This is a genomic window from Plantactinospora sp. ZYX-F-223 (assembly GCF_039649625.1).
Taxonomy (GTDB): domain Bacteria; phylum Actinomycetota; class Actinomycetes; order Mycobacteriales; family Micromonosporaceae; genus Plantactinospora.
Genome location: NZ_JBDJAV010000001.1, coordinates 173,014 through 230,684, shown reverse-complemented (window position 1 = coordinate 230,684; position 57,671 = coordinate 173,014). Strand labels below are relative to the sequence as shown.

Genomic DNA, 57,671 nt, shown 5'->3' with positions numbered 1-57,671 from the left:
GCGGGGTGCCGGGCTTGAGGTCCATGTATTCCAGGGCCCGCCGGGCGGCGGTCTGCTCGGCGTCGGTGACGAAGTCCTCCGGGTCCGGCACGGCCGCGTCCAGCGCGGTGCCCTGACCCGGGTTGGTGCCCCAGGTGACGAACGGGCTGATCCGGCTGGCGTCCAGCACCACCTCGCTGTCGAAGGTCGCGCCCGGGTCGGTCGGCAGGGTCCGCCAGTACTCGAGCGCCGCGTCCCAGTCCGCGCCCTGCGGGGCGTTCGGCCGCCCCAACAGATAGGCGAAGGTGGTCTCGTCCGGCGCGATCATCCCGGCCTTGGCGCCCCACTCGATGGACATGTTGGCGATGGTCATCCGGCCCTCCATGGAGAGCCTGCTGATCGCCTCGCCCCGGTACTCCACGATGTGACCGCGACCGCCGCCGGTGCCGACCTGGGCGATCAGCGCCAGCACCAGGTCCTTGGCGGTGACCCCGGGGGCCAGCTCGCCGATCACGGTCACCGCCATGGTCTTCGGGCGGATCTGCGGCAGGGTCTGGGTCGCCAGGACGTGTTCGACCTCACTGGTCCCGATCCCGAAGGCCAGCGCACCGAACGCCCCGTGGGTGGCCGTGTGTGAGTCGCCGCACACGATGGTCAGGCCCGGCTGGGTCAGCCCGAGCTGCGGCCCGATCACGTGCACGATGCCCTGGTTGTCGTCGCCGAGCGGATGCAACTTGAGGCCGAACTCGGCGCAGTTGCGGCGCAGCGTCTCGATCTGGGTCCGCGAGGTCGGGTCGGCGATGGTGAGCAGGTCACCGCGCCGGGACCGGAACGACGGGTCGTCGTAACCGGTCGGGGTGTTGTGGTCCTCGGTCGCGAGCGTGAGATCGGGCCGGCGCACCTTGCGATTCGCCATCCGCAACCCGTCGAAGGCCTGCGGGCTGGTCACCTCGTGCAGCAGGTGCAGGTCGATATAGAGCAGGTCCGGCTCACCGTCAGCGGATCGCACCACGTGAGCATCCCAGACCTTCTCGGCCAAGGTCCTGGGCGAGGACGGCTCTGGAGTGACTCCCACCATCTGGACATCCTAAATTCTGGGAGGTAGGTTTCGGCTTGTGGGACACAGTATGAGCGGTGTCGGCGTTCTCGACAAGGCGGTGGTCATCCTGGCCGCCTGCGTCGACGGCGCCAGCCTGGCCGAACTCGTCGATCGCACCAAGCTGCCCCGGGCCACGGCCCACCGCCTGGCCCAGGCCCTGGAGATCCACCGGATGCTGGTCCGGGACACCCAGGGACGCTGGCGCCCAGGGCCGCGTTTGGGCGAGTTGGCGAACGCCGCCCCCGACGTACTGCTGACCGCGGCCGAGCCGCTGCTCTCGGCGCTCCGGGACGCGACCGGCGAGAGCGCCCAGCTCTATCTGCGCCGGGCGGACGAGCGGATCTGCGTGGCCGCCGCCGAGCGGGCCAGCGGATTGCGCGACACGGTGCCGGTCGGCTCGGTGCTGCCGATGACCGCGGGTTCCGCCGCACAGATCCTGCTGGCTTGGGAACCGCCGGAGGCGGTCATGCCGCTGCTCCCCCGGTGCAAGTTCACCGGCCGCACCCTCGCCGAGGTGCGTCGCCGGGGCTGGGCGCAGAGCGTCGCCGAACGCGAAGCCGGAGTGGCGAGCGTCTCGTCGCCGATCCGGGACCGGACCGGTCGGGTGATCGCCGCGATCAGCATCTCCGGGCCGATCGAGCGGCTCGGCCGGCGACCCGGCGACCGGCACGCGATGGCCGTGGTCCGGGCCGGCCAACGGTTGAGCGGCCTGTAACCCGACTCCTGCCGGCGGCCGGGCGGTGAATGACCGGCGCGGGGCCGACTCAGCCCGCCGACTCACCCCGAGGCGGACTCACCCCGAGGCGGACTCAAGCCCGGAGTGGACTCTGCCCGGGGCCGCCTCCCGGGCGGCCTCCACGCGGCAGGCCGCCAGCCGACCGACACCCACCCGGCCGGCAACCCGACGCCGACGCCGGACGGGACTCCCGCCCGGCGGACTGTCGAGCTGCCCCGTCCGTGCACCCAGCTCGACAGTCCCGTCCGTGCACCCAGCTCGACAGTCCCGGCGGCGGTCGGCCAGCTCGGCCGAGGAGAGACCTCGCCGCCGACGCCAGGACGACTGCCGAGGGCATGTCGACTGATGGCCGGCGAGGAGGCACGGGAGTTCGCGGGCGTCGGGCGTCGGTAACGGGGGCGGAGCGGCGGGCGCGGAGCGCGCTGGATCGCGGGCCACCGGGGCGCGGGACCGGCGGCCGTCGGAGAACACCGGCATCCGTGCCCGTACCGGGCCGGAGCACCGGCACGCCAAGTGGTTCGTTTCGAGTACCAGGTCGGGCCGGGTGTGCCATGCTCGACATCGGGAACTGGCTGACGCCCCGCTCGGCCGGGGGAGATCCTCGACGCCGAGGGCATGTCGATGACGTGCCGAAGGCGCGCATTCCCGGGAGGCGTACGGACGTGGCGTACGGAACGGAAACGGCCCGCGCCACCGGAGTGACGCGGGCCGTCGGTCGTAGCCCCGACCGGATTCGAACCGGCGCTACCGCCTTGAGAGGGCGGCGTCCTAGGCCGCTAGACGACGGGGCCAGGACTTCCCGTTGTTGACCTTGCGATCAACGCTGCTGAACTCTACCAGAGACCAGCTACCGGCACCCTTTCGGGTTTCGGTGGCTGGGGTACCAGGACTCGAACCTAGACTAACTGAACCAGAATCAGTCGGGCTGCCAATTACCCCATACCCCATCGGTGCTCGTCGCACCGAAAGCGAACTTTACCGGACCCGGTGGTGCAGACCAAATCGGGTCGGTACCGGGCGACACCGTACCGCCGCCGCCCCCGCCGGACCTCAGTCGAGGGTCACCACCGGGTTCGACAGCTCGCCGATGCCGCCGACGCGGACCGTGACGGTATCCCCGTCGACGATCGGACTAACCCCCGCCGGTGTGCCGGTCAGCACCACGTCGCCCGGGAGCAGCGTCATCACGTGCGAGATATAGGACACCAGGGTCGGAACGTCGAAGACCATGTCCCTGGTCCGGCCGAGCTGGCGTACCTCCATCTCGTCCGCGCCCCGACCCACCTCGCAGCGGACCTCGACGTCGCTGACGTCGATCCCGGTGGAGATCCACGGGCCGAGCGGGCAGAACGAGTCGAAGCCCTTGGCCCGGGTCCACTGCCCGTCCGAGCGTTGCAGGTCCCGCGCGGTCACGTCGTTGGCGCAGGTGTAGCCGAAGACGGCCCGGGCGGCGGCGGCCCGGTCGGCCCGGCGCGCGCCGGGCGGCCCGATCACCACGGCCAGCTCGGCCTCGTGCTCGACCTGCTTGGACTGGGTCGGGAGCCGGATCGCGTCCCGGGGACCGATCACCGAGGTCGACGGCTTGAGAAAGAGCAGCGGCTCGGCCGGTACGTCGTTGCCGAGTTCGGCGGCGTGCTCGGCGTAGTTGCGTCCGACACACACCACCTTGCTCGGCAGGATGGGCGAGAGCAGCCGGACGTCGGCCAGCGCCCAGCGGGCGGTGGTGAACCGGATCTCGCCGAACGGATGGCCCTCGATCTCGGCCACGGTCAGGCCCTCGGGACCGGCCTCCGGGTCACCCTCGACCACGCCGAACGACATTCCCTTTGCATGAGCGAAACGAGCGATACGCACGCCGCCAATCTATCCCCACCGGGAGCTGGTGCCGGCGCCGCGTGCGGCGCGGCGGCACCATACCGCAGCAGGCCAGCCACTGGCGGCGGTTCGATCCTTCCCCGCCAGCCGGCCGCCCGTCCGGCTTAGCGTTCGGGGCGGGAGGAGACTTCGTGATGCCTGCATCGATCCGACTACGTGCGGTGGGGGCGGTGATCGCGGGTTGCCTGCTGGCCGCCACCGCGCCCGGCGCCCCCGTCCAGGCGGCCAACGCCCCTGCCAAGGCGACCCAGGCCCGAGCGGGCAACGCCCCTGCCAAGGCGACCCAGGCCCGAGCGGGCAACGCCCCGGCCAGGGCGGCCAACGCCCCGATCCGGCCGACCAGCCCGCTGATCACCCTCGCGATGAGCACGTCCGGCGATCCGGCGCCCCGCTACGAGATCCGGGTGCGCAACGGCACCGACGGCATGGTGAAGACGACGGTCCGGCAGGAACTGCCACCGGGCGCCACCCCGGCCATGATCAGCCAGGGCGGCGCGGCGAGCGCGCCCGGCACCATGCCGGGGCAGCTCGGTACCGAGGTTGTCTGGCAGGTCCAGCTCGGCGCCCGCAGCACTGCGTTGCTCAGCACCACCCTCGTACCGCCGGCCCGCGGGGCCGACGTCACCGCCCCGGCCTGCGCCTTCGTCGCGGGCGGCAACATGCCGTACGACTGCGCGACCGCGACCTGGAACCAGGCCCGGGCGGCCGCCGCCGGTCCCGGCTCGGACGACTCGGCGCAGGCGCAGGCGGCTGCCTCCCCGCCCTGGTGGCGCCGTGGCACCCTGCTGGGTACCGCGCTCGCGGTGCTGGTGCTGCTCGCCGCGGCCGGTGGTGCGCTCTGGTGGCGGCGACTACGCCGGCGCCGCGCCGCCAACCAGGTCAACACCACGCCTGGCGACGGTACCGACCGGCGGGCGGCCAAACGGGCCGCGAAGCGGGAAGCGGCGGAGCAGCGCGCCGCCGAGAAGCAGGCCGCAGCGGAGCAGCGCGCCGCCGAGAAGCAGGCCGCGGCGGCGGCCCGGCGGGTCCGCAGGTCCGGCAACCCGATCGCCCGGGCCCGGGCCCGGGTACGCGGGGACCACAAGATCCCGGTGCCGGAGAGCGTACGGCGGGCCACCGGCCACCCCCGGATCGGCGGCGCGGCGGAGCTGGCCGCCCCGGCGGAGCCCCCGGTGACCGGGAAGACCGGTGCGTCCGCTCACCGGTCCCAGCGCGAGGATCACCAGGCCGGAGGCGAGGATCACCAGACCTGGGCCCAGGATCACCAGATCCCGGGCGAGCAGGCGGGTGCGACCAGGGGCGGGGCTCCGCTGGAACAGCGGCGGCCGGTCGACGACGCGGTGGTGGACGGCGGCGGGCTGCTCCGGGACGGCGGGCTGGCCGCAGCCGACGAGCCGGGTGATGACGAGTCAGGTGGCCTGGTCGGCATCGCCGGCGGGGCCCGCTACGTCGGGCGGGCGCCGGTACCGCCCCGCACCGCCGCGCCGGCCGACGCCGAGGAGCCGGCCGAGGAGCCCGTACCGGAGCCGCCGGAGCCGACCGACGAGGAACTCGCCCCGGTGGTCGGCCGGGCCCGCCCCGCCCCGCATCCGGCCACCACCTACCGGCCGCCTCGACGGCGTCCCAGGCCGCCGGCGTGGGCCGCGGTCGGTTCCGCCGCCCTGCTGGCGGTGGCCCTGGCCGCGCTCACCGCGTGGACCGGGTCGAGCCAGGTGAGCGCGATCAACGGCAACCGGCAGCCGTCCAGCGGGGCGTGGGTGGGCAAGACCGTGGCCGGGCCGGTCGGTACGAGCCTGCGGGAGAGCGCCTTCGAGTTCACCGTCTACCGGCTGGTCTGCCCGCCGGCACCCGGCGGTTGCCAGGCGATCCTCGGGGTACGCAACCTGACCGACAAGAGCCAGCAGTGGCACGGCACGCTGCAGCGGGCGTACCTGCCCAACGGGGACTGGGTCGGTGCCGACGTGGCGGCGACGCAGATCGCCAACGCCGGGAAGGACCCGTTCGCCGAACCGGTACCGGCCGGCCAGCGCATGATCATGCCGCTGGTGTTCGCCTCGACCGGTGCGGTCGAACCGACCCGGATCGAGCTGCGCAGCGCCGTCTTCTCCGCCGGGGTCAGCGTCGACGTCCCGCACTAGGCAGACCCGCGCGGCGGGCGCCGTACCCTGGAGCGGTGACCGCCGCCCTCGCCCGTACCGTCGTGCTCGACGCGGCGCAGTGGCGTGCCCGGCGGGCGGCCCACGAGCGGCGGGTGGACGAGTGGCTGGTGCCGCACCTGGCCCGGCGGGGCAGCGGCACCCGGCATCCGGTGGAGGACTTCCTCTTCACCTACTACTCGCACCGGCCGGCGCAGCTTCGCCGCTGGCATCCCGGTGCCGGAGTGGTGCTCCGGGACGCCGACCCGGCCGAGTTCGGCCGGGACTACCGCGCCGGGGACGCGGGCCTCATTCTCGACACCGAGGCGGTACGCCGGCGCCGGGGCGACTCGGTGGACTGGATCCGCACCCTGCTGACCCGTACCGCCGGCCGGCCCGGCCAGTTCGGCTGCTTCGGGATGCACGAGTGGGCCATGGTCTACCGGCAGACCCAGGCGGAGGTACGGCACAACGCCTGGCCGCTGCGACTCTCGCCCGAGCAGACCGCCCGGGTGGTGGAGGGCAACCGGATCCGGTGCAGCCACTTCGACGCGTACCGGTTCTTCACCCCGCCGGCCCGACCGCTGAACCTGCTCGCCCCGAGCCGCGAGACGCAAGCCGACAACGAGCAGCCGGGCTGCCTGCACGCCAACATGGACCTCTACAAATGGGCCTACAAGCTCTCCCCCCTGGTGCCGGGCGAACTGGTCGCCGACGCGTTCGCGCTGGCCCGGGAGATCCGCACCCTGGACATGCGGGCCAGCCCGTACGACCTGGCCGCGCTCGGCTATCCGCCGGTCCGGGTGGAGACCCCCGAGGGCCGGGCCGAGTACGCCGCCGCCCAGCGCGGTTTCGCCGAGCGGGCCGCCCCGCTCCGGGCCCGGCTGCTCGCCGCACTGGCGGCGGCAGCCGAGCTCGGCTGACTGTGGGCCACGCCGACGGCGGCGGCCGCCAGCCGGCCCGGCGCCGATCGGGTCAGATGATTCCGCCGTTGGCCCGCAGCACCTGGCCGTTGACCCAGTGCCCGGCCGGGCTGGCCAGGAAGGCCACCGTCTCGGCGATGTCGTCGGGAGTGCCGAGCCGCTCCAGCGGTGCCTGGGCCGCGAGCTGGGCGATCCGCTGTTCGTTGTTGGCCCGCAGGAACAGGTCGGTGGCGGTCGGCCCGGGTGCGACGGCGTTGACGCTGACGTCCCGGCCGCGCATCTCCCGGGCCAGTACCAGGGTCATCGCCTCGACCGCGCCCTTGCTGGCGGCGTAGGCGCTGTAGTTGGGGAAGGCGAGGCCGACGACCGAGGAGGAGAAGTTGACCAGCGCGCCGCCGGGGCGGAGCCGGCGTACCGCCTGCTGGTCGACGACGAAGGTACCCCGGATGTTGGTCCGGTGCAGGTCGTCCAGGTCGGCCAGGTCGAGTTCGGCGAGCGGCGCCAGCGGCATCCGGCCGGCCGCGTGCACGACCACGTCGACGCCGCCGAAGGTCCGCTCGGCGGTGTCGAAGAGTGCGGCGACCGCGTGCTCGTCGGCCACGTCGGCCCGTACGGCGATCGCCCGGCCGCCGGCCGTCTCGACCTCCTTGACCGCGGCCTCGGCCTCGACCTGGTTGCCGGCGTAGCCGACCACGACGGCGAAGCCGTCGGCGGCGAGCCGGGTGACGACCCGGCGGCCGATGCCGCGGGAGCCGCCGGTGACCACAGCGGTACGACCGTTCGGGGTGGCGGGGATGGACGGGGTGGACACAGGGTTCTCCTTGCTGTTCTCGCGGTTTCGGGGTGCGCGGCGTCGCCGGCTGCGACGTCCGCCGGGTTTCGTCGTGCCGTCCTCCCGGCTCGGCCGGCCGGGTCAGCCGCCGGGGGTTCGGCGGGCGACCGGGTCAGGCGGTGGCCGGGCGGTCGGCCAGTCGGGTCAGCCACTCCAGCAGCAGGGCGGTCTCGGCCGGCGACAGTGGACTGTCCGGCAGTGCCGGCAGCAGCGCGCCGAGGTTCGCGGCGGCCACCGCGACGTTGCCACCGGGTCCGGTCGACTGCTCCGGCCCGCCGGAGGCGTCCGGGGTCACGATGGCGGTGACGATCGCCTCGCGTACCCGGGTCGCCACCTGGGTGACGTCGGGATAGATGGTCGGGCGGGTGATCAGCAGCAAGGCGACACCGGCGTTCGCCGGCATCACCATCTGGGCCGCCAACCGGGGACTGATCCGCAGCCGTCCGGCCGCGGCGCAGCGCTCCAGTACGCCGAGCAGCAGTTGGTGCGCCTCGGTCGCGGCGGCGGGCGGGGTGGAGAGCCCTGGGGAGTACATCAGTCGGTAGAAGTTCGGGTTCTCCAGCGCGAAGGCGACGTGGTTGTCCCAGCCGTCGCGGAGGTCGCGCACCGGGTCGTCCGAGGGGACCGCCGCCCGCTTGCCGGCCAGGTACTGCTCGAAACCGAAGTCGACCACGGCGGCGAGCAACCCCTCCTTGTCGCCGAACTGCCGGTAGAGCGCGGGTGCGCCCACCCCGGCGGCCTCGCAGACCGCCCGGGTCGAGACGTCCGCCTCCGGCGACCGGGCCAGCAACTCGGCCGCAGCGTGCAGTATCCGTGTTCTCGCGTCCACGTAAACGACGATAACACTTCGCGTAGCGCAGCTACAAAAGAAGTGTAATCGCCGTTACACGACCTCGTGGATCGCGGTACTACGCTGGCCGAGTGGATCTCTCTGGGGCACAACAGTTGTGGAAACCGGAGCCGGGCTGGCTGAACACCGCCAGCTACGGGCTGCCGCCGGAGCCGGCCTGGGAGGCGCTCCAGGCCGCCCTCGCCGACTGGCGCACCGGTCGTACCTCCTGGGAGGGGTGGGACGCCTCGACCCACCGCTCCCGGGCCGCCTTCGCCCGGCTGGTCGCCGTACCGGTCTCGGACGTGACCGTCGGGGCGAGCGTCTCCCAGCTGCTCGCCCCGGTCGGGGCCGCCCTGCCCGCCGGAGCCACCGTGCTGGCGCCGGAGGTGGAGTTCACCTCCAACCTCTTTCCCTGGCTGGTGCACGCCGAGCGCGGGGTGCGGGTCCGCACCGTGCCGGCGGACCGGCTCGCCGAGGCGGTCGACGACAACACCGACCTCGTCGCGTTCAGCCTGGTCCAGTCGGCGGACGGCTCCGTCGCCCGGTACGACGAGATCCTGGCCGCCGCCGAGGCGCACGACGCGCTGGTGGTGGTCGACGCCACCCAGGGCTGCGGCTGGCTGCCGTTCGACGCGGGCCGGGCGGACGTGGTCGCCGTCGGCGCGTACAAGTGGCTGATGGCGCCGCGCGGCGCCGCGTTCGGCTACCTCGGTCCCCGGGTCCGGGACCGGATCACCCCGCTCGCCGCCAACTGGTACGCCGGCTCCGACCCGCACGCCTCCTACTACGGCCCGCCGCTACGGCTGGCCGACGACGCCCGCCGGTTCGACCTCTCCCCGGCCTGGTTCTGCTTCGTCGGCGCGGCTCCGGCCCTGGAACTCCTGGTCGAGGTGGGGCTGCCGGCGATCCGGGAGCACAACGTCGGGCTGGCCAACCGGTTCCTGGCCGGCCTCGGCCAGCCGCCCCGGGACAGCGCGATCGTCACCGTCGACGTACCCGATGCGGCGGAGAAGCTGGCGGCGGCCGGTGTCCGCGCCGCGGTCCGGGCCGGTCGGGTACGCGCCTCGTTCCACCTCTACTCCACCGAGCAGGACGTCGACCTGGCCCTGGCCGCCCTGACGTCCTGACCGGCACCGGGGGTCAGTCCGCGTCGGGGCGGCGTAGCTGCTTGAGTTGGCTGCGGCGCTTCTTCTCGGCGAGCCGGCGCTCCTTGGCACCGCGGCTCGGTTTGGTGGGTCGTCGCGGCGGCGGCGGTGGCGCGATCGCGTCGGCCAGCAGCGCGGTGAGCCGGGCCTGCGCGGCCTCCCGGTTGCGGAGCTGGGCTCGGTGCTCCGACGCCGAGACCGTCAGTACGCCGTCGGAGAGCCGGCCGCCCAGCCGGTCCAGCGCCCTGGCCTTGAGCCGCTCCGGCAGCGCCGTCGAGTTCGCCACGTCGAAGGAGAGCTCGGCCCGGGAGTCGGTGGTGTTCACGCCCTGTCCGCCCGGGCCGCTGGACCGGGAGAACCGCCAGTGCAGTTCCGCCTCCGGGATGACGAGGCCGGGTCGGATGGTCAGGGGTGTCATGATGTCAACCGTACGGCTCAGCCGCCCTTGCCGATGATGGTGTCCGCCGTCTGCTGCACCTGCTCGATCGGGATGGCGAAGCCGATCCCGATCGAGCCGCTGCCGTCGATGGTGGCGATCGCGGTGTTCACCCCGACCACCTCACCCCGGGCATTGACCAGCGGACCACCGGAGTTGCCGGGATTGATGGAGGCGTCGGTCTGCACCGCGCTGTGCCGGTTCTCGCCCAGCTTCACCTGGCGGTCCAGCGCGCTGACGATGCCGGCGGTCACCGTGCCGGCGAGCCCCAGCGGCGAGCCGACCGCGAGCACCGGCTCACCGACCCGGGTGGCGCCGGGCTTGGCCAGCGGCAGTGCCGTCAGTCCGGCCGACGGCGGCACCCGGAGCACCGCGATGTCGCTGCTGGAGTCCCGGCCGACGAGCCGGGCCGGGAACTGCCGCCCGTCCGAGGTCTCCACCATCACCGCGCCGCCGGGCTCCCCGCCGCCGCCCCGGGCCACGATGTGGTCGTTGGTGACGATGTGCTGGAGGTCGTCGATGGCGAACCCGGAGCCGCTGGCCGACTTGCCGCCCCCGGCCACCATCACCGAGACCACGCCGGGCACCACCTGCGCGGCGGCGGCCACCAGGTCGGCCGGGATGGCGGCCTGCGCCGCCCTGCCCCGCTCCGTCGTCTCCTGGCTGGCCACGTAGCCGCCGGCCAGGCCGCCGGAGCCGATGGCGAGCGCGACCACCGCCAGCGCGGCGAGCAGCGCGCGCCGCCGCCGGGTCGCCCGGTCGGCCGCCAGCACCTCACCGGGTACGCCCGGAACGCCGCGCCCGTCCGGTTCCAGGTCGGGTGAGATGAACCATGGACCGCGGGGTTCGCCGAGTCCGGTCTGCGTTGCCATAGCTCACTCCTCGTCAGTCCATCGTCGGATCAGGGCAGCAGGGGTGCCGGTCCGTCCGCCTCGGCGGGGCCGAGCCGGTCCGGCGCGGTCTATGGCAGCCGGGAGAACCACGCCATCGAGCCACCCGCCGCCGCCAGGGCCAGCAGCAGCCCGATGCCGATGAACCGGGCGGAGATGTCCTGCTTCTCCGTGCGGTAGCCGACCGAGGTCCCGATGTCCTCGTACACGGCACGCAGCTCGGCGCTGCTGCCCGCCTCGTGGTAGCCGCCCTTGGTCTGCTCGGCGACCGCCCGCAGGGTCTGGCCGTCCACCGGTACCCTGATCGGCCGGCCGCCCCGGGCGACGTAGCCTGCGGCGGTGCCGAACGAGATGGTGTGCACCGGTACGCCCACCTTCACCGCCTCGTCGGCGGCGGACATCGGATCGCGTCCGGAGGTGTTCGCCCCGTCGGAGAGCAGCACGATCCGGGCCGGCGGCGGGTTCTTCGCGGCATGGGCGTCGAAGGTCCTGATCGCCTCCAGCGAGGTGCCGATCGCCTCCCCGATGGCGGTGCCCTGCACTCCGGTGCTGCCCTCGGCGAGCCGTCTGATCCCGGAGTGCAGCGCCGACCGGTCGGTGCCCGGCGGCACGAGTACCGCCGCGCTGCCGGCGAAGGCGACCAGCCCGACGTTGAACTCGTCGGGCAGCGTCTCGACGAACCGGTGCGCCGCCGACTTCGCCGCCGCCAGCCGGTCCGGTTCGACGTCGGTGGCCAGCATCGAGGTGGAGACGTCCACCGCGACCATCACGGTGGCCCGCTCCCGGGGCACCCTGACCTCCGCCTCCGGCCGGGCGAAGCCGACGACCAGCAGCGCCAGCATGGCCAGGAACAATCCGGCCGGCAGGTGCCGCCGCCAGGACGGCCGGTCCGGCGCGACCCGGTCCAGCAGCCGCAGGTTGGTGAAGCGGACGGCGTACCGGCTGCGCCGGCGTTGCAGCACGACGTACCAGATGCCGAGCCCGACCACGCCGAGCAGCAGGAACAGCCGCTCCGGAGACTGCCAGGTCATGCCGCGCCTCCCCGTACCGCTGCCACGGGCGGCCGGGCCGCGCCGGCCAGCCGCCGTTGGGTGTGTACGTGTCGGACGATGTCCGCGATCCAGTCCCGGTCGGTACGCAAGGACAGGTGCGCGGCGCCCGCCCGGCGCAGCGCCTGCCGGACCAGTTCGCGCTGGCCGGCCGCTGCGGCGGCGTACCGCTCCCGGAGCCGGCGGTCCGCAGTGGACACCTCGCGCCGCCGGCCCGTCTCCGGGTCGACCAGGGTGACCAGTCCGATGTCCGGCAGCTCCAGTTCGCGCGGGTCGACCACCTCCACCGCCAGCACCTGGTGGCGTACGCCGAGCCGGCGGACGGCCCGCTCCCAGTCCGGCGGGCCGCCCTCGGTCTCGGGCAGCCCGTCGAGGAAGTCCGAGACCAGCACCGCCAGGCCCCGGCCGGCGGTGGCCCGGTGCAGCGTGGTGACCGCGTCGGCGAGCGACGGGGCAGCGCCGGAGGTGTCGCGCCGGGGCGCCGCGAGCAGCATGGTGAGCAGGCCCAGCAGATGGGTCCGACCGGTCCGGGCCGGGAAGCGGCGGATGCCGGTGCCGTCGAGCAGGTGTGCGCCGAGCCGGTTGCCCACCCCGGCGGTGAGGAAGCCGACCGCCGCCGTGGCGGCCACGGCGAGTTCCCGCTTGTCCAGCTCGGCGGTGCCGAAGTGCATGCTGGGGGTGGAGTCGACCAGCAGCCAGGTGGTCAGTTCCCGGTCGGCGTCCACCTCCCGGACGTGCGGCAGGGTGGTCCGGGCGGTCACCGCCCAGTCCATCCGGCGTACCTCGTCCTCGCCGGGCCGGTATTCCCGGGCGCCGCTGTACTCGCTGCCGGGGCCGGGGAGCAAGCCGAGGTGCTGGCCGTGCAGCAGCCCGTCGAGCCGGCGGGTGACCAGCAGTTCCAGCCGGCGCAGCCGGTGCTCGGGAGCGAGCTGGCCCAGCGTCGGGTCGCCACTGGCCCGCTGGGCGCCATCTAAGCCGATCCGGGGAATCCGACCACCCGTCCGGGCGTCCCGACCCGTCCGGCTGACCCGGCTCACGCGACCGCCAGGCCGCGCCGCTGTTCCTCGCGGCTCGGCGCGATCCGGGGCGGCGGGACCGCCTCGACCAGCCGGCGTACCACCGACTCCGCCGGTACCCCGTCGGCGATCGCGTCGAACGACAGCACCAGCCGGTGCGCGATCACGTCGGAGGCGAGTTCGCGTACGTCGTCGGGGAGCACGTAGTCCCGGCCGCGCAGCAGGGCCTGGGCCCGGGCGGCGGCGACCAGACCGAGGGTGGCCCGCGGACTCGCCCCGTACGCGAGCAGCGGCGCGACTTCCGGCACCCCGAACCGGGCCGGATCCCGGGTGGCCAGGATCAGCCGTACGACGTACTCGGCCAGCGCGTGGTGCACGAAGACCCGGGAGGCCCGGTCCTGGAGGGCGCGCAGCCGCTCCGGATCCAGTACCGCCCGCGCGGTCGGCCGCTCCGCGCTCATCCGGTAGAGGATGGCCAGCTCGTCGACGTCGGTGGGGTAGTCGACGAGGATCTTCAGCAGGAACCGGTCGCGTTGCGCCTCCGGTAGCTGGTAGACCCCCTCCGACTCGATCGGGTTCTGGGTGGCGAGGACCAGGAACGGCTCCGGCACCGGATAGCTCCGCCCGCCGATCGAGACCTGCCGATCGGCCATCGCCTCCAGCAACGCCGACTGCACCTTGGCCGGCGCCCGGTTGATCTCGTCGGCCAGTACCAGGTTCGCCATCACCGGACCCAGCTCCACGTCGAAGCTCTCCGAGGAGGCCCGGTAGATCCGGGTACCGACGATGTCCGACGGCACCAGGTCCGGAGTGAACTGGATCCGGGAGAAACTCCCGCCCACCGCGACGGCCAGGGTCTGCGCGGCGAGTGTCTTCGCCACCCCCGGTACGCCCTCCAGCAGGCAGTGCCCGTCGGCCAGCAACGCGGTGAAGAGCCGCTCCACCATCTTGTCCTGCCCGACGATCACCCGCTTGACCTCGAAGAGGGCCTGCTCCAGCTCGGGGCCGGCGGAGGCCGTCTCGACCGGCCTGGGGCGGGTGGCCACGGTGTCTGACATGTCCGTCACGGTGCGGGCTTCCCGAGGTCACCGGCGGCAAACCCCCGGCCACCACAGCGTCATGACAAGTTCCGTCACACGCATAACTCGGGGCGCCGGAAACCTCCGGCGTACCAATAAAATCGGCGGCACACAAACCCGTCAGCGGAGCCGGGACGGGACGAAACGCAGGAGGCACTGTGTTGCTGCGACGGTGCGGAGCGGTGCTGCTGGCGGTCGCCTCGGTGGCGGTCTTCGCGGCACCCGCGGCGGCGGCTCCCGATCCGGTTCCCCCGCCGAGCTACGCCGGCTTCCGGCTGGTCAAGGCGATCCCCGGTGAGCCCGGCACGCCCCGGATCACCCTGCCCGTCGGCTACGAGCTCGTCCCCGGCACCGCGACCCAGGTGGCCAGCCGGGCGGAGTACTACTCCTTCGTCCGCGGGCCGCGCAGCGAGGCGGTCACCGTCACCGTCGACTGGCCCGGCACCTGGGTCGGCTCGGTGGTCGCCTCGGACACCCGGCTGGCGATCCGCCGGCACCCCGGCACGCCCTACCGGATCAGCTTCACCCTGCCGGTGACCTGGTCGTCGGTGAACGCCAACCAGGCGACCGTGCAGGTCTGGAGCATGCTCAGCCCGGACACCTCGACCGGGCTGCACTGGCGGATCGAGCACAACGACCCGGACCGGGTGGCCGGGCCGTGGACCACCGTCGCCTGGCCGGCGACACAGGCCGCCTCCGTGATCAACCACATGATCGCCAGCGAGGCGGCGCTCCGGGACTCCGGGCTGGTCGCCGAGGCACGCCGCAAGGGGCACTTCTTCTCGCTGATGGGCTTCGAGACCAACAACGTGCTGCACCCGGACAACCCGCCGCACTGGCACCTCGCGTACTACCCCGGCCTCACCTACGGCGCGCCCAAGGCGCACGTGCCGCACTTCTGGGTCGACGCCCAGGGCAAGACCTACTACAACGGGATGGACATCCAGGGCCAAGGCCGCAGCCGCTTCTACGCCGGTGACCCGGCGCAGATCCACGACCTCGACAACAACCTGGTCGTCACCCTCACCATCCGGGCCGACGGCGGGCTGGACATCGACCCGCCGGCCGGGCCGCGCTACTCGATCACCGCCCCGGACGGGAACTTCTCGCACCAGGTCGACGTCGCCCGGGACGGCGTACCGTGGCGCTCGGTGGTCAGCCGGGACCACGTGAAGATCGGCGTACTGGTCAGCCAGGTGAAGGACCACCAGTCGGGCGGGGCGCACCGGACCACCGTGCACCGGTACGACGCGCTGACCGGGGTGCTGACCAACACCTGGCCCGGCGGGCACTAGATCGGCACCCCGCACACGTTCTTCACCGGCTCTCCACACCCGAGGGTTAGCGTGCCGGTGTGGATGTCGATCTCGACCCGGAACCCCCGCCACCGGCCGCGCCGAGCCGGACGCATCGGCGGTTGCTGACCGGGCTCTGCTGGCTGCTGGTGCTCCCCGTGCTCGGCCTGCTGGCGGTACGGCTGACCGGGCTGGAGCGGGGCCCGCTGGTGCAACTGCTGGCGTTCACGCCGTACCTGCTGGCCTGGACGCTGGCCCCGCTCGGGCTGGCCCTGGCCGCCCGGCGCTGGTGGCCGGCGGGCGCCGCGGCCGCCGCCGCGCTCGTGCTGGTCGCGCTGGTCGCGCCCCGGGCGCTGCCGGACCGTCAACCGGCCGCCGAGGGCACGCCGCTGCGGGTACTCACCGCCAACCTGCTCGCCGGGGCCGCCGAGCCGGAGGCGCTCGTCGCGCTGGTCCGGAGCGCCCGGGTCGACGTGCTCGCCGCGCAGGAGTTCACCCCCGAGGCCGAGGCGGCACTGGACCGGCTGGGCCTGGCCGAACTGCTGCCGTACCGGCAGGTCAATCCGGAGGTCGGCACGACCGGGTCGGCGCTGTACTCCCGCCATCCGCTCCGGGAGACCGGTACCCGGCGCAACGGGGGCGGCTTCTCCCAGGCATACGCCACGCTCCAGCCCCCGGACGGGCCGGCGGTGCTGGTGGAGTCGGTGCATCCGATGGCGCCCGCCACGCTGGCCTGGCTGGCGGCCTGGCGCGCCGACCTGCGGGCCCAGCCACCGGCCACTCCGGACGGGCCGCTGCGGATCCTGGCCGGGGACTTCAACGCCACTCTCGACCACGCCCCGCTGCGCGACCTGCTCGACACCGGGTACGCCGACGCCGCCGACTCGGTCGGGGCGGGGCTCACCGGCACCTGGGGCCCGTACGACGGCGACCCGATCCCACCGGTGACCATCGACCACGTACTGGTGGACCGGCGGATCGCGGTCGACCGGGTGGCGGTGTTCCGGCTGCCCGGCTCCGACCACCGCCCGATACTGGCCGAACTTGTCCTCCCGGCTCGCTGACCGAGCCCGGATATCGGCGGTTCGGCTCCGACGGTGCCATCGCCGGGGACCGGGCGACCCCGTGCCCCCTGGGCCACCCCCACCAGACGCCGCCGGTCTCCGTGTCCGTTCGGGGGGACACGGAGGCCGGCGGCACCGGGGGTCAGGGCAGGAACACTGCCAGGTGGAAGCTCCGGTTGGCCGGCTGGTTGGCCGCGTTCCAGGTCTGTACGAAGACACCCTGGGCCAGGTTGGTCCGGCCGACCACCGAGATGAAGCCGGACGGTGAGGTGCCGACGCTGCCGGTCAACCCGAGGGTGGCGACGAACGCCCCGGCGGCCACCGGCACGTTGAAGACCACCTGGTAGAGGCCGAGGCCCAGGGAGGTCGCCTCGACGGCCTGGTTGCTGCGGATCAGGCCGCCGTTGGCGCTGACCACGGCGAAGAGCTGCGCGCTCGACGCCTGGACACCCGCGTCGCCCTTGAGTAGCGCGGCCTTGGCCAGGTCGATGTCGGCCTGGGTCACCGGCGGCTGCTGGACCATCTTGCCGTTGACCCGGACCGCGTCGGGGTCGGCGCGGTGGCTCGGCCCGGCGACGGCGATGCCGCCACCGACGAGGGTCAGCGCGAGCGCTCCGACGACTAGCAGGATCGTCTTACGTCCAAAGATTCTGGCCATGACGTCATCTCTTTCTTTCTACCCACGATGGTGATGGTCGTCTCCGACGATGGAGATGGTCCGAACTGTCGACCTGCTGTTCCGGGTACGCCCCCGCCCGGCGAGACTCGCAAGCGAAATTGCCTGCCCGACAATTGCCATGGGCACTTTCGAGACGAGTCACCGGCGGACAGGAAGGCTGCGTCAGTCCTTGACGCACGATTGTTTCGCTCGCTGAACGCCCGACCGGCGCCGATCGTCATTCCGCGTTCACCAGCGGATACTACTCAGAGTGGCCACTCAACAACCATGAGCGAACATAGCATTCGGCAAAGCAGCAGGTCAATAGCGGTTTCACCTGTCCGGGGCATCCGCTTGGTCCGCACACAACGGGCCGCCGCACTCCGTGCTCGATTTCCGAGAATGCGTACCGCTCTCGGATCTCACGTTCATTTTCGCCTTCCGGAAAGCGCGACGGGTGCGCCCGGGAACGGAACGGCCCCGCTCGCGGTCGTCACCGCGGCGGGGCCGTCCCTGGGTCCGCGGCTCAGACCTCGGCCGGGGTACGCGCCATCCCGTACGTCAGCGCGTCGACCAGTGCGTGCCAGCTCGCCTCCACCACGTTCGGGTGTACGCCCACCGTGGTCCAGTCCCGGCCGCCGCTGTCGGCCGTCTCCACCAGTACCCGGGTGATCGCACCGGTGCCGTGGCTGCCCTCCAGGATCCGAACCTTGTAGTCGGCCAGCTCGAACCCGCGCAGTTCCGGATAGTGCCGGAGCAGCGCCACCCGCAGTGCCTCGTCGAGGGCGTTGATCGGCCCGTTCCCCTCGGCGGTGGCGATCACCCGCTCGCCGCGTACCCGGAGCTTCACTGTCGCCTCGGAGACCACCGCACCGTCCTCGCGGTGCTCGACCTGCACCCGGTACGACTCCAGCGCGAACGGCCGGGGCGCGCTCATCCCGGGCAGCTCGGCGCGGACCAGCAGCTCGAACGAGGCGTCGGCGGCCTCGAACGACCAGCCGCCGGCCTCCAGCTCCTTGACCCGCTTGGTGACCCGCGCCGCGGCGTCGGGATGGTCGGCCAGGTCCAGACCGAGTTCACGGCTCTTCAGCTCGATGCTGGCCCGGCCGGCCATCTCCGTCACCAGGATCCGCATGTCGTTCCCCACCACGGCGGGGTCCACATGGTTGTAGAGCAGCGGATCCACCTTGATCGCGCTCGCGTGCAACCCCGCCTTGTGGGCGAAGGCGGCGGCCCCGACGTAGGCCTGGTGGGTGTCGGGGGCGATGTTGGCGATCTCTGCGATGGCGTGCGAGACGCGCACCATCTGCTCCAGGCACCCGTCCGGTAGGACCGGTAGCCCGAGCTTGAGTTGCAGGTTGGCGACCACCGCGAACAGGTCGGCGTTGCCGGGCCGTTCGCCGTAGCCGTTGGCGGTGCCCTGGAAGTGGCGTACCCCGGCCTCGACCGCGGCGATGGTGTTCGCCACCGCGCAGCCGGTGTCGTTCTGGGTGTGGATGCCGAGCCGGGCCGGCGAGATCCCGAGCCGCTCGGTCAGCTCGCCGATCGCCGCGGTCACCTGGGAGGGCAGCATCCCGCCGTTGGTGTCGCACATCACCACGACCTCCGCGCCGGCTTCCAGCGCGGTCTCCACCACCGAAGAGGTGTACGCCGGGTCGTGCCGGAAGCCGTCGAAGAAGTGCTCGCAGTCCAGGAAGGCCCGCCGTCCCTGCGCGACGAGGTGAGCCACGCTGTCCCGGACCATCGCCAGGTTCTCCGCTCCGGTGGTGCGCAGCGCGCGCTCGACGTGCCGCATGTCGGACTTCGCGACCAGGCAGACCGCCGGGGTCTCGGCGTCCAACAGCGCGCGAAGCTGCGGATCGGCGTCGACGGCCACGCCGGCCTTGCGGGTGGAGCCGAAGGCGACCAGGACGGCGTGCTTCAGGTCCAGCTCCGTCCGGGCCCGGCGGAAGAACTCGGTGTCCTTCGGCATCGCCCCCGGCCAGCCCCCCTCGATGAAGCCGACGCCGAACTCGTCGAGCAGCCGGGCCACCGCCAGCTTGTCGACGACCGAGTAGCTGATCCCCTCGCGCTGCGCGCCGTCGCGCAGCGTCGTGTCGAACACCTGGTACGTCATCTGATCTCCTTCGAGAAGGGCGCAGCCCCTGCTCCGATGCCTTCCTGGCCCGACAAACAAAATGACCCCCCGCGGATGCGGGAGGTCTGCGCGCTCGGCGGGGGAGGATGCCGGCGCGCTAGATGCCAATAATGAGTGCGGAGCAGGTCACGGAACGTACTCTGCCACGGTCGCAAGATTCTGGGAGAAAAAATCCACATCGCGGGACCGGACGGCCCGGCCCGCAGGTCCGGGGCGCCGGGCGGTCACCTCGCCGCCCCGGCCGGCGCGGCACCCGGGTCGCGCCGCCGTGGGCGGAGCCGTCGACGTTTCTTGCGTGTAGGTATCGACCACGGTGGGTAGGTGTCTTCGGGACAGCGGAGAAACGTCGAGACAGTCGAGAAGAGGAGTGATAGCCAGTGGACAGGCTCGATCCTCAGACGACCCCGCAGCAACAGACGCCGGATCCCCTGATCCATGGCGGCGGTGGCGCGTTCGTGGGCGGCACGCCCGCGGGCGAGTTCGACCCGTGGCGCTACCGGGACGACGCCGGAGTGACCGGCGCCGACCTGGTGGGCTACAAGGTGGAGGCGACCGACGGCGGCATTGGCAAGATCGACAGCGCCAGCCACGACGTGAACGCCAGCTACCTGGTGGTGGACACCGGCCCGTGGATCTTCGGCAAGAAGGTCATGTTGCCGGCCGGCGTGGTGAACCACGTCGACCACGACGACCGGAAGGTGTACGTCGACCGGAGCAAGGACCAGATCAAGGCCGCCCCGGAGTTCGACGGCGCCGAGTACGAGGATCCGGCCTACCGGGACAAGCTCGGTGGCTACTACGGCGGGACGTACGGCCCCTCGGGCTGGACGGTTCCGCCGGGCCGCGCCATGTGACACGCGGCCCGCAGTCAACTGGCCGGTGGGGCATCCGCCCCGCCGGCCAGCGGCGTCTCCGGGGTCCATCCGCCCGAGCACCGCGGGCCTCCCGCACCGGAAAGCACGGGTCGGGTGGTCCGGCACAGGCACTACGGTGGTCGGGTGGACGGAACTTCGACGCGTACGACGGCCTTCGAAACCCTCTTCAACTTCCGGGACGTCGGCGGCGTTCCCGGGCTCGACGGCCGACCGGTCCGTCGCCAGCGGTTGTACCGGTCGGACTCACCGCACCGGATCGACGGCGTCGACCGGGAGGCGTTCGAGGCGCTCGGCATCCGCACCGTGGTCGACCTGCGCCGCCCCGCCGAGGTACGCCGGCACGGCCGGGTACCCGCCTACGACGGCCTGGTCTACCAGCACATCCATCCCGAGCACCCGCTGTGGGAGGAGTCGGCGTACTCCGAGGAACTGGGGCTGGCCCGCTGGCTGGCGGACCGCTACCACGACCTCGCCACCGCTGGCTCGGCCGGCCTGGTGGCGGCGATCGAGGTGATCGCCGACGCCGAGGCCGCTCCGGTGCTCGTGCACTGCGTGGCCGGCAAGGACCGGACCGGGGTGGTCTGCGCGCTGACCCTGTCGCTGCTCGGCGTCGCCGACGCCGACATCGCCGACGACTACGCCCGGAGCACCGCTGCCTCGGCCCGGTTCAGCGAGTGGCTGGCCAGCACCATGCCGGACGAGCCGCCGCTGCCGGCACCGTTCCTCGCCTCACCGGCCGAGGCGATGACCCTGTTCCTGGCCGAGCTGCGCGACCGGCACGGCTCGGTGCCGGACTACCTGGTCGGCGCCGGCCTGGCCCCGGCCCGGATCGACGCGCTCCGCACCCACCTGCTGGACTGAGCCGACCCACCCGCCGAGCTGGCCACCCCACCGGCACCGGCCGGGTCCGCACGGACCCGGCCGACCCGGTGTGCCGGCACGCCCGCTCAGCCGATGGGGCCGCCCGCACGAAGTCGATGCGGCCGCCCGCTCAGCCGATCCGGTGGATCCAGCCGTTGCCGTCCTCGGCTCGGCCCCGCTGGATGTCGACCAGCTGCTGCCGCAGCCGCATGGTGACCTCGCCGGGGCTGCCGTCGGCGATCGGGAACTCCCCGTCGGGGTAGCGCACCTGGCCGATCGGGGTGATCACCGCGGCGGTGCCGCAGGCGAAGACCTCGCGCAGCCGCCCGCTGGCCGCGTCGGCCCGCCACTCGTCGAACGCCACCGGCCGCTCCAGCACCGTACCGCCGGACTGCCGGACCAGCGTGATCAACGAGTCCCGGGTGATGCCGCGCAGGATCGTGCCGCCGAGCGGCGGGGTGATCAGGGTGCCGTCGTCGTAGACGAAGAAGATGTTCATGCCGCCGAGTTCGTCGACGTACCGGCGCTGCACGGCGTCCAGGAAGACCACCTGGTCGCAGCCGTGCTCGATCGCCTCGGCCTGGGCGACCAGCGAGGAGGCGTAGTTGCCGCCGAACTTCGCCTCGCCGGTGCCGCCCGGCGCGGCCCGGGTGTAGGTGGGCGAGACCCAGACGTTGACCGGCTGCACGCCCCGGGCGAAGTACGAGCCGACCGGCGAGGCGATCACCATGTAGAGGTATTCGCTGGATGGGCGCACCCCGAGGAAGACCTCGTTGGCGAACATGAACGGCCGCAGGTAGAGGCTGCCCTCCTCGGAGGTCGGCAGCCACTCCCGGTCGATCTCCACCAGGTGCCGCAGCGAGTCCAGGAACGCCGCCTCGGGCAGCTCGGGCATGGCCATCCGGCGGGCCGACTCGGCGAACCGGGCGGCATTGGCGTCCGGCCGGAACATCGTCACCGAGCCGTCCGCCGCCGAGTACGCCTTCAGCCCCTCGAAGATCTCCTGGGCGTAGTGCAGCACCGCGCTGGCCGGGTCCATCGGGATCGGCGCCCGGGCCTCCACCCGGGCGTCGTACCAGCCCTTGGTCTCGGCGTACCGGATCGTGACCATGTGGTCGGTGAAGACCCGTCCGAATCCCGGGTTGGCCATCAGCGCCGCGCGCTCGGCGGCGGCTACCGGCTGAGGATTCGGACGGATCTCGAAGTCGAGCTTGTCACCACCGCTCATCGTGCTGACCTCCAGAGAGTGGACCGGTGCCCGGGCACGGGCGGACCGGAACATGGGAGTTGTGCCTGAAACTTACCCGAACGGTCGTTCAACCTCGACCCTCCGGGCGACCGGCGAGCCGCACCACCCGCGCCTTCGTGCAGATCCGGCGGTCTGCCGGAGCCTCGGGCGGAACGGGTCGGGCGGCTCAGGACGCCGCGTGGGCGGCGAGCCGGTCTCCGACATCGGCGGTGCGCCGCGGCGAGCCCGAGGTGCGGGTGGCCAGCTCGGCGGCGACCGCCTCGGTTACTCGGCGGGCCGCGTCGGGGTGGCCCAGGTGGTCGAGGAGCAGCGCGGTGGAGAGCACCGCGGCGGCCGGGTCGGCGACGCCCTGACCGGCGATGTCCGGCGCCGAGCCGTGCACCGGCTCGAAGATCGACGGGTACGTCCGCTCGGGGTTGATGCTGCCGCTGGCGGCCAGCCCGATCCCGCCGGTGACCGCGGCGGCGATATCGGTGAGGATGTCCCCGAAGAGGTTGTCGGTGACCACCACGTCGTACCGCTGCGGCTGGGTCACCAGGAACATCGCGGCGGCGTCGACGTGCTGGTATTCGGTCTCGATGTCCGGATGCTCGGCGGCCACCGCGGCGAAGGCCCGGGCCCAGAGCGAACCGGCGTGGGTCAGCACGTTGGTCTTGTGCACCAGGGTGACCTTGCGGCGCTCCCGGCGCCCCGCCCGGGCGAACGCGTCCCGGATCACCCGCTCGACGCCGTGCCGGGTGTTCAGGCTCTCCTCGGTGGCGATCTCGGCCGGGGTGTCCCGGTGCAGCGTGCCGCCGGCCCCGGCGTAGAGGCCCTCGGTGCCCTCCCGGACGACCACCAGGTCGATCTCGTTCGGCTTGACGCTGGCCAGCGGGCCGGTGGTGCCCGGCCAGAGCCGGGACGGCCGGAGGTTGACGTACTGGTCGAACTCGAAGCGGAGCTTGAGCAGCAGGCCGCGCTCCAGCACGCCGGGCGGCACGGTGGGGTCGCCGACCGCACCGAGCAGGATCGCGTCGTGCTCGGCCAGCTCGGCGAGCACGGAGTCGGGCAGCACTTCACCGGTCCGGTGGTAACGGGCGGCCCCAAGATCGTATTCAGTGGCCTCGACTCCGGGCAGTACGGCGCCGAGCACCTTGCGGGCCTGTTCGACCACCTCCGGCCCGATGCCGTCGCCAGCCACCACCGCGATCCGCGCCACCGCCACGTCCCAGCTCCCTTGCCTCCGTCGTGTCTAGGGAACGTTAAGGGACCGTCCCGGGTCCCGGTACGGCACTCCCAGTATCTGGAAAGACAACTGCACAGGAGCTTCTCAGCCAGCACTCATGCTCTAGCCATCTTCGCTACCTAGGGTGAGCGCGAAGAACGGCTCGCGGGCTGGGGAACGGCCCACCGGGCTGGCGGGGCTAGACGCGGATCCAGGGGGCGAACGTGCGGATCCAGGGGGCGAACATGCGAATCCCGGGAAGCGGCCGGGGTCGGGGACAGCGTAGCCGGGGCCTGCCGCCGGCGCCCGCCGTGGGCCGGGGACGGCCGGACCTGCGGTTAGGCGCCGGCTGGCGCAACGTCCGGCCCGGCGCGGCCCTGACCGACCGGGTGGTCGCCCGACACACCGTGCAGACCTCGATCGCCGAATACACCCTGGTGCTGAACGGGATGGGCGCGGTCGGCTGGCGGGGCGTCGGCGACGCGCTGCGGGACGCCGTCGCCGAGCTGCGGGCGATCGACCTCACCTACAGCCCGGCCCGGCCGGCCAGCCTGGTCTCCCGGCTGCGCCGGGGCGAGATCTCCGCGGACGCCTACCCGCCACTGGCCGACATCGTCGCCCGGTGCGCCGCGATGCGGGCCGCCACGGACGGCTGGTTCGACGCCTGGGCGGTGCCCGGCGGCTTCGACCCGGGTGGCCTGCTGGTCGGCTGGGCGGTGGAGCGGGCCGCCGCCCGGCTGCGCGCCGCCGGCATCGAGGACTACGCCGTGGTCAGCGGCGCCGACCTGGTGGTACGCGGCCACGCGCCGCACGGCGGCCCCTGGCGGATCGCGGTACACCACCCGACCCAGGGCGACCGGCAGCCGACGATGCTGGAGATGACCTCCGGCGCGATCGGCACCTCGGGCGTCGCCGGCCGGCGTGGCCACGTGATCGACCCGCACACCGGGCAGCCGGCCGACAAGTTGGTCGCGGCCACGGTCGCCGGCCCGGATCTCGCGGTCGCCGACGGGTACGCCACCGCCCTGTTCGCCGCCGGCCGTCCCGGCCTCGACTGGTTCCCCACCCGGGACGGGTACCGGGCCCTCTTCGCCACCGCCCGCTGACCCGACCCGCCGGCAGGAAGCCGGAGGATCGCGCGCCCTTGTGGAACGCGCCTGAGGACTGGAAACGCGATCGGCCCCCGCGATCTCGGCAACGATCGCGGGGGCCGATCAGCGACGAGTGCGCGTGGCTCGCGCACACGGGGGTGCTGGCTACCCGGCCGGCGCGACGCCTCATCACCCGAAGACGAGTCCACGCCCAGGAACTCGCCGGGTATCCGCGTCAATACGCTATCGACCCGGCGTGAGTCCCCGCAAGAGTTGCCGTTCCGCGTGTCGGCGGGCTATCCGAGAAAAGGTCACCGACTCAGTGGCACCCTGTACCCCCGTGAGTTCTGATCTGTCAACACTCTTGGGACACGGGAGCCCGGTGTGAGCTTCGATCTGATCGTATGGGCGCTCGGGCCCGGCGCCGGCGCCGAGGACGTACGCGCGGCACACCGGCGGTGCCGGCAGGGTGTCCATGTCGGGGGAAAACCGGAACCGCGGATCTCGGCGTTCCACCGGGCGATCACCGCCGGCTATCCGGACCGGCCGGGGCCGGGCACGCCGTGGGCGGTGACTCCACTGCACGTCGCCGTCGACCACGTGGAGATGAACCTCGACGAGTCCTGTCCGGACCAGGTACTGCTCGACATCGAACGGTTGGCCGCACAGCACGGCCTGATGCTGCTCGACCCGCAGGACGGCTCGGTCTATCCGCCGCCGACCCCGGTGAGCGGCTGACCCGGACGGGGCGGCCGGGCGGCGATCGCCCCGTCCGGACACCGCGGGTCAGGCCCCGGTCACGCCTCCTCGTCGCGCAGGTCGGCGGCGCTCGCCGCGACCGCGCCGATCGAGTCGGCCGCCGAGCTGAGCAGCTCCGCCGCGGTCGCCGAGTCCACCGTCAGGGTCATCAGCGCCTCGCCACCGGCCTCCCGCCGGGCCACCTGCATCGCCGCGATGTTGACGCCCGCCTCGCCGAGGATCGATCCGATGGTGCCGACCACGCCGGGCTTGTCGACGTAGCGGAAGAAGAGCAGGATGCCGTCCGCGCCGAGCTCCAGGTCGAAGCCGTCCACTTCGGTCAGCTTGAGCACGTCGCGGGTGCCGGCGTGCACGGCGGTGCCGGAGACCGACACGGTCCGGCCGTCCGGCAGCGCGCCGCGTACGGTGACCAGGTTCGGGTGGTCGATGGTCTCCGCGTGCGTGGTCAGGGCCACCGTGACGCCCCGGTCGGCGGCGAGCAGCGGCGCGTTGACGTAGCTCACCTGCTCCTCCACGACCGAGGTGAACAGGCCCTTGGTGGCGGCCAGCTTCAGCACCGAGACGTCGTTGGCGACGATCTCGCCGCGTACCTCGACGGTGACGCTGGCGGCCACCCCGCCGGCCACCGCGGTGAAGACCTTGCCCAGCTTCTCGGCGAGCGGCAGCAGCGGCCGGACATCCTCGGCGACCACGCCGCCGGCCTGCACGTTCACCGCGTCCGGCACGAACTCGCCCTGCAGGGCGAGCTTGACGCTGCGGGCAACCGCCAGGCCCGCCTTGTCCTGCGCCTCGGCGGTGGAGGCCCCCAGGTGCGGGGTGGCCACCACGTTGTCGAAGGCGAACAGCGGCGAGGCGGTGCAGGGCTCCTTCGAGTACACGTCGATGCCGGCGCCGCCGACCCGTCCCTCGGCGATCGCGTCGGCCAGCGCCTGCTCGTCGATCAGGCCGCCCCGGGCCGCGTTGACGATCCGGACACCGGGCTTGACCAGGGCGAGTTCCTTCTCACCAATCAAACCGACCGTTTCCGGGGTCTTCGGTAGGTGGATCGAGATGAAGTCGCTCTCCCGGAGCAGCTCCTCCAGCCCGACCAGGCGTACGCCGAGCTGCGCCGCCCGGGCCGGCTGCACGTACGGGTCGTACGCGATCAGCCGGGTGCCGAACGCCGCGATCCGCTGCGCGAAGAGCACGCCGATCCGGCCGAGCCCGACCACGCCGACGGTCTTGCCCTGGATCTCCACGCCGGTGTACTTGGACCGCTTCCACTCCCCCGCCTTCAGCGCGGCGCTGGCGCTCGCGGTGTTCCGGGCGACGGCCAGCAGCAGCGCGAGCGCCTGCTCGGCGGCGGAGACGATGTTGGAGGTCGGCGCGTTGACCACCATCACGCCCCGGGCGGTCGCGGCCGCCACCTCGACGTTGTCCAGCCCGACGCCCGCCCGGGCCACCACCTTGAGCCGGGGTGCCGCGGCGATGGCCTCGGCGTCGACCTGGGTGGCGCTGCGTACGATGACCGCGTCGGCCTCGGCGAGCGCGGCCAGCAGGGCCGGGCGGTCGGTGCCGTCGACATGGCGTACGTCGAAGTCGTGCGCAAGCACGTCGATTGCGGCGGGAGCGAGCTCTTCAGCGATCAGTACGACGGGAGTCATTGGTCCTCGTATATGTCGTCCGGGCGAGGTCTGCGGCCACGTGGGCGCCGCACTGCGTCCCGCGCTCCGCCAAACGGGTGCTTCCCTACGGTGCGGACGCACCTATCTGCCGATCGTAGGCGCCCTGCTGCGCACGGTGCGGCGCCGAACCGCGTGAGTGCCCTCACAAGGCCCACCGGCGGGGCGGGTCCCGCCGACGCCGACGGCGCCGCCGAATCCCGGAACCTCCGGCGGAACCGCTGGTCGCCGCCGCGACCGACCGGGACGGGACGGGACGGGACGGCGTGCCGGCGGCTCAGGCCGAGGTGAAGACCTCGGGTCCGGGCAGCGCGGGGTGCGGCCGGAGCTGGCTGACCAGCGACCGGGTACCGAGCTGGCGGAAGGTCCCCGCCTCGGTCTCCAGTACGTCGCGCAGCAGGTCCAGGTCGAGCGAACCGACCGGCGGATAGATCCGCTCCCGGGGCGGCTCCTCGCCGGGCGCGAGCGCCTGCTGGGCGACCATGAAGTCGAGGATCGCCTGGCGGACCGCGGGCAGCGCGACCGGCGAGTGGTAGAGCACGTTCAGCGCCTGCATCCGCATGCCCTGCACGTGGTCCTCGCCCTTGTTGTCGTGGAAGTGCGGGTTGCGGGTCTCGATCTGGAGTACCGGAACGGAACTCGCCATCACCTCGGGATGGGCGGTGTCGAGCAGCCCGCCGAACTGTTCGAACAACTCCACGAACTCGAACGGCTCGACCGCGAAGCCGCCGGCCAGCCGCATCCGCAACCCGAGGTCGAGACTGAGCGCGTGTTCGCCGGCATTGCCGGTGGCGATCACCTCGGTGCCGAACCCGGAATACTCGGCCACCAGCCGGTTCAGGAACTCGTTGGTGATCTCGGAACTCCGGCCGCGCCGGCTGAAGAAGAGCCGCCCGTCCCGCAGTTTCGGCTTCGAGTGCCAGGAGATCCGGACCATCGCGTACGGGTTGGCCGCCAGGTGCAGGCCGGCGGCGTACACCTTGACGTACTCGTGCACGGCACCCGGCACATAGTTATCTGCATCGATGTAGCCGAGGTACTTGCGACCGGTCAGCGCGGCGACCGCCATGCCGATCAGCATCGCCTCGCCCTTGCCGGCCCGGACCAGCCCGTCGTCGTCGATCAGCTCGGGCATGCCGGCGGCCTTGAAGGCGGCGGCCAGCCCCGGATCCCGCTGGTGCACCATGATCGCCGGCCGCTCGGTCGCCCGGCAGTACTGCTCCAGGGTCTGCGCTTCCATGTCGTAGCGATCGACCGGATGTCGGGCGCTGTTCGAGACCAGCACGATCAGGCAGTCGTGCGGAATCCCCGAGAGCACGCCTTCGATTACTCTGCGTGTCTCATTCATACAGGGAATGACGATGACCATCTGCCGCTCGATCGCGCGCATCGCCGCCTGCGAGACGATCCCCTCGCCGGTGGTCCCCGTGGCGTCTCCCGAGTCCAGCTGTATGACACGCTGGAGTTCGTGGATACGGACGGCGCCGAAACGCTCGGTGCGGTGCGATTGCTCCAGACGCATGCGGCGACAGTACCCGAGCGGACGCATTAACCGCCCGTAACCGCCGACCATTTCCTGACGACAACGGTCGGGGTAGCGATTGGACTCCGAATGGCAATGATCCGGTAACTCGCCGGGGGAAGATCCGGTAACGACATTGATCTCCACCACGTGCCGGTGCCGCTCCGGGCCGGTACGCTCACCGGCCCGGAGCGACCACCACGTCAGGCCGTCTCGGTGATCGGACGGTCGACCCAGCTCATCATGCCGCGCAGCTTCTTGCCGGTCTCCTCGATCGGGTGCGCCGCGCCCTCGGCCCGCCACTTGGTGAAGTTGGGCCGGCCCGCGTCGTCCTCGGCGATCCACTCCCGGGCGAACTCGCCGGACTGGATCTCGGAGAGGATCTTCCGCATCTCGTCCTTGACCCGGGCGTCGACCACCCGCGGGCCGCGCGAGTAGTCGCCGTACTCGGCGGTGTCGGAGACGCTGTAGCGCATCCGGGCGATGCCGCCCTCGTACATCAGGTCGACGATCAGCTTCAGCTCGTGCAGGCACTCGAAGTACGCCACCTCGGGCGCGTACCCGGCCTCGGTGAGCACCTCGAAACCGGTCTGCACCAGCGCGGAGGCGCCGCCGCAGAGCACCGCCTGCTCGCCGAAGAGGTCGGTCTCGGTCTCCTCCTTGAAGGTGGTGCGGATCGCACCGGCCCGGGTGCCGCCGATCGCCTTGGTGTAGGCGAGCGCGAGCGGGAAGGCGGTGCCGGTGGCGTCCTGCTCCACCGCGACCAGGCAGGGCACGCCCTTGCCGTCGACGTACTGCCGGCGGACCAGGTGACCCGGGCCCTTCGGGGCGACCATCGCCACGTCGACGTCGGCCGGCGGGGTGATGAAGCCGTACCGGATGTTCAGGCCGTGGCCGAAGAACAGCGCCTTGCCCGCGGTCAGGTGCGGCGCGATGGCCTCGGCGTAGAGCGACCGCTGCGCGGTGTCCGGCGCCAATACCATGATCACGTCGGCCTCGGCCGACGCCTCGGCCGGGGTCAGCACCCGAAGGCCCTGCTCCTGCGCCTTGGCCCGGCTCTTGGAACCCTCCGGCAGACCGATCACCACGTCGACGCCCGAGTCGCGCAGCGACAGCGCGTGGGCGTGGCCCTGGCTGCCGTACCCGAGCACCGCGACCTTCTTGCTCTGGATGAGCCCCAGGTCGGCGTCGTCGTCGTAGAACACCTCAGCGGTCATGACTTTCCTCTCCTGCGGCGCGACCCGGCCGGGCCCGCCGTTGCCAATCGTTATGCGGGGTCCGCCGTGCTCAGGCGGCCCGCAGCGCCGAACCGGTGGTGATCGAACGGGAGCCCCGCCCGATGGCCACCAGACCCGACTGCACCATTTCCTTGATTCCGAACGGTTCGAGATCGCGCAGCAGCGCGTCCAGCTTGTCAGCGGTGCCGGTCGCCTCGATCGTGAGGGTGTCCGGCGCGACGTCCACCACCCTGGCCCGGAACAGGTTCACCGTCTCCAGCACCTGGGCCCGCTGCGAGCGGTCGGCCCGGACCTTGACCAGCACCAGCTCCCGGGCCACCGAGACGCCCGGGTCCAGCTCGACGATCTTGAGTACGTTGACCAGCTTGTTGAGCTGCTTGGTGACCTGCTCCAGCGGCGAGGTCTCGGCGTTGACCACGATGGTGATCCGGGAGACGTCCGGGTTCTCCGTCTCACCGACCGCCAGCGAGTCGATGTTGAAGCCCCGGCGGGAGAAGAGCCCACTCACCCGGGCCAGGACACCGGGCTTGTTCTCCACCAGCACGGACAGGGTGTGCTTGCTCATCGCTCCGGCCTCACAGCTCGTCGTCGTCGAAGGCGGGGCGGACCCCACGGGCGAACATGATCTCGTCGTTGCTGGTGCCGGCGGCCACCATCGGCCAGACCATGGCGTCCTTGCCGACCACGAAGTCGACCACCACCGGCGCGTCGTTGATCTCCATCGCGGCCTTGATGGTCTTGTCCACGTCGGCTTTGCTCTCGCAGCGCAGCCCGACGCAGCCCAGCGCCTCGGCCAGCTTGACGAAATCCGGGATGCGGTGCTTGTGGGTGCCCAGTTCGGTGTTGGAGTAGCGCTCGCCGTAGAAGAGCGTCTGCCACTGCCGGACCATGCCCAGGTTGCCGTTGTTGATCACGGCGATCTTGACCGGGATCCCCTCCAGGGCGCAGGTCGCCAGCTCCTGGTTGGTCATCTGGAAGCAGCCGTCGCCGTCGATGCCCCAGACCACCGTGTCCGGCTTGCCGACCTTGGCGCCCATCGCCGCCGGCACCGCGTACCCCATGGTGCCCAGGCCGCCGGAGTTGAGCCAGGTGTACGGCTTCTCGTACGAGACGAACTGCGCCGCCCACATCTGGTGCTGGCCGACCCCGGCCACGTAGATCGCCTCCGGGCCGGCGATCGCGCCCAGCCGCTCGATCACATACTGCGGGGCCAGGGTGCCGTCGGTCGGCTCGTCGTAGCCGAGCGGGTACCGCTCGCGCAGGTCGTCCAACTGCGCCCACCACTCCGTCCGGTCGATCGCGGCGGTCTGGCCGGCGGTGGCGGCCCGGACCGCCTCGATCAGCTCGTCGATCACGTACTTCGCGTCGCCGACGATCGGCACGTCGGCGGCGCGGTTCTTGCCGATCTCCGCCGGGTCGATGTCGGCGTGCACGACCGCCGCCCCCGGGGCGAACGAGTCCAGCTTGCCGGTGACCCGGTCGTCGAACCGGGCCCCCAGGGCCACGATCAGGTCCGACTTCTGCAGGGCGTAGACCGCGGCGACCGTGCCGTGCATGCCGGGCATGCCGAGGTGCTGCGGGTGCGAGTCCGGGAAGGCGCCCCGGGCCATCAGCGTGGTCAGCACCGGGATGCCGGTCAGCTCGGCCAGCTTGCGCAGCCCGTCGGTGGCACCGGCCTTGAGCACGCCGCCGCCGACGTAGAGCACCGGGCGGCGGGCCGTGGTCATCAGCCGGGCCGCCTCGCGGATCTGCTTGCCGTGCGGGTGCAGGGTCGGCCGGTAGCCCGGCAGGTCCAGGGTGGGCGGCCAGTTGAAGGTGGTCTGCGCCTGGAGCACGTCCTTGGGGATGTCGACCAGCACCGGGCCGGGCCGGCCGGTGGCGGCCAGGTGGAACGCCTCGGCCAGGATCCGCGGGATCTCCTCGGCGGTCTGCACCAGGAAGTTGTGCTTGGTGATCGGCAGGGTGATGCCCTGGATGTCCGCCTCCTGGAAGGCGTCCGTGCCGATCGCCGGCCGGGCCACCTGACCGGTGATCGCCACCATCGGCACCGAGTCCATGTACGCGTCCGCGATCGGCGTGACCAGGTTCGTCGCGCCCGGCCCGGAGGTGGCGATGCAGACCCCGACCCGGCCGGTGGCCTGCGCGTACCCGGTGGCGGCGTGCCCGGCGCCCTGTTCGTGGCGGACCAGGATGTGCCGCACCGACGAGTCGTAGAGCGGGTCGTACGCCGGCAGGATCGCCCCGCCCGGGATGCCGAACGCGACGTCGACGCCGAGCGCCTCCAGCGACTTCACCAGCGAGCCGGCCCCGGAGACCCGGACCGGTGCTACCACCTGCCCGGTTCCGGCCGCCCGGACCGGCTCGGCAAGCGGGCCGGCCTGGTCAGCGGCCGGCTGGGCACCCGGGCGGAGTCGGCGGGGGAACTGGTCGGAGGGGTCGTTGCTCCCCTCGGCAGCGGCGGACCGGTGGCGCCGCGCGCTGTTGGCCAGGGTCTCGGGTGTGGGTCTCGTCATGGCTATTCAGGCCTTCGGCTCGGAGCAGTGATCTTTTCCAGATGTACGGTGCGGTGCGGGCGGGCCGCCTCGGCCGGCGGCCGATCCACACAAACCGGCAGGAGTGAACGCCAACCGGGGCGACTGCGCCGCCAGCGCGGGATACGTGGCCAATAAAAACGGCCCTCGTGCTGATGCACGGGGCCTGCGCACTCTCGGGAGTCGAGAGTGCGCTCAGATAAGTACTCGGAAGGACCTGGTCGCAGACATGTGGCTAAGCCTGACGCATCTCACGCGATGAGTCAACTGATCCCGCATTCTGGGCACTGTCGGTTTTCGGGTCCACCGGCCCGTCGCTCGGTCTGCGCTGCCGGGGCGCGCTGCGGTTGTTGCCGCCGATCCGGGAGGTGGACGTGCCGGTGTCGCCCTGCGGGCGGGACTCCGATCCGCTCCCCTCGGGCGGGCTGGCCGCCTCCAGCATCGCCTCCAGATGCTCGGCCGGCACTCCCCAACCGAAGAGCTGGCCCTGCCCGAACCGGCAGCCCGCCTCGACCACGGCGGCGAGTTCCGTCCGGTTGGTCACCCCCTCGGCGATCACCTCCAGCCCGAGCTGGTGGCCGAGCCGCATCACCACGTCCACCATCGGGGCGAAGGCCCGGCCGTCCGGTGGCCGGATCGGCTCCGGGCCGGCGACCAGGCTATGGTCGATCTTGAGGATGTCGATCGGCAGCCGGCGGAGCTGGCCGAGGGAGGAGTACCCGGCGCCGAAGTCGTCAAGCGCGATGCGTACCCCGGTCAGCCGCAGTGCCCGGAGCCGGCGGATCAGCTCGTCCAGGTCGGTCGCCACGGCGTGCTCGGTCACCTCCAGCACCAGCCGCTGCGGCGGCACCCGATGGGCGCGCAGCGCCTCGGTGACCTGGAGGACGTACTCCGGGGCGTGCAGTTCCCGGGGCGAGACGTTGACCGACGCCCAGACGTCGTGCCCGGCCGCCAGCCAGAGGGAGAGCTGGTGGCAGGCCCGGTGCAGTACCCAGGCACCGAGCTTGGCGATCATCCCGCACTCCTCGGCGAGCGGGATGAACTCGTCCGGGCCGACGTTGCCCAGCTCGGGATGGTGCCAGCGGAGCAGCGCCTCGGCGCCGACCGGCCGGACCGACGGGACCGCCACCACCGGTTGGAAGGCGAGGTGCAGCTCGTCCCGCTCGATCGCGCCGCGCAGCTCGTGCTCCAGCGTGGTACGCCGGCGCAGCAGGTTGTCGTAGGCCACGTCGTACCGCTCGACGCGGTTCTTGCCGCGCTGCTTGGCGTACCGCAGGGCCAGGTCGGCGTTGCGCAGCAGGGTCTCCACGTCGGCGGCGTCGGCGCTGTCCGCCACCCCGATGCTGACCGACAGGAAGACCGACCCGGCCTCGTGCCGGTACGCCGAGCCGACCACACCGAGCAGCCGCTGCGCGATCCGCTGCGCCTCGGCAGGCCGGGCCCGCATCAGTACGGCGAACTCGTCACCGCCGAGCCGCGCGGCCAGGTCGCCGGGGCGCAGGTTGCTCTTCAGCCGCCGGCCCACCTCGATCAGCACCGCGTCGCCGACATCGTGCCCGCGCATGTCGTTGACGTTCTTGAAGCCGTCCAGGTCGAGCCCGAGCAGCACCCAGGGCGTCTCCGAGTCGGCCTGCTGCTGCACCGCCCGGAGCAGCCCCCGGCGGTTGGCCAGCCCAGTCAGCGGGTCGGTGTGCGCCAGTTCCCGGAAGTGCGCCTCCCGCTCGGCGAGCCGACCGGCGTAGGCCCGTACGTCGGCCAGCGCCAGGTATTGCCGGGCGACCAGGCCGAACCCCTCGACGATGCCGGCCACCACCGCCAGGATCGTGAAGCTGCCGCCGACCAGCAGGTGGTAGACGGCGGAGACGGCCATCGCCACCATCGGCAACACGGCGTAGGTGCCGCGCCGGATGACATCGCCGTCCGGCCCGCCGGCCGGGTCGGGTGCCCGACCGGCCAGCGCGACCATCAGCAGGCCGATCGGCAGCAGCACCGCCCCGACCAGCGCGACCACCGGGCCGGCCTGGCAGATCCCGGCCGAGATGGCCAGCCCGGACCCGGTCACCACGGTCACGCCGGTACCGGCCAGCAGCAGCCCGCGCCGGGGCGCCCGCGCCCGGGCGCCGACGATGAAGGTCAGCCCGACCGCCACCGCCGCCGTGACGGTGGCCACCAGGATGGCCAGGCAGCCGCTCGGGGTAAGGTCGCCGAGCACCCGGGTCGGGTCGGTGAGCAGCACCCAGCCGACGAACCAGAGCGCCGCCCCGATCACCAGCCCGTCCAGCACCAGCCGGAGCGCCGCGGCGGGGGTCTCGGCGACGCCGGGCAACCGGAGCAGACCGGCGCAGAGCAGCGCCCCGCTGACCGCCATCCCCGCCGCGATCAGGGTCGCCAGGCCGCCGCGCTGGGCCTGCTCGTGCTGCCAGTGCTCGGTCATGGTGACCAGCGCGAACAGCCCCAGGGCGGCGCTGGCCGCCGCGAGTGCGCCACCGATCGCGAGCAGCCAGTGCCCGGTCCGGCGCGCACCGGTGTGCCGGTGCGCCGACAACGCCAGCATGACCGGCCCGCAGCAGGATGCGAGGCCGGCCGCCACGGCGAGGGCCGGCGCACCGGAGACGAGTTGCACGGGTTCACTCTGCCGGATCGACCGCACTCCATGGGGGAGCGCGCGCCGGTTCCTCGATCAGAGGCACAGACCGCCCATTCGGGCATCACCGGGATCATCGGGCCAGATCGAGCCGGCCCCTCCGGCGGAGGCTGACCGGGTCGGGGCCTCGCCGTCGTCCCGCTGGCTGGACCCGGCGGACCGCGAAGGCGGCGGAGCGCGGCCCGGAGTGCCACACTGGTCGAATGCCTGACCTGCGGTCGAAGACCTCCACACACGGCCGGACGATGGCCGGCGCCCGCGCGCTGTGGCGGGCCACCGGGATGACCGACGACGACTTCGGCAAGCCGATCGTCGCCATCGCGAACAGCTTCACCCAGTTCGTACCGGGGCATGTCCATCTCAAGGACCTCGGCGGGCTGGTCGCGGACGCGGTGGCGGAGGCCGGCGGCGTCGGCCGGGAGTTCAACACCATCGCGGTCGACGACGGCATCGCGATGGGGCACGGCGGGATGCTCTACTCGCTGCCCAGCCGCGAGCTGATCGCCGACGCCGTCGAATACATGGTCAACGCGCACTGCGCGGACGCCCTGGTCTGCATCTCCAACTGCGACAAGATCACGCCCGGGATGCTGCTCGCCGCGCTCCGGCTGAACATCCCGACGATCTTCGTCTCCGGCGGCCCGATGGAGGCCGGCAAGACGGTGGCGATCGAGGGGATCGTGCACGACAAGATCGACCTGATCGACGCGATGATCGCCTCGTCCAACGACGCGGTCACCGACGACCAGCTCGGCGCGATCGAACGCTCCGCCTGCCCCACCTGCGGCTCCTGCTCCGGCATGTTCACCGCCAACTCGATGAACTGCCTCACCGAGGCGATCGGCCTGGCGCTGCCCGGCAACGGCTCGGTGCTGGCCACCCACGCCGCCCGCAAGGACCTCTTCGAGCGGGCCGGCCGGCTCGTCGTGGAGATCGCCAACCGCTGGTACGCCGACGACGACGCCTCGGTACTGCCCCGGTCGATCGCCTCCCGGGCCGCGTTCGAGAACGCGGTCGCCCTGGACGTGGCGATGGGCGGCTCCACCAACACGGTGCTGCACCTGCTGGCCGCGGCCCGCGAGGCGGAGCTGGACTTCGGCGTCGCGGACATCGACGAGATCTCCCGCCGGGTGCCCTGCCTGGCCAAGGTCGCGCCGAACTCCCCGAAATACCACATGGAGGACGTGCACCGGGCCGGCGGCATCCCGGCGATCCTCGGTGAGCTGGACCGGGCCGGGCTGCTGCGTCGGGACGTACACGCGGTGCACTCGGCCGACCTGGACGGCTGGCTGGCCGACTGGGACATCCGGGGCGGCAAGGCGAGCCGGGAGGCGATCGAGCTGTTCCACGCCGCCCCCGGCGGGGTACGCACCACCGAGCCGTTCTCCACCGCCAACCGCTGGTCCACCCTGGACACCGACGCGGCCGGGGGCTGCATCCGGGACCGGGCGCACGCCTACACCGCCGACGGCGGGCTGGCCATCCTGCACGGCAACCTCGCCCCGGAGGGCGCGGTGGTGAAGACCGCCGGGGTGCCGGCCGAGTGCCTCACCTTCCGGGGCCCGGCCAAGGTCTACGAGTCCCAGGAGGCCGCCGTCGACGCGATCCTCGGCAAGCGGGTCGTCGCCGGTGACGTGGTGGTGATCCGGTACGAGGGCCCGAAGGGCGGGCCGGGGATGCAGGAGATGCTCTACCCCACCTCGTTCCTCAAGGGACGCGGCCTCGGCCGGGAGTGCGCGCTGATCACCGACGGCCGGTTCTCCGGCGGCACCTCCGGGCTCTCCATCGGGCACGTCTCCCCCGAGGCGGCCGGTGGCGGGCTGATCGCGCTGGTCGAGTCCGGCGACGAGATCGTCATCGACATCCCCGCCCGGAGCATGGAGCTGGCGGTGGCCCCGGAGGTGCTGGAGGCGCGCCGGATCGCGCAGGAGAAGCGGGAGCGGCCGTACACGCCGGTGGACCGGGACCGGCCGGTCTCCGCCGCACTGCGCGCGTACGCCTCGATGGCGACCTCGGCCAGCGACGGCGCCTACCGGCGCGTCCCGGAGTGAGCACGACGGCGAACGCGGGCACCCCCGACGGGTGACCCGCGCTCGCCGCCGCGTCAGGCCCGGCGGGCCCGCAGGGTGTTCACCATCGCCACCGCGGTCGGCACGTCCCGGCAGGTGACCAGCCGGCGGCTGCCGTCGGTCAGCCGGAGCGCCAGCGCCGGGCCGGGCAGCAGCGGCAGGTCGCGGGCGGTGGACCCGCGCAGCATGCTGCGGAGCAGCCAGTCCTCCACCGCCAGGTGGTCCGCCTCGGCGGCGGCGATGGCGGAGATCGGCACCCGCCGTCGCAGCGGACCGATCGCCACCCGGACCGCCTCGCCGTCGATGACCAGCCGGTAGCGGGTGAACGGCAGCATCGCCAGGGCCGAGACCATCGGTGCGGCACCGGCCCAGCCGGCGACGCCGACCAGCGGCACCAGGACGGCGACCATCAGCACCCCGGTGAGGGCCAGCGCCCCGGTCGTCCAGAGCATCGGGCGCAGTGCCCGGAACTCCCACCAGAGCAGCCGCTCGTCGGCCCCGGCCGCCAGCACCGGCCCGGCCGCGACGGTCCGCTCCGGGACGTCGGGCCCGACCGCCGCCCGGGTCCGGGTCGGGGACCCGGTGCCGGGTGACGCCGGGGGCGCCGCCCCGGCCAGCAGGTACGCCAGCAGCCCGGCGACCGCCGCGGCCACCATCGGCAGCGCCATCAGCGCGGCGAAGTAGCCCCAGGAGAGGCGTACGTCGGCGGCCGTCGGCGCGTCCAGCGCGGCACCGAGCATCATCAGCAGCACCGTGCCGCTGGCCGCGGCGGTGCCGTTCACCGCGACCTGGGCACCGAGCCGAAGCCAGTGCCGCCCGATCAAGGAGAGCCGGCGGGTCAGCGCGAAGACCAGCAACCCGGTCGCCCAGACCGCGAGCGCGGCGCCGAGCAGCACTCCGGCCAGGGTGTCGACACCGATCGTGCTGAGCATCGGCCGGTCACCGACGCCGCCGGAGTTGGGCAGGCTCTCCGGGAGGCGGCTCCGCCAGGCCAGTGTCACCGCCGCCGCACCGCCGACCAGGGCCGCGGGCAGCAGACCGCTGCCGATCATCCACCGGACGCTCCTCATGGGCTCACCTCTCTCGAATACTGCTGCCGCAGCAGCACGACAGCCTCGTCCAGGCCGACGCCGGCCCGGCGGGCAGCCGTCACCAACTCCCGTACCGACTCGATCACCCGGGCCCGCTCGTGCGGGACCTGACCGGTCACCACCGCGCCCCGGCCTCGGCGAAGCTCGATCAGCCCCTCCTCGCGCAGCACCGCGTACGCCCGGAGCACGGTGTGCATGTTCACGTCGAGCGTGCCGGCCAACTCCCGCGCGGCCGGCAGCCGGTCTCCCGGGCTGAGTGCGCCGTCGGTCAGTGCCCGGCGCACATTGCCGGCGATCTGCTCGGCCAGCGGTACGCCGCTGCCCGGTGCCACCCGAAACAACATGTTCGCATTCTACTAGAACAAGTGGCACTATCCGCAAGCACGTACGCCGGACCGGCACCACGCACGGCACCGTTCGGGTCCGGACCGGAGGAGGCGGGCGGGTTACCGGCGGAGGAACTGGGTGATCAGTTCGGCCAGTTCGCCGGGGCGCTCGGCCACCATGGCGTGGCTGGCGCCGTCGAGTTCGCGCACCTCCAGCCACGGGTTGTCCCGGACCGCCGCCAACCGCTCGAGGACCCGACGCCGGTGCGCGGCGTACAGGTCGTGGAAGGGGCGCTGTTCGGGCATGTCCACCGTGGCCAGCACCAGCAGCAGCGGGCAGCGGACGTCGCGGTAGACCGGGACGAGGTCCAGCGACTCCATGGCCAGTCGCAACTCCTCGGTCAGCCCTGGATCGGGGCGCAGCCGGCTCGTGTCGCCGTCCACCGGCACCAGGTTGCGCCGGAACGCCTCCACCCAGACCTCCTCGGCGGAGCCGTACCCACGGGCCATGGCCCGCTGTCCGGCGACCGCCGCCGCGACCTGCTCGGCGGTGAGCGGCCGAGCCGTCGCGGCGGACATCCCGGCGAAGACCTCGCGGAGCCGGGCGAGTTCGGCCGCCGCCCGGTCCGGCTCCAGGCCGGCGAGGTCCTCCGGCCGGCTCGGTGTGGGGTTGCCGTCCAGGCTGACCGCGCCGGGGCAGTCGGGATGGCGGGCCGCCCAGAGGCTGGCGAGCATGCCGCCCAGCGACATGCCGACCACCGACGGGCGGGTCAACTCCAGCTCGTCGGCGACGGCACCGAGGTCGTCGAGCACCTCGTCCCACTTCCACGGGCCGTCGCCGGAGCGGCCGTGTCCGCGCAGGTCCACCGCGACCACCCGATGCGCCGGGCGCAGCCCCTCGGCCAGCCCGGACATGGTGACGAGGTTGCCGCCCGCGCCGTGCAGCAGCAGCATCGGGGAGCCGGACCCGCCGAAGTCCCGGGCGACGATCGGCACCGGGCCAGAGTTGATGGATATTTCGGAGCTGGCAGATAAATCAGACACGGCGGGGCCGTCCTTCCTCCAGTAGCCGGTCGCGGATGGAGGAGGGCAGCACACCGCCTTCCGGATGACGGACCAGCTTTCCCCGGTTGACCAGGTCGTGGACGCCCTGCCGGGTGATCCCGAGCATCGCCCCGGCCACCGCGTACGTCACCGAGTCGGCGGTGGGGTGCCCGACCCGGCGCGCGACGACCTGGCCCAGCGGGCTGCGCCACCAGTCGAGCGGGGGCTCGAACGGGCCGTCGCCGGGATAGAGCGTCGAGACGATCCGCATCGCGGTGCCGACCGCCGCCCGGTCGTCGCCGTCGACCAGCCGGTGCGCCCACGCCTCGGCCCGAACCCGCACCACCGTACGCAGCGCGTCGACCACGTCGTCCCCGTCCAGCAGGATCTCCAGCGGATCGAGCAACCGGACGTCCATCGTCCGGAGAAGTTGCTCGACGAGTTCGTCATGGGTCGGCGGCACGCCACCCTCCTCACTTGACGTTCAGTGTCAAGTACTTGACGAGCACTGTCAAGTACCGCTCGACCGCCCGGTCACCGGCAGCAGGCCCGGTGCACGGACCCCGGTCAGGTCTGCGCGCGGACCGGATTGAGCAGCGCGACGAGCACCCCGTCCACCCGGTCGAGCAGCGGGCCGGCGTCCAGGCCGTCCGCCAGGGCGCCCTCCAGCACCCCGTGCAGCCCGTGCAGCAGGAATTCGACCGTGAAGGCGGGGTCCTCGACCGCCAGCTCACCGCCGCGCACCCCCCGCTCGACCAGGTCCAGCAGGCCGGCCCGGATCGGCCCGAGTTCGTCGCGCTCCTCGATGCCGGCCTCGTGGAACAGCACCCCGATCAGGGCGGCGTTCGCCACCCCGAACTCCACCATCCCGGCGACGAACCGGCGTACCCGGTCGAAGGCTGGTGCGTCCGGTGCGGCCGAGACCACCGCGGCACCGGCGGCCAGGATCTGCTCGTTGCAGCGGTTCCGCAACGCGGTGAAGACCTGGGCCTTGGAGCCGAAGTACTCGTAGACGGTGCCCTTGCCGAGGCCGGCCTCGGCGGCGATGCCGTCGATGGTCGCCTCGACACCGTCCCGGAGCAGCACCCGGGCCGCCGCGTCCAGGATCTGTGCCGGTCGTTCGGCCGGTGCCCGGGCCGCGCGGGGCCGCCGTGCCGTCGCTCTGGTGCCGCTCATAGCGCCGGAGCCTAACGCCGGCCTTGACAACCGACCAGCGGTCGGTAGGTTGGGTCCACCGTTACCGACCGACAGTCGGTCAGTTAACGCTCGCCGGCCGCGCCTCGCCGAACCCGTCCATCCGGTCACCGCCCGGTTCCATTCCGGGCGGCCAGAGAGGATCGAGATGAAAAGCCCCGCCGACCTGCTCTTCCTGTCCGGCGTCGTGGAAGAGGTGGAGCCGGTGACCCACCGGATGCGCCGGCTGCGCGTCACCGGCGACCGGCTCCGGACCGTCCCGTGGCTCCCCGGCCAGCACGTACGCGTCAACGTCACGCCGCCACGCGACTGGCTGCGCCGCCCCGGAGACGCCCGGCGCAGCTACTCGGTCTGGGCACTGGACCGCGACCGGGGCAGCCTCGACCTCGGCGTACTCGACCACGGCGACGGGCCGGGCGCGTCCTGGGCGCGTAACGCCCGGCCGGGTCAGTCGATCAGCCTGTCCCGTCCCGAGGGTCGGCTGACCCTGCGGGAGTCGGCGTACCACCTGTTCGTCGGCGACGAGACCGCCGCCGTCGCCTTCGGGGCCATGCTGCGGGCGCTGCCCGCCCGGACTCCGGCGTACGGCGTGCTGGTCACCGACCGCCCCGGCGGAGAGGTACCGCTGCCCGCCGGGCGGCAACTCCACTGGGTGTACCGGGGCGACGCCGACCCGGCCGACAGCGGGACGCTGCTCCCGGCGGTGTGCGCACTCGACCTGCCCGGCGAGCCGGGCACCGCCTACCTGGCCGGCGAGGCCCGCACCTGTCAGGCCGTCCGGGACCATCTGGTCCGGGACCGGGGCTGGTCCCGGCGCCAGATCGTGGTCAAGCCGTTCTGGGCTCCGGGGCGGCGGGGCCTCGACTGAGGACCCAGGCCGGAGATTCTGTCCGATCACCGCCCGGACCGACCGGGTGAACCGTGCCGACCGGGTGGATTGGGCCGGTCAGTAGCCGGGGAAGACCCGGCGCAGGTCGTCCAGGCCGAGCGGGCCGGTCACGGTCAGCGTGTCGGGCGTGTGCTCGGGCGACAGCCGGCCGGCGGCCAACCGCAGGAACGCCTCGGCCGGTCCGCTGATCTCGCCGACCGGCTGCTCCGGCCGTTCCACCAGCTCGACCCGGTCGGTCAGCCGCAGCCCCAGGGACCGGTCCGGGTCGGTCAGCCGCAGCCCCAGTTCCACCGGCCGGTCACCGACCGCGTCCGGCCGGCCGATCCAACCGAGCAGGCCGTCGAGTCGGTCGAGCAGCAGCGGCACCGCCTCCGGCGCCACCGTCGCGTACCGGTTGAAGGCAACCTCCACGTCCCACTCGTGCAGGGCGAACTCGCTGAGCCGCATCCCGGCCGCGGTCGCCAGATCGACCGGCTCGGGCAGGAAACCGAGGTCGATCCGCACGCTGGACCGGGTGGCCGCGTCCAGCGACTCGTACCGCTCGACGAGCCGGCGGTTGGCCTCCAGAAAGCCCTCGGCATGCTCGATCGGGGTCTTCGCGTCCCACCGGGCCCAGACCTGCTTGTTGAAGTCCGCCTCCAGTGCGGGGCGGCTGCCCAGCGCCACATCGAGGGTGGCCTCGTTGATCTCGGCGCCGCTGCCGAGATGGCTGAGCACCTGCGACACCTGCCACTCGCTGGCCCCGGACGGCCGGGTCAGGTCGGACGGGCCGAGATCGCGGACCAGTGCCGCGAGTTCGTCGTGGCCCGAGCGGAGGGCGGCGATGGTCGTGTCGGCAGTAGTGGCCATGTCTTCCTGTCTCCCGGGTTGTCCGTCGCCGGCTCCGGATCGGCCGGCGCGACCCGCCCATCATGCCCGCTGGCCCCGGCCGGGCGCCGCCCTACGGCCCGACCCACCGGGCGGACCGACCGGAGCAGCACACCCGGCCCGCCGACCCGGCACGGCTCGACGCGGCAGGTGACCCGGCTGCCGTCAGCTCCTGGGCGGGGTCACCCTGCCGGTAGCGTTGCGGGAGTGACTGAGCCCGAGTGGCTGAACGAGCGCGAGCGACGTGCCTGGTACGGCTTCCTGACGATGCAGGAGGACGTCCGGCGCCACATGAACCGGCAGTTGCTCCGGGAGGCCGGCATCTCCCTGCCGGACTTCGCCGTCCTGAGCGCCCTGCACCAGTCGCCGCATGGTCCGCTGCGGGTCTTCGAGTTGCGGGAAGTCCTCAGGTGGGAGAAGACGCGGCTCACCCACCAGATCTCGCGGATGATCTCGCGCGGGTTGGTCGAGCGGCGCAGTTGCGCCGAGGACAGCCGTGGCAACCACGTGGCCCTGACCGAGGAGGGGCGCTCGGTGATCGAGAAGGCCAGCCGGCTGCACCTCCGCTACGTACGCGAGTTCTTCATCGACGTGCTCAGCCCTCGCCAGCTCGACACACTGGCCGCCATCTCGGAAACCGTGCTGGAGAACCTGAAGGACGACCCCTTCGACGAGTGAACCGCGAAGCCGCATCCGCTGAGGCGACTCCTCCACCCACCCGCCACTAAGGGTGACTCGTCAACCGCTTCTCGCCCAGCGCATCGGCACTCGAATCGATCCTCCACCGGCCGGTCAGGCGGCCTCGACCAGCGCCTTGACCTTCGGGTCGATCGCCTTGGCGGCCTCGGCCCCCACCTGGCCGGCGAGCCCGGTGAGTGTGGTCTGGATCTGCTCCTCTTGATCCGCCACGCCGAACTGCTTCTCGATCGCCTTCACCGAGTAGTCCGCGATCTTGACGCTGTCGTCCAGGAAGATGTCGTGACCGCCTCGCAGACCTCCCTGGTGTTCGGCGCCGCGCCGACCCAGCCGGTCACCCCCGCCATGAGCACGGGATATTTACACCAGCACACACCTCGATTAGCATGATCACCAGTGAGTACACGTTGGGCGGCGCCCCCGACACGGGAAGTGACTACCCCTGCCGACCCGGCAGGGCCGTCACCGAAGTGACGACAGGAGATCTACCGTGGGCTCCGAGATCACCCGACCCTCACCCGACCAACCCGCTGCCGGCGAGCCGATCCCGCCGCCCGTACCCCGAACCGTCCGGCGGCCGACCTCGAAGCTGGTGACCCTGCTGGCGGGCGCCGCCGTCGTGCTGGCGAGTACGCCCCTGTGGGGCACCGGCGGTCCGGTCGCGCTCGACGACGCCGAACTGTCGGCGGCGCCGACGTACCCGATCGGGTTGCAGCCGGCGGCGGACCCGGGACCGTTCCCCGGCAGCGTCACCCCGACCACCCCGACCATCACCGTCGCCGGCGAGCGGGACGGCGAGAGCACCTTCGCCGTCGTACGGTATCCGCAGGTGCAGCCGAAGAAGCCGGGCCAGCTGGACTTCGACCACTTCCACACCGGGATCGAGATCGAGTGGTGGCTGAAGAAGTGGGCGCACCAGCGGCCGGACATCGTCGACCTCTACATCGTCGGCGAGAGCTTCAGCGGCGAGCCGATCTATCAGCTCACCATCACCGACAAGTCGACCGGCAAGGACACCGACAAGCCGGCCGCGTTCTTCGAGGGCAACCGGCACTCCGGCGAGGTCTCCTCGGCGGAGAGCTCGCTCTGGCTGGCGCACCACCTGATCAGCCGGGCCGGCCGGGACCGGCAGGTGGACCGGATTCTCGACGAGAAGACCGTCTACATCCGGCCGGTCAACAACCCGGACGGGCACAACCTCTACCTCTACACCGCCCAGACCAACCGCTCGTCGGTCCGGCCGACCGACAACGACGCCGACGGCAAGCTCGACGAGGACCCCGGCGAGGACCTCAACGGCGACGGCTACCTCAGTCAGCTACGGCAGTACGTGGGCGCCGGCAAGGGCAGCCACGTGGTCGACGACCGCGATCCGGCCAAGGTCGTGATGCGCAGCGTCGGGGCCGGCAACGGCGACTACCTGATGTTCTCCGAGGGGGTCGACAACGACGGCGACGGCCGGGACAACGAGGACGGCGTCGGCGGCCTCGACCTGCACCGGAACTACCCGTACAACTGGCACGTCATGCCCGGCTACGACGAGACCGGCCGGAACCTCACCCAGGTCGGCGCCGGCGAGTACCCGCTGTCGGAGCCGGAGACCCGGCACGTCTACACCTGGCTGATGTCGCACACCAACATCGGCGCGGTGAACAGCATGGACACCCGGGTGCCGATGCACCTGCGCGGCCCGTCGACCTGCGACCCGGTCGAGTGCATGTACGCCGGCGACCGCAAGCTCTACGAGCACTTCGACCGGGCCGGCGTCGGTTTCACCGGCTACCGGTACTCCGGCAGCGTCTACATCGACTACGCCACCCGCAACGGCGGCGACCCGGAGCCGCTCTTCGGGCACGGCCCGGACTTCGGCTACTTCCAGTACGGCGCTGTCTGGTACGGCGACGAGATCTGGAACGGCGGCGACTTCGTCGACTACGACAAAGACCAGCGGTTCGCCGACTGGGAGCGGTCGCGGTGGTGCGCCGAGAACCGGCGGACCAACTGCTTCCTGCCCTGGACGAAGATTCAGCACCCGTTGCTCGGCGCGGTCGAGGTCGGCGGGATCAACCCGAAGTTCTGGGCGCAGAACCCCTCGCCGGACCTGATCGGGCAGTGGGCGGCGAACCAGGCCCGGTTCAACATCTACCTGACCGAGTCGCTGCCGCAGGTGGCGCTCTCCCAGGTCGGTGTGCGCACGCTCCGGGACGGGCAGAGCGACGGCGCGACGCACGAGATCACCGCCACCGTCACCAACACCGGCCGGATCCCCACCGCGCTGGAGCAGGCGAAGGAAGTCAAGATCGTGGCTCCGGACACCGTCGAGGTGCAGGGCGCGCGGCTGGTCGGCGAGGCTCCGCAGTTCTTCCTGGACGGCGGGAAGAGGCAGCGGGTGACGCTGCGGGTCAGCAAGACCGAGGCCGAGTCGGTCACGGTACGGGCGGTCAGCGTCCGGGGCGGGCTCGACTCCGCACCGGCACGGCTGCGCTGACCGGTGCACGTCGTCCCCGCCCCGCGCGACCCGCGGGGCGGGGACACCCGCAGTCCCGGGGCGCGGTGACGACGCCTGGGCTCAGCATCCGGCGCCGCCAGGCCGGCGCGCGGTCGGATCGGTCCTGACCTGCGGAAAGTACGACATGATCAGCGGCACCACCGCATGGTATGCCCGATCGGGCATCATCCGGGACCGGTAAATGGGGTGGACAGCGGCAGCATCATGAACTCGTGACGTTGCGGCTGTCGGGCGGGGTGGTGCCCGGACCGGACCGGCGGATCTGGGCCCCCGGTCCACGGGGTCGGGCCGTCGACCCGGACGGGGAAGCCGTCCCCGGCAGTCCGGTCGTGCTCGGACCCCGCTCGGCCGGGCCGGAGGCCGCCGACCGGGCGATCGCGGAACTCACCCGGCTGCTCGCCGCCGGTGGCCCGCTGGCCGCCGGAGCCGGCGTCGACCTCGGATACGGGTTCCACTCGGCCCGCGCCGAGGGTGCCGCCGGAGACCGGCGGGACGCCGTACTCGCCGCCCTCATGGTGCCGGGGCTGGCCGGACGGCTCGGCGACCGGCGGGCGGTACTCGTCGCGCTCTTCGGCCCGGACGCGACGAAGCCGCTCGGCGCCGCCGCGCAGGCCGTACTCGACAAGGGTCGGTGGCCGGTGCTGCGTTTCGCGGTCGCGGCGAGCGACGTACTCGGGCCGGAACATCTCGTCCGGGTACTGGAACTGCGGGCACCGGACGGGGTCGACCCGTTCCCGGTCGGGCTGCCGTCGGTGGTGGGCGGGCAGCTCACCCGGGTACTCCGGGGGGTGCCCCGGCCACGCCGCCTCGTCCTGCTGACCGACCTGTGGCAGCGGGTCTGCGCCGACGGTTCGACCCGGCTCCGCCGGGAGCGGCTGCGCGCCTCGCAGGGCCGGCAGGATCGCACCGCCGACCTGACCGCGCGTTACCGGCGGTACGAGGAGGAGGAGCTGACCCTGCGGCTGCGCCGGGAGTTGGGGCCCGAGCCGACGGTGCTGCGGGCCGCGCTGTGGCAGCCGTCGGCCGGATACTGGCTGACCCGGGCAACCCGGGTGCTCCGGGACGCGCTGGCGGCGACGGTGCTGGCCCGGGTCGCGGTCGCTGCGGTCGACCGCGGCCTCGACGCCGCCCTGGCCGGACACCGGCACGAGATCGAGGCGGCGGCCGCCGAACTGTCCCGGCCCGAGGCGTCGCTGTCGGCCCGCCGGACGCCCGGCCTCACCGGCCTGCCGGCCCGCCCCGGGTCGTACCTGCGGGACATTCTCGCCCGGAGCCGCCCCGGCGAACCGCTCGACTCCCGGGCGGCGAGCTACCTCGGGCAGCGGCTGGCCCGGGCCGGCGACTACGGCCGGGTGGTGCTGGCGGCCGTCGACGACCTCGTCGGCTCGCTCGTCGGCGAAGACTCGGTCTCGCTGCGGGAACAGCTCGCCGGATGGGCCGGCCGGCCGCTGGCCGACTGGCGGGACCGGGTGGGTTACCTGTCGCCGGGCCTGGCCGGGCGCTGGGACCAGCAGCCGATCCTCGGTGCGGAGCCGCCGCCCCTCCCAGCGCTGGCCGACCGGCTGCGCGCCGCACCGCACCGCCCGGTGGCCGAGGTCGAGACCATCGGCGACCTGCTCTGGTACGCCGAACTCGCCGACGCGCTCGCCCAGCTCAACGGCCACCCGCACGCCGTGATCTCCCCGCACCGGCACGGCCCGACCGCCGACACCGATCCGGCACCGCCGGAGGAGCCCCTGGTGCCCCGGTCGCAGTCCATCCCGCTCGCCGTGGCCGGCGCCGCACAGTTGGTGGACCTCGGTGCGAAGGTACCGCCCCGCTGCCGGAGCTGGCCGGAACTGGTCGCCGGGCTGGTCGACGACGCCACCATCGCCACCGCCCTGACCGCCGCCTTCGCCGTGCCGGCCCCGGTCGAGCACTTCGACGGTACGGTGCTGCCCGGCACCGACGCCCGGATCGAGCTGGCCCGGACGGCCCGGCAGTTGGCGGACTGGTCGCACTACATGGGCAACTGCATCGCCGGTCCGCACTACGTCGAGGACGCGACCCGGGGCCGGAGTGCGCTGATCGCCCTCCGCGCGCCGGACGGCCGCATCCTGGTCAACGCCGAGCTGCGGCCGAGCGCGCGCGGCTGGCGGCTCGAAGAGATCCGGGCCCGCTTCAACGAGGATCCCGATCCGGTGCTGCTGCGCCGGACCGCCAGCTGGCTCCGCGCCGTCCCCCCGCCCGAGCGCGCGATCCCGCAGCCGCGCCGGGCGGGCCCGCACGACGAGACCGCCTCCGACCGGCCAGCCCGGGCCGCCCGGACCCGACCCGCCGTACGGGTGCTGCGTGACCTCGGCCACCGCCTGGACGAACTGGCGGCGGCGACGGTCGCCGAGCCGGAAGCCGTGCGGGCGGTCGAGACGCTGGCGGTCCTGGCGACCTGGTTGGCCGGCGCACCGGCGGCACCGGCGTCCGACCCGCACGACGCGCTCACCGCGCTGCGCCGGGCCACCCCGGCCGCCGTCGCCCGGGCCTGTCGGCTCACCCTGGCCGACCCGGCCGGACCCGGTCTGGTCGCGCTGTGGCAGGCGAGCGGGCACCGCCCACTGGCCCGTGCGGTACGGGCCCTGGTCCCGTCCCGCCCCGGCACCCCGGCACCGCCCACACTGGACCGGCTGGCCCCGCTGCTGGTGGACGCGCCGCTGCCCGGCTCGCTCCGGCCGCTGGCCCGGGTCGGACAGGTCGCCGTCGCCCGTACCGCCGACCTGGTCGCGCTGCGGCTGCGCGGTGCCCTGGGCACCCTGCTAAGGCAGGACGCCGCCGAGCTGGCCGACGCGGTACGGGCCCGGCCGCACCTCGGGCTGCTCCGGGCAGCCGCGCTGGCGGTGACCTCCTGGGGCGGCCCGCCCACCGGGAACCCGCACGCCCTGCCGTCCACTCCGGACGTGACCGTCGTGGTGCCGCGTCGCCGCGTGCGGGTGCCGGGCTATCCGCAGTCGTCGCTCCGGGACGAGGGCTGGCAGTCCGGCTGGCCCGACGCGATCGAGTTGGGCGGCGTACCCGACGGGTTCTGGGACCGGATCGCCGCGCACGGGCTGCTGCTGCCCTCGTCGTGGCTGACCGACGGCGGCTGGGTCCCGCTCTGGTCCCGGGCCAACGGCCCGCACCGATAGTCCGGGTCCGAGCGGTCGCCGCGCGGCCCCCGCGCCGCCGTCAGCGGCGGCGTGGGCGCCGGTGCCGTTTGCCGGCCAGGACCAGGGACTGCCCTGACCGCGTCACGTCGGCCCGGGTGAGCACCGGACGCCCGAGCCGCACCGACAGAGAGGCACGCTGGTAACCGGTCAGGTCGTTGACGAACACCACCACGTCGACGTGGTCCGTCTCACACGCCTCGGCGACCTGCGCCAGCTTTCCGGACCGGATCAGGAACCTGCGGGACAGTGGCGCCGTCAGCAGCCGTACGCCGCCGTCGGAGACGCCCCGGCGCTGGAGGAAGCGTCCGCACACCCGCACGCCGAGCGCGCCGAGCCGGGCTTCGAGGGCGTCGAACTGGTCCTGGTGATCGCGGACCTTGGCCGAGAAGAGTCCCACGAGTACGGCGGTGCGGATCGGCGCCACCCGGCCAGGATCGCAGGCCGCCCGGTCGACCGGTACGGGTTTTCAGTCGACCAGCGTGACCCGGCCGCTGTCCAGGTCGTACCGGGCTCCGACGATCGCCAGCTCACCGGCGTGCACCTTCTCGCCGATGATCTCGCTGGCCTCGGCGAGATGCCGCGCCTGGGCCAGTACGTTGGCCCGGACCGCCGCCTCCACCACGTCGCCCGGCCCACCGAGCAGCGGCTCGACGACCGGGCGCAGCGCCTCGACGATCGCCTGGATCGCGCCCGGGGCGGTACCACCGCTCTCGATCGTCTCGACGGCGGCGGAGACCGCACCACACCGCTCGTGGCCGAGGACCAGCAGCACCGGCGGGGCGAAGTGCTCGACGGCGTACTCGATGCTGCCGAGCATGATGGTGTCGACGATGTTGCCGGCGACCCGGTTGTCGAACAGGTCACCGAGGCCCTGGTCGAAGAGGACCTCCGGGGGTACCCGCGAGTCGGCGCAGCCGACGACGATCGCGAACGGGTCCTGCCCGTCGGCGAGATCGCGGATGTGCCGGGGGGACTGGTGCGGATGCCGCCCGCGGCCCTGGACGAAGCGACGGTTGCCGTCCAGCAGCCGGGCGATGGCGGCCCGGGGGTTGTCGACGGGTGCGTCGCCGGGGGGCTGCGCGGCGGCCGGCCCGGCGAGGGCGACGGAACCGACGGCGGTCAGTCCACCGGCGGCCAGCAGCGAACGTCGGGAGAGGGTCGACTTTTCTGGAAAAATCTTCACAAGCCGTGAACGTACGCCGCCCCGCGCCGAACCTGAATGACCGTCGGGAGTTGCCTGCGCCACTTGTCCAGCGCCCTCCACACTGAACCTTTTTCAACCTCCCCTTGCGGCCCGGCGGACCGCAAGGTCGGACGCGGTGCGTGAGCGCCGCGCGGTCCAGGTTGAAAAAGGTTCACCGGTCGGTGGGAATCAGGCCGGAGTCCCTTGCGGACGCCACTGCCGTGGCACTACCCTGCCGAAGCCCCAGACCCGGAGGAGGTCCTCACTGGCCCCAGTGCCGAGCCGCCCTAGGGTCGGACGAAACCCGTGCCGCTGATCTCCAACTCCTGGTCCGGCGGCGAGGTGAACCGCTGCCGCTGCTCGTCGAGGACCAGCAGCAGGCCGGTCGGGATGTCGAAGAACAGCCCCTGCACCGACACCTTCCCCGGCTCGACGCCACGGGCGGCGAGGAACTCCCGGAGCACCGCCACCTGGCGGGCGACGTTCACCATCGCCAACTGGTCGACCTCGGCACGACCGTCCCGGGCGGCGGCCAGCCCGACCGGATGTCCCGCCCGCCACGCCGCCCGGCTCGGCCGCCCCCACCGCAACCAGCGCCCGACGTGGCTCTCCTCCTCGTCACGCCCGCCGAGCAGCCCCTGCATGGCCCCGCACCCGGAGTGCCCGCAGACCAGCAGCGCCGGCACGCAGAGCACCTCGACGGCGTACGAGACGGCGGCCGCCACCGAGGATTCCGCCGTGTGGTCGGTGGGGACGAGGTTGCCGATGTTGCGCACCGTGAAGAGGTCACCCGGCCCGCTGCTGGTGATCACGTTGGGCACGATCCGGGCGTCGGCGCAGGTCAGAAAGAGGCTGTGCGGCTTGTGCCCGCCGCCCATCTCGATGAGGAACGGCAGCAGCCGGGCGGCCGAGCGACGGTGGTACTCGCGTACCCCGACGTGCAGCGGCCGGAGCGCGGCCAGCGCCGAGCCGGGCTGGTCGGCGCGGTTCGGCTCGCCCGCCCCGTCCGGGTGCCGGGCCTGCCAACTCGACCAGGGCGAGAACCAGCGTGGCGGCACCAGGGCGTGGATCCGCCGGGACGGCCGGGGGTGGTCGCCGCGCAGGGCAGCCGGGCCCACCTCGTCGAGGTGTACCCGCCCGCCGGTGCTCTCGTGCTGTCGTACCCACCAGTCGAGGTGGTCGAAGGCCGCATGGTCGAGGAAGTCGGTGACCAGTTCCAGGTCGACGGTGCTGCCCGGCGGCACCCGCCCGAGGACCATGGCCAGCCGCGGGATGGCGAGAAAGCTGAGTGTCCCCTCGACGTGCACGGACCAGTGCTCGCGGCCCGCCGGACAGGCGCGTACCCGCTCGGCGTGCACCGTGGCCCAGACCACCCGGCGAAGGATCAACACGACCGCCAGAACGAGTCCGATCAGGACCCCCTCCAGCAGGTTGAAGACCACCACGCCGAGGGCGGTGACGACGTAGACGGTCAGTTCGCGGTGCCGACGTACCCGCTGGATGTCGGAGATCTTCACCAGTTGCAGGCCGACCACGACGAGGAGCCCGGCCAGCGCGGCCATCGGGATCCGCTCGACGAGTACGACCAGCAGGACCGCGAAGAGCAGCACCCACACCCCGTGCAGGACCGCGGAGCCCCGGGTCCGGGCCCCCGCGTTGACGTTGGTGGAGCTGCGCACGATGACGCCGGTCACAGGCAGCCCGCCGAGCAGGCCGGAGAAGCCGTTCGCCAGGCCCTGGCCGATCATCTCCCGGTCCAGATTGGTCGGGGTGGTCCGGCGGCCGTCCCGGGCGGCCCGGTCGGCGGCCAGCCGGTCGACGGCGGTGGCGGAGAGCAGGCTCTCCACGCTGGCGATCACGGCGACGGTGAGTACCGCGGCGGCAACGGCCGACCAGTCCCGATCGGGCAGCGCCGGCAGGTGTACGGCGGCCAGCAGCGACCCCGGCATCTCCACCCGGGCCAGGTCGACGTCGTTCCAGACCATGGCGGCGAGGGTGGCCAGGGTGACCGCGACGAGCGGGCCGGGTATCCGGCGGACCGGTTTCGGCAGCCGGGGCCAGAGCACCAGCAGCCCGATCACCGTGAGCCCGATCAGCGCCGCGTGGTCGTGCCGGGTCGCCAGTTGGGCCGGCAGGTCGATCAGGTTGCGCAGCGGTGTGGTGCCGGGTTCGCCGCCGAGTAGCACGTGCAGTTGCCCGAGCACGATCGTGACACCGATCCCGGCGAGCATGCCGTGCACGATCGCGGGCGAGAGGGCGAGCGCGGTCCGGGCGATCCGGCACAACCCGAACGCGACCTGCAACAGCCCGGCCGCAGCGGTGATCGCGCAGGTGGCCGCCCAGCCGAACCGGCTCACCAGCTCCGCGACGACCACGGTCAGTCCGGCCGCCGGGCCGGTGACCTGGAGCGGCGACCCGCCGAGCAGGCCGGCGACCACTCCGCCGACCACGGCCGCGATCAGTCCGGCGGCCACCGGGGCGTTGGAGGCGGCCGCGATGCCCAGCGACAGCGGCACCGCGACCAGGAAGACGACGAGCGAGGCCGGCAGGTCGTACCGCAGGCTTCCGCAGGCCCAGGAGCGGAGCCGGTGCGATGTCTCGGCCAGGCCGAACATCGTGGGCGACATGGTTCCTCCTCCGGCTCCGCCACACGAACGGCGGAGGTCGTTGCCGGTCCGGACACGACTGCGTTTCCGATAATTGGCCTAAGAGGGGAACGTCGCTGTTCGTCAGGATTCTAGCTTTAGATTCGAATGAATCCCTATAGTGACGATTAATCACTTTCCCGGTTTGAGAATCGACACGGGCACCACCGCCGGACTGTCCCGCATCCACAAATCGCGAGGGGCCGACCCGGAAACCAGAGTCGGCCCGTCGCCGCGACCGGTCGGCCGCCTCCGCTCACTTCGGATGCAGATGCTCCAGGTCGATATCCCGAGGACTGACCCAGATCGGGATCGCGGGTACGTCGACCAGCGGCTATTCGACCGGACGCGGCTGCACCAACCGACTGGTAAGAAACGGGCTCGGCTTACCGTGCCAGAAGACGGCCAACTCGTCACGGGCCCGAGTGGCGGCGACGAAGAGCAGGGAACGGTCACGCTGCCGTTCCCGCTGGTAGCGCTTTGGATCAGTGTCCCGGTACCGGCTGATCATCTGCCGGGGGACCAGTCCGTCGCTGACTCCGGCGATGATGATTCGTTGATATTCGAGTCCCTTGAACCGGTGCATCGTGCCGATGTGTACGCCGTCGGGTCGCTTCGGCCCGTCGGGACCGATCTCCACCGCGGGTATCCCGTCGGCCTCCAGCCGCGCGGCGACCTCGCCGGCCAGCTCCCGAGTGGGCACGGCGATCGCCACCGAACCATCGACCGGAGTTCCCCACGCCGCCAGCTGCCCGACGACCAGTTCGCGTTCCTGATGCCACGACCCGGCGCCTCGGAACGTCGGCACCCCGCCCCGAAGCAGCGAACGGTAGCCGGCGAGGTTCTCCGCGCCACCGTCGAGATCGTCGTACGTCTCGCCGCTCATGATCTCCAGGGCTGCGGCGAGGATCTGCCGGGTGGTGCGGTAGCTCAGGGTCAGCCGGGCGGACCGGCCGCGAATGTTGACGCCGAGGCTGCCGAGCGTGACGTGATTGTCGTAGATGCGCTGGTGGGTGTCGCCGGCCAGGAACAGGTCGTCCGGTCCGGACGCGACCATGGCACGCAGCATCTTCCAGTGCGCGGCACTCAGGTCCTGCGCCTCGTCCACCACGATGTGCCGGTAGCGGTGCCGCAGGAATCCACCTGAGTCCTCCGGGGGCAGGCCCTCGCTGCGCGCGGCCCGGTCCATCTCCAGCCGGGCCGCCCGTTCGGCCACCTGCCGCCAGGTCCACTTGCCCTGGTCGTCGAGCCACTTGGTGAACCGCTCGGTGAGCTGCCAGACCTGGTCCCGTTCGGCACGACTGAGCGTGCGGCCCCGGCCGGGTCGGCGGGCGCTGAAGTACTCGGCCCGGGAACCGAGCACCTGGCCCAGGATGACCTGGGTCCATTCGGCGGCCAGGAATTCCGGGTCCCAGCCGGAGTCCTCCTCGGTCTCCAGCAGGAAGTTCTGCCAAAGTTCGGGCACCTTGTTGTCGTCGACGATCCGCTTGCCCGCTCCGGCCTTCGCCTCGGCGACGACCCGGCTGGCCAGCCGATCGATGTTGACGATGTCCACCCGGGACACCAGTTCCTGCCCGCCCAACGCGATCAACCGGGTACGGAGGTCCGCCGCGAGGTTGCGGTTGAAGGTGGTCAGCAGGATCGGCTTGTCCACCCCTGGAGGCAGTCTCCGGACCAGGTGGGCTACCCGGTGCAGCGCGACGATGGTCTTACCGGTACCCGGACCACCCCCGACCCGGGTCGGCCCCCGGTACGACTTCTCGACCAGCCTGCGTTGGGTGGGATGCAGGAAGATCTGCCACCGGTCGAAGGACTCGGCGAGCATTGCCTGCAGAGCCTCGTCGTCCGACGAGACCTGGGTGGCCGGCCGCTCCACCGCCGTCCGGTAGTCGTCGGGGTCGACCGCCTCACCGGCCCGGACCGGCTCGGTGATGTGGGTGAGCACCTCGTCGTACGGTTTGCCGTCGTGCAACGACAGCAGCACGTCGGCGGTGAGCTGGGGAGCCCGTTCACTCAGCTCCAGCAGCCCGGTCTCGCTGGTCAGGTCGCGGATCTGCGGCAGCAGCGGCTCGGCGACCCCCAGTTCGACGAGTTGCGCGTCGGTGAACCGCTCGAACAGCGGCGCCGCTGTCGGGGCGGGCACGACCGGCAGGCCGTCGGCCGCCGGGCCGCCCGATCCGGTCGAGACGGCTGGCCCGCCCGGCTCGACCACGTCGGGCCCGCTCTCCGGTACGGCCACGGACGAGTCGGCCGACACCACCCGACCGACGATGCTGTCGCCCACCGGCTCCAGATCGATCACCTCGATCCCGCCGGTCACCCGGTTGATCCGGTACGAGTACCGGTCGAGGTTCTCGTAGACGTCCCTGCGGTGCCGGACCGCGACGAGCAGGTAGTCCTGGTCGACGATGTGCAACAGCAGGGCCCGATGGTCCTGGTTGATCCGTGCGGACCACAGTCGGGAGCTTCCGCCGAGCTGCTTGAGTCGCAGGCCCGGGTTGTTCGGGTTGTGCCGGAACTTGTGCATGAACTCGTAGACGGCGCCGATCTCGGCCCGGGACAGCTTCATAACCTCCTTGTCGGCGCGGTCCAGCATCCGCAACGTCGCGGCCTTGGCAATCACTGACGCCCTCCCCCATCCCCGTGCACGAGCCGGTCGGTCAGCTCCTCCGCCGACCATTCCCGAGCGGTACCGACCCGCCAACCGGCAGCGGTGTACGCGCCGTCCCGATCGGTGATCTCGGGATCGTCCGGGGAGCCGGACAGGACGACCGCGACCCGCTGTTCCGGCCAGGCGAGTTCGGCCGGCCACCCCTGGTCACCGAGTTCGTAACCGACGACCGGTACGGGCAGGCCACGCCGGATGAGGGTCTGCACCAGCGCCTCCAGCGCGGACTCGTCCCGGTTGAAGTAGTGCAGCACGTCCTGCCACGGCGAATCCACGTCGGCGAGATCGTCGTCCGGCGGGGGCGCCTCCGGAGAGAGGCCGAGCCAGGTGGTCGTCTCCGCGTCGATCGGCATCGGCCGCTGGGTGAGCCGCAGGCCGGTGCCTTCGGAGACCGCCATCGAGGCCGGATCGAAGTCGTCCAGGGCGGTCCGGGCGAGTTGGGCGCCGTCGCCGCCGCCTGCCGCGAGGAACTGGACGACGTTCGCCCAGGCCAGCCAGCCGGCCCAGCGGCGGCGGTGCCGCTCGCGCCGCTCGTCGCTTCCGGCGTTCACGGCCTCCGGCCGGTCGTCGATGACAGCCAACGCCGACCAGACACGGTCAGCGGCCCGGCCGTCGACGACGACGGTAACCGGGCAGTCGGCGGCATCCACCGACCGGACCAGGGTGATCCGGCCCGGTCGGGCCGGCGGCAGGGGCTCGCCGCGCACAGCGGCGAGGATCCGTTCGCCGATGCCGCTCGAGTCGGCCGTGCTCGGCTTCTCGGTGGCCTGCACGAGCAGACCGGCCAGGGCCGCCTCGGCACGACGCCGCCAGCGGTCCGGGTCGGGCTCGGCCAGAAACCGCAGGAGCAGGTCGACCGGGTTCGTCCAGACGTACCGCTCCAGGTCGGCGGGGTCGGCGTCGGGTACGGACTGCCGGTAGAGGTCCCGGGCCCGTTTTTTCGCCAGCCCGCCGTACGGCTCCCAGGTGATGGCGCTCGTGCCGTCCGCGTTGTTCCGCCAGCCGTCGACGTCGTCCCAGGTGATGCCGAAGACGTAGAAGTCGTGGGCCCGGAGCCGGTTGCGCTTCTCGGCGTCGTCGGCGAGCCGGTTGTACTCCGGCGACGCGTGGTACTTGAACCCGTCGAGGTAGACCGCGATCTCCGGGGCCGGCGCGTCGAGCCGCCGGAAGTGCACGTCCGGTCGGGTGCCCCGGATGGTGTTCTGCAGTTTCATCTGCCAGTGCGTGACGTCGACCCCGTTCGGGGCGGTGAACCGCAGATCCGCGATTCGGGCGCCGTCGTGGTCGGTACGCTTCTCAAGGCGTACGCCGGAGCCGAGCTCGCCGGCCCAGGCCAGCAGCTTGTTCAGAAACCGCATCTCCAGCTCGCTCTCCACCTGGTGGATCAGCGAGATGTCGTTGGTGCGGGTGCCCGGCAGCACCGCCCAGGTGTCGAGCAGCCGGCTCAGCATCCCCAGCGCCTCGTCCCGGTTCATCAGGTTGAACTCGCTGTTGCGGGCGTAGCGCAGCAGGCACCGGTGGCAGGCCGTCCGGCCCTCGTGCTGGCAGACGCAGCTGCCGATGATCTGGCGGGCCCGTGCAAGGATCTGCCGGAACTGGTCCGGATCGGCGAGTCGGTGCAGGTAGCCGGTGCCCTGCGGCTGGGTGTCGTAGACGACCACGTAGTTGCGGGTGCCGCCGCTCTGCGCATCCGGCATGGTCGCCGAGAGCACCCGCAGGTGGGCCGGGTCGCCGCCGTACTCGGCGGCGATGCCGAGCCGTACGGCGGCAGCGAACGAGACGACCCGCTCCTCCACCAGCGCGGTGACCGCCGGGATCAGGATGCGCAGCGCCTCGGTCCGCAGTTCGTGGGCGAGGATCAGCGGGATGTGGCTGGCCGTGCCCGGCGACCGGCGGTGCGGGCACCAGGGCCGGTGGTGTTCCGCCTCCTTCGCCACCGCCGACCCGGCAAGGTGCGCGGCGACCTCCTGGCTCACCGTGGGCTGGCCGTCGATCGTCGTTCCGCCGCAGGAGTCGCAGGTGTGGAAGGGGTTGATTCGCACCTCGTCGCCGGCGAAGAGTTCGCTGGCCCGGTCGTACCGCTGGGCACCGAGGTTGAAGTGCCGGATGATGGCGTGCCGGGTGTAGTCGACCCCGAAGGTGTCTCCGGTGTGTCGCCAGGAGGAGTCGATCTGGCCCGGGTCGACGTCGACGGTGATCGGGGTGACGTAGAAGCGGCGCTCCCGGTCGTCGCTGTCGTCGCGGATCCGGGCGTCGTCGCGCCGGTCCCGGGTGAGTACCCGGGTCGGTTGCAGCACGTTGAAGACCCGGCTCTGGTCGGCCAGCCCGTCGTCGCCGCAGCGCGGGCAGGCGCTGGTGTCCTCCTGTGCCAGGTGCGTACGGGCGTACCCGCACCGGGCGCAGATCCGCCACCGCTCGTATGCGGGCCGGTTCGCCGGGCCGAGGTCCAGCCCGGAGATCTCGTGCTTGTAACCGCGTACGTAGTAGGCGTTGCCG

At 72.5% G+C, this 57,671-nt stretch carries 46 protein-coding genes and 2 tRNA genes (2 of these 48 only partly in view); 15 read left to right on the top strand and 33 right to left on the bottom strand.

All coding sequences use genetic code 11. The features are described 5' to 3' along the window. A protein-coding gene (leuC, locus tag AAH979_RS00890; protein WP_346256241.1) for a 3-isopropylmalate dehydratase large subunit crosses the window boundary here: on the bottom strand, positions 1-1,057 show its 5' portion. It extends 398 nt beyond the left edge of the window; the window shows 1,057 of its 1,455 coding nt (coding positions 1-1,057); the start codon lies at positions 1,055-1,057; the stop codon falls past the left edge of the window. Between the two features lie 49 nt (positions 1,058-1,106). Between leuC and AAH979_RS00885 the strand changes: the two genes are divergently transcribed. Continuing rightward, complete coding sequence (locus AAH979_RS00885; protein WP_101370253.1) at positions 1,107-1,793, top strand: IclR family transcriptional regulator; 687 nt, start codon at positions 1,107-1,109, stop codon at positions 1,791-1,793. Positions 1,794-2,532: 739 nt separating this feature from the next. On the opposite strand, the gene AAH979_RS00880 is transcribed toward AAH979_RS00885, so the two are convergent. The 3 genes from AAH979_RS00880 to AAH979_RS00870 all read right to left on the bottom strand — a co-directional run bounded on the left by AAH979_RS00880 (position 2,533) and on the right by AAH979_RS00870 (position 3,668). Beyond that, a tRNA-Glu gene (locus AAH979_RS00880) sits at positions 2,533-2,605 on the bottom strand. Positions 2,606-2,686: 81 nt separating this feature from the next. Then, positions 2,687-2,761: transfer RNA gene (locus AAH979_RS00875), tRNA-Gln, on the bottom strand. Between the two features lie 103 nt (positions 2,762-2,864). Next, positions 2,865-3,668, bottom strand: a complete 804-nt coding sequence (locus AAH979_RS00870; RefSeq protein WP_346256240.1) for a fumarylacetoacetate hydrolase family protein — start codon at positions 3,666-3,668, stop codon at positions 2,865-2,867. Between the two features lie 155 nt (positions 3,669-3,823). Here AAH979_RS00870 and AAH979_RS00865 point away from each other — a divergent pair, with 155 nt between their 5' ends. Beyond that, positions 3,824-5,827, top strand: coding sequence for a hypothetical protein (locus AAH979_RS00865; RefSeq protein WP_346256239.1), 2,004 nt, complete (start codon positions 3,824-3,826; stop codon positions 5,825-5,827). Positions 5,828-5,862: 35 nt separating this feature from the next. Further along, positions 5,863-6,747, top strand: a complete 885-nt coding sequence (locus tag AAH979_RS00860; protein WP_346256238.1) for a 3-methyladenine DNA glycosylase — start codon at positions 5,863-5,865, stop codon at positions 6,745-6,747. A 52-nt stretch (positions 6,748-6,799) separates the two neighbouring features. Here AAH979_RS00860 and AAH979_RS00855 read toward each other — a convergent pair whose 3' ends face one another. Continuing rightward, entirely contained in the window at positions 6,800-7,558 is a 759-nt protein-coding gene (locus AAH979_RS00855; RefSeq protein WP_346256237.1) for an SDR family oxidoreductase, read from the bottom strand. Between the two features lie 133 nt (positions 7,559-7,691). Continuing rightward, positions 7,692-8,408 (bottom strand): TetR/AcrR family transcriptional regulator, encoded by a 717-nt coding sequence (locus AAH979_RS00850; protein ID WP_346256236.1) that lies wholly within the window; start codon positions 8,406-8,408, stop codon positions 7,692-7,694. A gap of 92 nt (positions 8,409-8,500) precedes the next feature. Between AAH979_RS00850 and AAH979_RS00845 the strand changes: the two genes are divergently transcribed. Continuing rightward, on the top strand, positions 8,501-9,538 hold the full coding sequence (locus tag AAH979_RS00845; protein ID WP_346256235.1) for an aminotransferase class V-fold PLP-dependent enzyme: 1,038 nt from the start codon (positions 8,501-8,503) through the stop codon (positions 9,536-9,538). Between the two features lie 13 nt (positions 9,539-9,551). On the opposite strand, the gene arfB is transcribed toward AAH979_RS00845, so the two are convergent. The 5 genes from arfB to AAH979_RS00820 all read right to left on the bottom strand — a co-directional run bounded on the left by arfB (position 9,552) and on the right by AAH979_RS00820 (position 14,014). Beyond that, positions 9,552-9,974 carry an alternative ribosome rescue aminoacyl-tRNA hydrolase ArfB gene (gene arfB, locus AAH979_RS00840; protein ID WP_346256234.1) on the bottom strand — a complete coding sequence of 141 codons (423 nt, stop codon included), beginning with the start codon at positions 9,972-9,974 and terminating at the stop codon, positions 9,552-9,554. 17 nt (positions 9,975-9,991) lie between these two features. Further along, complete coding sequence (locus AAH979_RS00835; RefSeq protein ID WP_346256233.1) at positions 9,992-10,864, bottom strand: trypsin-like peptidase domain-containing protein; 873 nt, start codon at positions 10,862-10,864, stop codon at positions 9,992-9,994. 89 nt (positions 10,865-10,953) lie between these two features. Further along, on the bottom strand, positions 10,954-11,913 hold the full coding sequence (locus AAH979_RS00830; protein WP_346256232.1) for a VWA domain-containing protein: 960 nt from the start codon (positions 11,911-11,913) through the stop codon (positions 10,954-10,956). Further along, the gene (locus AAH979_RS00825) at positions 11,910-12,869 is read right to left on the bottom strand and encodes a DUF58 domain-containing protein (RefSeq protein WP_346256287.1); all 960 of its coding nucleotides are present in this window, start codon (positions 12,867-12,869) and stop codon (positions 11,910-11,912) included. Before AAH979_RS00825 ends, AAH979_RS00830 begins: the two co-directional genes overlap by 4 nt. A gap of 95 nt (positions 12,870-12,964) precedes the next feature. Beyond that, positions 12,965-14,014, bottom strand: coding sequence for an AAA family ATPase (locus AAH979_RS00820; RefSeq protein ID WP_346256231.1), 1,050 nt, complete (start codon positions 14,012-14,014; stop codon positions 12,965-12,967). A gap of 170 nt (positions 14,015-14,184) precedes the next feature. Here AAH979_RS00820 and AAH979_RS00815 point away from each other — a divergent pair, with 170 nt between their 5' ends. Together AAH979_RS00815 and AAH979_RS00810 are read left to right on the top strand one after the other, a co-directional pair. Further along, positions 14,185-15,321 (top strand): hypothetical protein, encoded by a 1,137-nt coding sequence (locus AAH979_RS00815; RefSeq protein ID WP_346256230.1) that lies wholly within the window; start codon positions 14,185-14,187, stop codon positions 15,319-15,321. Positions 15,322-15,446: 125 nt separating this feature from the next. After that, complete coding sequence (locus AAH979_RS00810) at positions 15,447-16,385, top strand: endonuclease/exonuclease/phosphatase family protein (RefSeq protein ID WP_346256286.1); 939 nt, start codon at positions 15,447-15,449, stop codon at positions 16,383-16,385. A 142-nt stretch (positions 16,386-16,527) separates the two neighbouring features. On the opposite strand, the gene AAH979_RS00805 is transcribed toward AAH979_RS00810, so the two are convergent. Continuing rightward, the gene (locus tag AAH979_RS00805; RefSeq protein WP_346256229.1) at positions 16,528-17,043 is read right to left on the bottom strand and encodes a hypothetical protein; all 516 of its coding nucleotides are present in this window, start codon (positions 17,041-17,043) and stop codon (positions 16,528-16,530) included. A 526-nt stretch (positions 17,044-17,569) separates the two neighbouring features. Continuing rightward, entirely contained in the window at positions 17,570-19,159 is a 1,590-nt protein-coding gene (gene cimA, locus AAH979_RS00800) for a citramalate synthase (RefSeq protein WP_346256228.1), read from the bottom strand. A 449-nt stretch (positions 19,160-19,608) separates the two neighbouring features. Between cimA and AAH979_RS00795 the strand changes: the two genes are divergently transcribed. Beyond that, positions 19,609-20,034 (top strand): PRC-barrel domain-containing protein, encoded by a 426-nt coding sequence (locus AAH979_RS00795; RefSeq protein WP_346256285.1) that lies wholly within the window; start codon positions 19,609-19,611, stop codon positions 20,032-20,034. Between the two features lie 144 nt (positions 20,035-20,178). After that, on the top strand, positions 20,179-20,916 hold the full coding sequence (locus AAH979_RS00790) for a tyrosine-protein phosphatase (RefSeq protein ID WP_346256227.1): 738 nt from the start codon (positions 20,179-20,181) through the stop codon (positions 20,914-20,916). 130 nt (positions 20,917-21,046) lie between these two features. On the opposite strand, the gene AAH979_RS00785 is transcribed toward AAH979_RS00790, so the two are convergent. Then, positions 21,047-22,144, bottom strand: coding sequence for a branched-chain amino acid aminotransferase (locus AAH979_RS00785; RefSeq protein WP_346256226.1), 1,098 nt, complete (start codon positions 22,142-22,144; stop codon positions 21,047-21,049). Positions 22,145-22,331: 187 nt separating this feature from the next. Next, positions 22,332-23,363, bottom strand: a complete 1,032-nt coding sequence (locus AAH979_RS00780; protein WP_346256284.1) for a 3-isopropylmalate dehydrogenase — start codon at positions 23,361-23,363, stop codon at positions 22,332-22,334. A 251-nt stretch (positions 23,364-23,614) separates the two neighbouring features. On the opposite strand from AAH979_RS00780, the gene AAH979_RS00775 reads away from it, so the two are divergent. Both AAH979_RS00775 and AAH979_RS00770 read left to right on the top strand, forming a co-directional pair. Then, positions 23,615-24,475: an FAD:protein FMN transferase gene (locus tag AAH979_RS00775; protein WP_346256225.1), complete on the top strand. Its 861-nt coding sequence runs from the start codon at positions 23,615-23,617 to the stop codon at positions 24,473-24,475. Between the two features lie 369 nt (positions 24,476-24,844). After that, a complete protein-coding gene (locus AAH979_RS00770; RefSeq protein ID WP_346256224.1) occupies positions 24,845-25,198 on the top strand; it encodes a hypothetical protein in 354 nt (117 codons plus the stop codon). 59 nt (positions 25,199-25,257) lie between these two features. Here AAH979_RS00770 and serA read toward each other — a convergent pair whose 3' ends face one another. The 6 genes from serA to AAH979_RS00740 all read right to left on the bottom strand — a co-directional run bounded on the left by serA (position 25,258) and on the right by AAH979_RS00740 (position 34,605). Further along, on the bottom strand, positions 25,258-26,862 hold the full coding sequence (gene serA, locus AAH979_RS00765) for a phosphoglycerate dehydrogenase (RefSeq protein WP_346256223.1): 1,605 nt from the start codon (positions 26,860-26,862) through the stop codon (positions 25,258-25,260). Positions 26,863-27,157: 295 nt separating this feature from the next. Continuing rightward, positions 27,158-28,402 carry a mannosyl-3-phosphoglycerate synthase gene (gene mpgS, locus AAH979_RS00760; protein WP_346256222.1) on the bottom strand — a complete coding sequence of 415 codons (1,245 nt, stop codon included), beginning with the start codon at positions 28,400-28,402 and terminating at the stop codon, positions 27,158-27,160. Between the two features lie 203 nt (positions 28,403-28,605). Continuing rightward, positions 28,606-29,619, bottom strand: coding sequence for a ketol-acid reductoisomerase (gene ilvC, locus AAH979_RS00755; protein ID WP_346256221.1), 1,014 nt, complete (start codon positions 29,617-29,619; stop codon positions 28,606-28,608). Between the two features lie 70 nt (positions 29,620-29,689). Further along, a complete protein-coding gene (gene ilvN, locus AAH979_RS00750) occupies positions 29,690-30,205 on the bottom strand; it encodes an acetolactate synthase small subunit (protein ID WP_101370234.1) in 516 nt (171 codons plus the stop codon). Positions 30,206-30,215: 10 nt separating this feature from the next. Further along, positions 30,216-32,153, bottom strand: coding sequence for an acetolactate synthase large subunit (locus tag AAH979_RS00745; RefSeq protein WP_346256220.1), 1,938 nt, complete (start codon positions 32,151-32,153; stop codon positions 30,216-30,218). A 253-nt stretch (positions 32,154-32,406) separates the two neighbouring features. Next, positions 32,407-34,605, bottom strand: a complete 2,199-nt coding sequence (locus AAH979_RS00740) for an EAL domain-containing protein (protein WP_346256283.1) — start codon at positions 34,603-34,605, stop codon at positions 32,407-32,409. A 413-nt stretch (positions 34,606-35,018) separates the two neighbouring features. Here AAH979_RS00740 and ilvD point away from each other — a divergent pair, with 413 nt between their 5' ends. Next, a complete protein-coding gene (ilvD, locus tag AAH979_RS00735) occupies positions 35,019-36,866 on the top strand; it encodes a dihydroxy-acid dehydratase (protein WP_346256219.1) in 1,848 nt (615 codons plus the stop codon). 53 nt (positions 36,867-36,919) lie between these two features. On the opposite strand, the gene AAH979_RS00730 is transcribed toward ilvD, so the two are convergent. From AAH979_RS00730 to AAH979_RS00710, 5 genes are all read right to left on the bottom strand, one after another. Further along, on the bottom strand, positions 36,920-37,954 hold the full coding sequence (locus AAH979_RS00730; RefSeq protein WP_346256218.1) for a hypothetical protein: 1,035 nt from the start codon (positions 37,952-37,954) through the stop codon (positions 36,920-36,922). Then, entirely contained in the window at positions 37,951-38,319 is a 369-nt protein-coding gene (locus AAH979_RS00725; RefSeq protein ID WP_346256217.1) for a GntR family transcriptional regulator, read from the bottom strand. Before AAH979_RS00725 ends, AAH979_RS00730 begins: the two co-directional genes overlap by 4 nt. Before the next feature lie 102 nt (positions 38,320-38,421). After that, positions 38,422-39,297, bottom strand: coding sequence for an alpha/beta hydrolase (locus AAH979_RS00720; RefSeq protein ID WP_346256216.1), 876 nt, complete (start codon positions 39,295-39,297; stop codon positions 38,422-38,424). A 40-nt stretch (positions 39,298-39,337) separates the two neighbouring features. Further along, on the bottom strand, positions 39,338-39,808 hold the full coding sequence (locus AAH979_RS00715; RefSeq protein WP_346256215.1) for a hypothetical protein: 471 nt from the start codon (positions 39,806-39,808) through the stop codon (positions 39,338-39,340). A gap of 104 nt (positions 39,809-39,912) precedes the next feature. Further along, positions 39,913-40,521: a TetR/AcrR family transcriptional regulator gene (locus AAH979_RS00710; protein WP_346256214.1), complete on the bottom strand. Its 609-nt coding sequence runs from the start codon at positions 40,519-40,521 to the stop codon at positions 39,913-39,915. Positions 40,522-40,687: 166 nt separating this feature from the next. Between AAH979_RS00710 and AAH979_RS00705 the strand changes: the two genes are divergently transcribed. Then, positions 40,688-41,407, top strand: a complete 720-nt coding sequence (locus tag AAH979_RS00705; protein WP_346256213.1) for a siderophore-interacting protein — start codon at positions 40,688-40,690, stop codon at positions 41,405-41,407. A gap of 78 nt (positions 41,408-41,485) precedes the next feature. Here the strand turns inward: AAH979_RS00705 and AAH979_RS00700 are convergent, their stop codons facing one another. Beyond that, positions 41,486-42,277 carry a maleylpyruvate isomerase family mycothiol-dependent enzyme gene (locus AAH979_RS00700; RefSeq protein ID WP_346256212.1) on the bottom strand — a complete coding sequence of 264 codons (792 nt, stop codon included), beginning with the start codon at positions 42,275-42,277 and terminating at the stop codon, positions 41,486-41,488. Positions 42,278-42,502: 225 nt separating this feature from the next. Between AAH979_RS00700 and AAH979_RS00695 the strand changes: the two genes are divergently transcribed. After that, entirely contained in the window at positions 42,503-42,973 is a 471-nt protein-coding gene (locus AAH979_RS00695) for a MarR family winged helix-turn-helix transcriptional regulator (protein WP_346256211.1), read from the top strand. A gap of 114 nt (positions 42,974-43,087) precedes the next feature. On the opposite strand, the gene AAH979_RS00690 is transcribed toward AAH979_RS00695, so the two are convergent. After that, the gene (locus AAH979_RS00690; protein ID WP_346256210.1) at positions 43,088-43,231 is read right to left on the bottom strand and encodes a hypothetical protein; all 144 of its coding nucleotides are present in this window, start codon (positions 43,229-43,231) and stop codon (positions 43,088-43,090) included. Between the two features lie 250 nt (positions 43,232-43,481). Between AAH979_RS00690 and AAH979_RS00685 the strand changes: the two genes are divergently transcribed. Further along, entirely contained in the window at positions 43,482-45,479 is a 1,998-nt protein-coding gene (locus AAH979_RS00685) for a M14 family metallopeptidase (protein WP_346256209.1), read from the top strand. A 233-nt stretch (positions 45,480-45,712) separates the two neighbouring features. Further along, a complete protein-coding gene (locus AAH979_RS00680; protein ID WP_346256208.1) occupies positions 45,713-48,658 on the top strand; it encodes a hypothetical protein in 2,946 nt (981 codons plus the stop codon). 40 nt (positions 48,659-48,698) lie between these two features. Here the strand turns inward: AAH979_RS00680 and AAH979_RS00675 are convergent, their stop codons facing one another. The 5 genes from AAH979_RS00675 to AAH979_RS00655 all read right to left on the bottom strand — a co-directional run. Continuing rightward, a complete protein-coding gene (locus AAH979_RS00675) occupies positions 48,699-49,103 on the bottom strand; it encodes a hypothetical protein (RefSeq protein ID WP_346256207.1) in 405 nt (134 codons plus the stop codon). 42 nt (positions 49,104-49,145) lie between these two features. Next, positions 49,146-49,862, bottom strand: coding sequence for a carbonic anhydrase (locus AAH979_RS00670; protein ID WP_346256206.1), 717 nt, complete (start codon positions 49,860-49,862; stop codon positions 49,146-49,148). Between the two features lie 287 nt (positions 49,863-50,149). Further along, positions 50,150-52,489, bottom strand: a complete 2,340-nt coding sequence (locus AAH979_RS00665; RefSeq protein ID WP_346256205.1) for a SulP family inorganic anion transporter — start codon at positions 52,487-52,489, stop codon at positions 50,150-50,152. A 352-nt stretch (positions 52,490-52,841) separates the two neighbouring features. Continuing rightward, on the bottom strand, positions 52,842-55,130 hold the full coding sequence (locus AAH979_RS00660) for a UvrD-helicase domain-containing protein (protein ID WP_346256204.1): 2,289 nt from the start codon (positions 55,128-55,130) through the stop codon (positions 52,842-52,844). Further along, positions 55,127-57,671, bottom strand: the 3' end of a protein-coding gene (locus AAH979_RS00655) for a DEAD/DEAH box helicase (protein ID WP_346256203.1). Its footprint extends 3,917 nt past the window's final position; 2,545 of the gene's 6,462 nt are visible here — the last part of the coding sequence; its start codon lies beyond the right edge, outside the window — the gene reads right to left on this strand; the stop codon is at positions 55,127-55,129. The genes AAH979_RS00660 and AAH979_RS00655 overlap by 4 nt, the downstream gene beginning before the upstream one ends.

Coding starts and splice junctions, on each gene's coding strand:
- AAH979_RS00725 (WP_346256217.1), bottom strand. CDS start 38,319: ATGTTGTTTCGGGTGGCACCGGGCAGCGGCGTACCGCTGGCCGAGCAG.
- cimA (WP_346256228.1), bottom strand. CDS start 19,159: ATGACGTACCAGGTGTTCGACACGACGCTGCGCGACGGCGCGCAGCGC.
- mpgS (WP_346256222.1), bottom strand. CDS start 28,402: ATGCGTCTGGAGCAATCGCACCGCACCGAGCGTTTCGGCGCCGTCCGT.
- arfB (WP_346256234.1), bottom strand. CDS start 9,974: ATGACACCCCTGACCATCCGACCCGGCCTCGTCATCCCGGAGGCGGAA.
- AAH979_RS00865 (WP_346256239.1), top strand. CDS start 3,824: ATGCCTGCATCGATCCGACTACGTGCGGTGGGGGCGGTGATCGCGGGT.
- AAH979_RS00885 (WP_101370253.1), top strand. CDS start 1,107: ATGAGCGGTGTCGGCGTTCTCGACAAGGCGGTGGTCATCCTGGCCGCC.
- AAH979_RS00705 (WP_346256213.1), top strand. CDS start 40,688: ATGAAAAGCCCCGCCGACCTGCTCTTCCTGTCCGGCGTCGTGGAAGAG.
- AAH979_RS00740 (WP_346256283.1), bottom strand. CDS start 34,605: ATGACCGAGCACTGGCAGCACGAGCAGGCCCAGCGCGGCGGCCTGGCG.
- AAH979_RS00805 (WP_346256229.1), bottom strand. CDS start 17,043: ATGGCCAGAATCTTTGGACGTAAGACGATCCTGCTAGTCGTCGGAGCG.
- ilvD (WP_346256219.1), top strand. CDS start 35,019: ATGCCTGACCTGCGGTCGAAGACCTCCACACACGGCCGGACGATGGCC.
- AAH979_RS00835 (WP_346256233.1), bottom strand. CDS start 10,864: ATGGCAACGCAGACCGGACTCGGCGAACCCCGCGGTCCATGGTTCATC.
- AAH979_RS00700 (WP_346256212.1), bottom strand. CDS start 42,277: ATGGCCACTACTGCCGACACGACCATCGCCGCCCTCCGCTCGGGCCAC.
- AAH979_RS00830 (WP_346256232.1), bottom strand. CDS start 11,913: ATGACCTGGCAGTCTCCGGAGCGGCTGTTCCTGCTGCTCGGCGTGGTC.
- serA (WP_346256223.1), bottom strand. CDS start 26,862: ATGACTCCCGTCGTACTGATCGCTGAAGAGCTCGCTCCCGCCGCAATC.
- AAH979_RS00665 (WP_346256205.1), bottom strand. CDS start 52,489: ATGTCGCCCACGATGTTCGGCCTGGCCGAGACATCGCACCGGCTCCGC.
- AAH979_RS00785 (WP_346256226.1), bottom strand. CDS start 22,144: ATGAGCGGTGGTGACAAGCTCGACTTCGAGATCCGTCCGAATCCTCAG.
- AAH979_RS00730 (WP_346256218.1), bottom strand. CDS start 37,954: ATGAGGAGCGTCCGGTGGATGATCGGCAGCGGTCTGCTGCCCGCGGCC.
- ilvC (WP_346256221.1), bottom strand. CDS start 29,619: ATGACCGCTGAGGTGTTCTACGACGACGACGCCGACCTGGGGCTCATC.
- AAH979_RS00710 (WP_346256214.1), bottom strand. CDS start 40,521: ATGAGCGGCACCAGAGCGACGGCACGGCGGCCCCGCGCGGCCCGGGCA.
- AAH979_RS00745 (WP_346256220.1), bottom strand. CDS start 32,153: ATGACGAGACCCACACCCGAGACCCTGGCCAACAGCGCGCGGCGCCAC.
- ilvN (WP_101370234.1), bottom strand. CDS start 30,205: ATGAGCAAGCACACCCTGTCCGTGCTGGTGGAGAACAAGCCCGGTGTC.
- AAH979_RS00775 (WP_346256225.1), top strand. CDS start 23,615: ATGCGAATCCCGGGAAGCGGCCGGGGTCGGGGACAGCGTAGCCGGGGC.